This is a genomic window from Kiloniella laminariae DSM 19542 (genome assembly GCF_000374005.1).
GTDB classification, from domain to species: domain Bacteria; phylum Pseudomonadota; class Alphaproteobacteria; order Kiloniellales; family Kiloniellaceae; genus Kiloniella; species Kiloniella laminariae.
This window is the reverse complement of sequence record NZ_KB893146.1, coordinates 1-57,671: the sequence shown is the minus strand read 5'-3', so window position 1 is coordinate 57,671 and position 57,671 is coordinate 1. Positions and strand designations below refer to the sequence as shown.

Here is a 57,671-nt window from a genome sequence, read left to right as displayed (position 1 = left end):
AAAAGATGACCTTATTGCCATTTCTCAGGGCTTCAACCCAGATATCTGCAGCCTGTGCCAGCACATCTTCCAGCGCCCCAAGGGCTTCAAAATTCCGAGCGACAGTCTGGCAATAACTTTCAAAAGACACGCCTTATCCCCAACAGTTGGTTTCAAAAACAGGTACGCAACAGATACGCAACATCGTAAGGTTTATCACCGCCCTGCTGTTCTTTCCAGTAAGGAACAGCCGCCAGGTCACGAAATTGTTGTTTCCCCATGCACAGACTGTTTCCCAGGAGTGTCATTGACGGAACACCCCCTCCATACCTAAGTAAACAGCAGTAAACGCAACAACTCTCGCCAAAATTTCATCTATTTGAAACAGCCACATACAGGGGAGCCCTAAATGCTCAATATTTCTAAAAAACTGACCGCTGCTGCCTTCGGAACCGCTCTTGTGGCCTCAGTTGCATCAGTTCAGGCAGCTGAAACGTTCAGCTTTGACAAAGGTCATACCGAAATCAATTTCGCTTATAATCACGTTGGCATGTCCACTCAGTCAGGCACTTTTGATGACTACGACGGCACAGTATCAATTGATTTTGAAAAGCCGGAAAACAGCAAAATTGACGTTGTCATCAAATCAGCAAGCATTGATACAAACGTTGAGGAACTTGACGCGCATCTCAGCGGTGGCGATTTCTTTGATGCTGCAAAGTTTCCAGAAATTACTTTCACAAGCACCAAGATCGTCCAGACCGGCAAAAACATCTATGCTGTCACAGGCGACCTGACCATCAAAGAGACAACCAAACCCGTTACTCTGCAAGCAACACTGACCCATCATGGTGATCACCCGCTAGCGGCTTTCGTTCCCGCTTATGCTGGCGCGCCCTATGTGGCTTTCTCGGCACAAGGCTCCATCCTGCGTAGTGATTTTGGTGTAGGCGGCTTTGCTCCGCTGACTTCCGATGTTGTGACCCTTAATATTGAAACCGAGATGCGTGGTTCAGAATAACACTCTCTCCCTCACTGCATTGTGACAAACCAAAGGGCGCTGATATCAGCGCCCTTTGGCTGCTCTACAGTATGGAAAGGTCAACGTTTATCAGCGTTGCCGTATCGCTGCCAGACAACAGGCCAACTCCCGGAGACGTTCAAGGTACTTGTTCATTCGCGACCGCGTGGCTTCATCCGAGATTTTTAATTCATCATCAAACTTGCTTTTTGCTAGGGGCAAGACAAAGTCAGGCGCTGCCAGAGGGTAGGCCCCCAAACCACCAAGGCTTTGTTTTAACTGCGCCTGTACCCGGGCAGTTCCAAAAGCTCCCGGGCTGGTGCCCATAATGCCAACAGCCAGATTGGCAAAAACGGACGGTGTCCCGCGCGACGCCCAGTCAATCCCGTTTTTCAGCACGGCAGGAAGACCAGAATTATATTCCGGCGTCACGATCAACAACGCATCCGCCGCCATGATGGCCTGTTTCAGTGCTTGCGCAGTTTCGGGTGTTTGCACGGCTTCGAGATCTTCGTTGAAAAGCGGCAATTCAGCCAGACGGTCAAAAACCACAATTTCGATGCCATCAGGGGCAACCGTGATGGCTTCGCGCAACAAAGCCCTGTTGTAAGATTGTTCCCGAAGACTTCCGACCAAAGCCAGAACCTGCGTTTTTTGTGGTAACACTGACTGTGATGCCATAGAGCAATACTCTCCCCAAATGATTCTATAAAATGCTCCTGCTATTCACACGGCAAGCTCTCGCCCGTCAATACAGTCGTCCCTTTTATATCAGCTCGTCTGAAAAATAAATGCGCACACCACGCAAGCATGTAAAGAGTTCAAGATAAGCGGCGGAAGTTTTGGGGCGTTAGACCTGTGGCCCGGCGGAAACGAGTGGCCATATGACTCTGGCTGCTAAAACCGCAATCCTGTGCAATCTCGGAAAGCGAACCCTTGTTATCGCCCAGCAGATATTTGGCTTTTTCGATACGCCGCTGCAACACATACTGATGCGGACTGATCCCTTCAGAAACACGAAACATCCGCGTAAAGTGAAAAGGACTAAGATCAGAGACCCGTGCCAATTCTGAAACGGTTACTCCCTGATCCAGCGAGGTCTCCACGTATTCTTTGACCCGACGCAAGGCATAGGGAGAAAGTCCGCCGCGGCAAAGCCCAGGTTCCAGTGATCTGTTGGTATAGTGCCTGAGAAGGTGCTGCGCCAGCAGCTGCCCTGCCTGAGACAGGGCCATCTGATCTGCAGCACTTTGCCAATCCAGCGGATAGATGATCTTTCGACAGATCTGCTCAATCACCGGATCACTGCGAAAAGAAACGTCCCGTAGTTCTATCCCCGAAGGATCGACATCACAGCTCTCGGCAAGCGTCCGATCAAACCAGCCACAATCAAAGTATAGATGCATGAAACGGAATGATGCATCAATACTCCATTCCGACCGTACCCCCGCAGGCATAATACAAACTGCCCCGGGATGCCCTGAACCGATACAACGCTCTCCCAAATGGCGGCGCGTATCTTTCCCACCTTCCAGATAAAAGCTCATGCTGTGATGGTCCGCCCGTTCGTAGACGGCAAAGCCCTTCTGGTTGCGCCAGGTAGATAAAGACAGGCCTTCGCCGAGGTCAGCCGAACGGCCGGATTTCGCGCCCACTTCAACAAGGGCTTTATAAACATACAGTTCTTCTGGCCGCATCAACCACTCACCCGGATAATCTTTTGAAGGCCTTTGCACTTCATACTGCAATTTAACCTGCCGTCCTTTAAATGAGAAGCTCGACAAGAGGGCAAATAAAATAATAACCGCAAGATTGTGAAAAAGGCCGCAAGAACCTGATAGCCCCGAAAACTGACAGCCGTTACGATCAGGACACAAACATACAGTATTTTAATGGATCCTGTTTCCATGACTAGTCTCCTCTATCTCGGCACCGTTCTGATCTGGGGCACCACCTGGCTGGCTATTGCCTTTCAGATCGGTGATGTTGCCGTCGAAGTCTCGGCCTTCTATCGCTTCACCCTCGCTGCACTGGCACAGATTGTCCTGATGTCGGCCCTGGGAAAATTGACCTGGGTTCCCTTTCGCCAACACAGATGGTTTATCCTGCAAGGCTTGTTGCTCTTTTGTGTGAATTTTCTCTTTTTCTATAATGCCACTGTTTATACCACCAGCGGGCTTATTGCGGTTGTCTTCTCCATGGCAACCATCTTCAATATGATCAATGGCCTGCTCTTTCATCGACAGATACCTGCTCTGCGCTCACTGATTGGGGCAGCTCTGGGCATCGCGGGTGTCTGTGCCTTGTTCTGGGATGATCTGGGCAGCGGGGACTGGACCGGAGACAATATAACCGGGGACAATATAAAAGGTCTGCTTCTTGCTCTTTGTGGGACCTACTGCTTTTCGCTTGGAAACATGGTTTCCCAGCATCAGCAAAAACAGGGCCGCAATGTGCTGACTGCCAACTCCTATGCGCTGGTTTATGGCAGTGTCACACTGGGTATCTGGTGCCTGCTGCAAGGCTATAGTTTCGAGCTGGAAATAACAGCCCGCTATCTCGGTGCCCTGCTATACCTTGCCGTACCGGGTACAGTCATCGGCTTTGCCCTGTACCTCAATCTGGTTGGCCGGGTCGGGGCAGAAAAAGCGGCCTATTGCACCGTACTTTTCCCCATTGTTGCCCTGTCCCTCTCCACGATTTATGAAGGTTATGTCTGGACGCCTTTTGCTCTGCTTGGGGTCGCGCTTGCTCTGGTTGGCAATGTGATTATCTTCACCAAAAGAAAACCTGTCCCCGTTCTGTCAGCATCCACCAGCTAGGTCAGCCCTAAAACCCCCCAGGCCGCCTGGACCAGCTCTGCGTTAAAATCCTGGTATGACTGTTTCAAGCGACCATACACACTAAAAACGGCAGGCTGGACAACCACACCAAGCACCATCGCGGCAAGCAGATCCGGATCTGCTTGCCGGATCTGCCCTGCTGCCTGTGCGCGGGAAATGGCTTCGCGAAGAACACTCACAGGCGTCACCATTTCATCGGAGACACTTTCAAGCTGACCATGCTGGGTTAACAGCAAAAAGGTGAAAAGCGGCCGGTTCTCGTCGAACAGGTGACAGAACAGGTTAATCATCACAGCAATTTGCTCTTTGATCCCTGTTTCGTTTCTGATCCGCGCAGCCAGCAGGTCTCCTTGTTCGCGATAGAGCGACAGAAACAGCGATTGCACCAGCTCGTCTTTGCTTTTGTAATGCCGATAAATTGTCCCCTCGGCAATACTAGCCCCTCCGGCAATATCCCGGGTTGTTGTTTCGGCAACCCCCTTGCGGGCGAAAAGTTCAAGCGCCGCCTGATTGATTTTCTTACGAGTCACCGAGCCGTCACGCATAGAATTCGCCTAAAGTGATTGATCGCTCACTTATAGCAAACATCCTCGATACTGGCTACCGACAAACCTGATGTGTTGGTTGTTACTTAATCTCTTCCTGCTCCACCAGTGCCAGGCAGTCATCAAACTCCCGTAGGAACCGTTCTGCATCTTCAGCAGAGAAACAAATCGGAGGCTTGATTTTCACAACGTTATCCAGAGGTCCATCTGTCGAAAGCAAAATTCCACGCTCTTTCATCAGGTTGACAACCTTACCAGCTTCAGGCGTTGCAGGCTCCAGCGTGGCGTGATCTCTGACCAGTTCCACCCCGATAAACAGACCCATCCCTCTGACCTCGCCAATAAGCGGATGATCTGCGACCATACTCTTGAGCCCTTGCATCATCCGGGCCCCGACCAGGCGGGCGTTGTTCTGGAGGCGCTCGTCACGGACGACCTGCAGGACCTCAAGACCAATGGCACAGGATACCGGATTACCGCCAAAGGTATTGAAGTACTCCATTCCAGTCATAAAAGCATCGGCAACTGCCCGGGTTGTCACCACAGCCCCCATGGGATGACCATTGGCAATCGGTTTGCCAAGGGTCACAATATCCGGCACCACCCCCTGCTGTTCAAAGCCCCACATATGCTCGCCAATACGGCCAAAGCCGACCTGGACTTCATCAGCAATACAGAGTCCCCCCGAAGCCCGTACCGCGTCATAAACCTTCGGCAGATATCCTTGCGGCAAAACGATCTGCCCGCCACAGCCCAGCAGCGATTCCGCGATAAAGGCACAGGGTTTTCCTCCAGCCTGTTCCAAAGCCCGAAGTTCCTGGATCGCCAGGTCGGCATATTTGCTCCCACACGCCGGGTCATCCGCTTTAACCGGACCACGATAGCCATCCGGCATCGGGCAGACACGCACATGTTCAGGCCGGCCCCTGCCGCCCTTGCGATTAAACTTGTAGGGGCTCAGATCAATAAGGGACGTCAGGTTGCCATGATAGGCATGATCAACCACCAGCATTTCCCGGCAACCGGTATAGTTCTGCGCCAGTCGCAGGGCGAGATCATTGGCCTCGCTGCCTGAATTGACAAAGAAACAGACTTCCAGAGGCTCCGGAAAAGTCGAAAGCAGCTCTCGCGCATAGTTGACAATATTATCATGCAAATAGCGGGTATTGGTATTGAGCACAGGCAGCTGCTCTGTCGCGGCCTTGACCACCCGTGGATGACAATGCCCGACATGACAGACATTGTTGACCATATCGAGATAGCTATCTCCGCTCTCGCTATAAAGATACTGCGCCTCTCCCCTGACAATCTTCAAGGGAGCACTATAGGAAAGACTCAGATTTGGTCCAAGATGGCGCGCCCGTTCAGAGCGAATATCCTTTGCCGAGCGGACTGTGGTCCCCTCGCATTTGATCTGCATCCCCAGGATCAGGTTCGGGCTTGGGCAGACAGATGCCCAGACATTGCGTTCGCTGCGTGCAGCCACCCCGCAGACATCATTTTCCATCCCCATCAGATCAAGCAGCAATTGAAAGTGCACATGCGGTGCCCAGTTCCCATTTTCCGGATAGGGGCCGACATACCCGATCAGTTCGCCCTTTTTGAACGCCTTGCCATCCTCCCAGAGAGCAAGAGATGTACGGCTCAGATGGCCATACTTGGTATAGAAAACCTGCCCTTCGTCCATCTCATGCTCAAGGATTAACACCGGACCATAGTCATAGTCCCGGGTGTTGTCGTTATGCACCCGGACCTTGCCATCAAGCGGAGCATAAAGCGGCGCATAGGCTGGCAAGAACAGATCAATTCCCAAGTGGACCGTCCGGCGTTCTTCCGGATCAACTGTTTCAAAAAAGTCACCCTTGTAGACATTGCGGTCCTCCAGATAGTTGCCAATGCCCACTTCGGCTCCGGCGTCGTCCATTATCGAGAAGATCAGACTGGTGGCCGCCTCCGCATCAAGGGTGATACCTTCTTCATCAACAGACAAGGTCGAGAGATCCAGAACAAGAACGTTGTCCGCAGAAAGCACCGGATCACAAATCGGCCCGATCCGGTCCGCATTGGCCGAAAGCCATTGAACCAGCTTGCGCGATCCCGGACAGGCTTCCAGACCACAGACATCCCTAAAGCGATAATGAACCACATCCCGATTGATTTTTTCCATCCGGAGCAAAAGCTCCCGCACATCTTTCTGGCTGATCAGAAGATAGTCATTTTCCGGATTGGCGGCATATTGCTGGGCCGCCATACAGGTTGATTCAGCAAGCCTGACCTGGGCAAGATCATAAACCAGCGCGATTTCTGCGGCTGTCAGGGGATTGGTCGCATGATAGCCAGCCACGACCTCACAAGCCCGTCCAACCGGATCTCTTTGCCCCAGCATGGCATATGCACAGGCAACAGCGAGGTCACAAACCCGGTAACTTTCGATAAAATCGCCAAAATCGATCAAGCCACTGATCTGCCCCTGGCTGTCCACCAGGATGTTATAATCATTGGCATCATTATGGATGACCTGGGATGGCAGCTTATTAAGAGCCCAGGCATTTTTCTGTTCAAAGCGGTCCACAATGGCCATCACAATCGATCTGATCTTTTCATCCTCTATCAGATGAAGGAAGGCACGATGGGTTGTCGCCTGGGCTATATCCCATAAAAACGTCCGCTTTGCTCCTTCATGACTGAAAGATTTAAGCGCCTTGTCCATCCGTCCCATCAGCCGCCCAATCTGGGAGTAATCCAGATCCTGTTTCTGTGCCACCTTGCTCCAGACATCTCCTTCCATCCAGCTCAGCAAACGGATCGGCCGGGATTTGCCCTGCGGGTCGACAACCTCGTCAGTTATCATGTTCTTTTTATTGGGCACAGCTCGCGGCAGAGGGAGGTCTGCATCTCTTTGTGCCAGTTCCTGAAGCAGGGCATCCTGGGCTTCCAGCCAGACCCTGTCTGTCTCAGGCGCATAGAGCTTCAGAACAAAGGCACCCCCGCCCTCAACAACCAGTCGAAAATTCTGATCCCTCTCGCTCGGCAAGGCCGTCGCCCGACCGACATGTCCATAGAGTTCCTGAAACAGAAATTCGGCTTCCGTTGTACTGTAGAGGTGGAGTGTGTCTTGTGCCATGGGAATACCTAACTGAGAGAACCAAGTTACTGGTTTTACTGTAGTATGTTATCCCGGCGATATCTTTCGCCATTATGCACCTTTGATTGTTTTTTTGGTTGCTGCCTGATACCCTCACCTCATCTTCATATAGGCAGGATTCCATGCGTGAACTGGACGAAACTGACCGGGCTATACTGCAGGTTTTGCGCAAGAATGCCCGGGAAACAATCAAGGGTATTTCTGCCCAAACAAATCTGGCACGCTCTACTGTACGTCACCGTTTGCAAAAGCTGGAAAGTGACAGTGTCATCACGGGTTACAGGGTTGAGCTCAAAAGTGCGGCCACTTCAGGATTTGGCGCTTTCCTTTTTGTCCGCCTCAAACGAACGCCCGCGATCGCGCTGATAGAGGAGATCGCAAGTTTCCCTGAAGTCCTGCGCTGTTATTCTCTCGCTGGTGACCCGGACCTTCTGATTGAAGTCCGGGCCGGAAGTCCAGAAGCCCTGAACGAAGTCCGGAACAGAATATCAAACAACCCGGTAGTGGAGGAACTTCGGACGTCCCTGATTCTAAACCGGGAACTGGAAGGCTGATCAGTCTTCCCTGGTCACCAGGCGACCTTCTTCTGCCTTGAAAAAAAACTGACTGGCAATCAGCCAGCCTTTAAGCGGCCGCAAAGGCAACACACAGGTCAGAACCAGCAACGGAAGCGTAGTCAGGATATGCGCCCAGATTGGCGGTTCGATTTTCATCTCAAACCACAAAACAAAAATCACAACCGGCACACAAAAAAGCATCTGGATGAAAAAAGCGGGACCATCGGCAGGATCGGCAAAGGAATAGCTCAAACCACAGGCCTTGCAGTCCTTGGCTATCGTCAAAAACCCGTCAAAAATCTTGCCTTCTCCACAACGCGGACACTTTCCGCGCAGACCCGTTTTCATTGCTGAGAGTTCGGGATAATGCTGGTCAGTTTCAGTAGTATTCTGCATAGCTGATAGGCTTTCCGATTATCTTGTCTGGTTACTGCTTGATGCAGAACCTTGTTCCCCACTTCTTGAGAAACCATAGATACGCGCGACACATCCGGAAAACGAGTTATTTCACCGCTTCACAAGGTCGCAGCCATCGGCAAGCAATTTAATTTTCAAGTAAAAGCTGCATTACCCAAGCTCAAAGCTTGTCACACCAAAGATCTGCGTCAGGGGTAAATCAACCGTACCATTCCGGTACATCCGGGCCGTTTCAAAACTCTGCTTCAACTGATATCTTTCGGCCAACTCGACCGCTGCGGCGTTCTCTTCCGGTACATCAAGAATGATATTGCTGCCCGGAACCTTGCGGCAAAATGTCATGAACAGCTCTTCTGCAATCTGCCCATTTTCAGCGAAGAGTGGCCCGAGTTTATAACCGTCAGCGTAGGGGCGCATAACCCCGTACCCGACCACCTTTCCCTGATCAAGCACGGCAAGACCTTCGTGTCCCTCTCCTTTTAGCCAGCAGGAAAGGAAAGTCTTTCGCTCTGTAAAAAAATGTAATCCGTCATACTCAACCAGCAGATGTTGAGCTATGGCACTGACATCAGAAACAGGGATACTCCCCTCTGCTCTATCAGCTTGCGCCAGCTCCGGTGCCACACCTTCGAAACGGATATTCCGGTAAGCCAGGACAAAACCTGATTTGGCATAATTATCCTGCTGGTCCACAACACCATCAAGCCCGACAATTCGCCCCTCAAGGGAGGCCATGGCATGGTTCCAGATCCTCAGACCATATCCTTTTCCCCGCTGGTCTTCACGAACGATGTAGAACCCGATAAAACCATGGCTCTTGCCATACTTGACCGCCGAGATACAGGCAATCGGCTCTGTCCCGAGCCAGCCGATGTAAAAGCCCGATTTATCAGCCCCGTAAAAACACTGAATATCCCTCAACCCAGGATTCCAGCCCTCCATGGCTGCCCAATCACAGAAAATCTGGACATCCTCTTCATTCGCCTGACGAATTTCGAAGATCTTTTCTGAACTGTTTGACACGGGAGCAACCTTTACTGGAAGAGAGAACAGGGAAACAGGGCGCGCAGATTACTCATAATCAGATCGGACACCCAGAAAAAATGTAACGTATGATTGTGACAAAAAAAGGACCCGGCTCATGTGAGATAACGTCAGAGTTTTTCATGAAAAAAGATCGAACTGCTTCAGCGTGGAGACTGATTTTCTGTATTGGTGAGGCACAGAAAAAAGAGACGTATCGAGTTGACGGAGTGAACGTCTGTTAAGGCCGTATTTCTGCCGGGCCAGATGAAACCGGTCAGACAGCAATTTTGCATAAACACCTTCGCCCTGCATGCGCTTTCCCCAACGGTGGTCGTAATCCTTTCCTCCCCGCATAGACTGAAGCAATTTCATCACACGTCCCGCCCTGTCCGGATAATTGCTCTCCAACCACTCAAGCCAGAGATCCCGAATTTCACCGGGCAGGCGGAGCAGGACATAGCTGCAGCTCACAGCTCCTGCACGCCCGGCAAGTCCTATTATGCGTTCAATCTCGTGGTCATTCAGAGCAGGAATAATGGGGGCGACCAGCACTGAAACCTTGATCCCCCTGAGCGTCAGCTCACGGATGGCGTCCAGACGTCGCATCGGGGTTGCGGCACGCGGCTCCATTGTACGGGCGAGTTTACGGTCCAGCGTCGTCAGCGAAATCGCAACTGATACAAGGTTTTTCCGCGCCATGCGTTCAAGTATATCAAGATCCCTCAGGACAAGATTTCCCTTGGTAATGATGGCGACAGGCTGATTAAAGGCCTCACAGACTTCCAGCGCCTGCCGGGTTATTCTCTGCTCGCGTTCGATTGGTTGATAGGGGTCTGTATTGGCGCCGAAAGCAATTACCTGACAGCGATAGGATGGCTTGGCGAGCTCTGCCGCCAGCAGTCCTGCAGCATCCTCCTTGGCAAAAATCAGCCGTTCAAAATCAAGTCCGGGCGACAGCCCAAGGAATGCATGTGTCGGACGGGCAAAACAGTAGATGCAGCCGTGTTCACAACCTTTGTAAGGATTGAAAGACTGATCGAAAGGAACATCCGGCGAGTGATTGCGGGAAATTACCGACCGACTTGGGTCCGGTCTTACCTCAGTTTTAAGCTTCCCGCCCTCTTCAAGACTGCCCCAGCCATCATCAATGCGCTCTCTTTCAGATTTTTCAAACCTGCCGACACGATTGGAAAGCGCCCCTCTTCCCCGGCGGGAGTCGGGGTGCAGGTCACCTTTTATGCGGTTCCCTGTTCCATCGGGCTGTTGGTCGAAAGCGGTCTTTTTGTTCATTTTCTCAAGATAGAGAAAAAAGAACAAAAAGGGAACATGATTCTTTTATGGCATGACTATTTGAAAATCAAACAGGCTCAACCTCAATGGCGCGGCGCTTTTTACGCACCGAAAACCAGACGCCGAGACCAATCAGAATCGCCCCTGCACCATGATAGAATTCGGGAGTTTCTCCCAACAGGACAATTGCCATAACAGATGCAAAAACCGGCAACAGATGAATAAACTGCCCGGCAAGACTTGCTCCAACCTGCCGAACGCCAATGTTCCAGCAGGTAAAGGCAAGAATAGACACCGGTACACTGGCATAAAAAACGGCAAGAATATTGTTGAGGGTCAACTCAAGCGGCGCTGCTTCAAACACGCCGGAAAAGTAGATCAGCCCAAGAACAGAATCCCCGATCCCGATGCTCAGCAGCACAAAAGAGAAAAGCGACACTCCTTCCGGTTTCCAGCGCAGCCAGAGAGAATAGAAAGCCCAGGAGACCACGGCCCCCAATACCAGGAAATCCCCGCTATTCAGTGTAAGGCCCAGCAGGTTTTCAAAATCTCCCCGGGTAATCAGCACCAGAACACCACAAAAAGAAACCGTGATTCCGAGAATCTGGATCAGGCGAATCCGTTCCCCATAACAGAGAAATGACAGGGTAATAATAATCACCGGTATCATTGAATTCAGCAGTGCTGCATTGGTTGCACCAGTTGTCTGCAAGCCAAAATACAACAGGGTATTAAAGCTGGTCACACTCAAAAGGGCGAGCAGGATCATTTTCCAGATTACCGGCCGATAGAGCGGCCACTCTCTGATCAGAGCTGGCCCGGCAAAGGGCAACAGACAGACAAAAGCAACCGTCCAGCGCCAGAATGACAGGGTTAGGGGGGCAATATCAGCAGCAAAAGCCCGGCCAACGATAAAGTTTCCCGCCCATAGCAGCTGGGCAATCACCAAAAACATAAATGCCCGACGTGGTGCCGACATAACACTACCTTCCAACGTATAATAAAGCTGACCAGAATCCGGTTCGCTGGCAAAACTACGTTGAAGAAGGAAAGGCATCAAGGCCAGGTTAGATAATAGCCCTGATCATGGTGAAAAACGGTCTATTCGGCTTGCTCTACTCGTAGATTATCTTTTGGTAACTGTGTACGTTCCGCTGGGAACAGGCAGGTAACCATTGTGCCCTTCCCTATTTCACTATCGATTGTCACGCGCCCCCCGTGCATTGCAACAAAGCCCGATGTCAGAGGCAGTCCCAATCCGATGCCCCGTTGCCCCCGCACCAGAGCGACTGAACTCTGTCCATAAGGTTCCAGGGCTTGCTGCGCGACAACCGGGTCCATCCCACGGCCCGTATCTTTTACCGACAGGCAAACATTACCAACGTTATTCAACCCTCCCCACAGGTGGACCTGTCCCCCTCGCTCAGAAAACTTGATTGCATTGGACAAGAGATTCAACAAAGCCTGCTGCATAACGCGGAAATCACAAACGAGTTGTAATCCCTCGGGAAGAATCTCAAACGACAGCGTAACCCCGGCTTCTCTGGCACGGCTGCTTGCCATCCTTTCGCAGCTGTCAAACAGCTCCCTGATATCCTGCGCCTCTTCTTCCAGCTTGATCTTCCCGGCCTCAAGATCCGCCAAATCAAGGATATCATCCACAAGCTGCAACAAATCTGTGCCGCTTTTCTCAATCAGAATTGCATAGTCCTTGTAGCGCGGGTCCTGGATTGGGCCAAACATCTCCTGTGCCATGATTTGCGAAAAACCGATGACATTGTTAAGGGGAGCCCTCAGTTCGTAGCTTATATTGGCAAGAAACTGGTTTTTCGACATCACCGCTGCTTCTGCCTTGTGCCGGGCATCATCAAGGTTCTGGGCAAAGCCCTGCAGGAACTCAACCTGGCTCTCCAACCGCCCTTCAGCATCCCCCAGCTCTTTTATACGATCCTTCAGGGCGCTCTCGTTTTTCTGTAGATGGCGAAGATCATCAAGACGCTTGAGATTATGGCGAAACAGATCAGCCGCGCGGGCGATATCCCCGAATTCATCTTTCCGTTCCAGCCCTTCCAACTGGCTGACGTTTCGCCCCTGCGCCAGAAGACCTAGCGTCTGGGTCACACGCGCCAGGTCGTTAACGATAGAGGAAGAAACCCCCCAGGCGACACCGCCCAGAACAAAAAGTCCGATGATCATAGAGGTCACAAATAACGGGATATAGAAGGAATAACGCTCCAGCAAGGCCCCCATATCACCATCGGTCCGTTCGCTGTAGTAATCGACATATTCTCCAAAGGCTTCCGATATCCTGAGAAACCCGTCGCTTGTATGACGCATGTCAGCCAGCTTGACATGTTGCGTGCCTTCCGGGACCTCCACAGCAGTGGAAATGACCTGCTGATAACTTTCGAGGCGGGCAATAACATTAAGCAGATATCGCTCTTCCGCCTCGACCAGTGCAGGATCTGACCGGATTTCTTCGAGCAGAAACCGGATACTTTTTAACTCTTTTACATAAGGCAAGGCAGATTTGAAGAGCTGATCATCAGCTGTTTCTTCGTCGTTGCCGGACAGCAGGACGGAAAGAGCACTGTTTGCATCAGTAAGTCGCCGGAACAGGATTGTGAGATCGGACAGGCGTCTTGCCTGATAATTTTGGGTCTGTTCAAGGATGGCCCGCTCATCCTCAAGAATGAAAACGGTCAGTGCCCCGCCAAAGGTAAACAAAGCAATGCTGAAAAGAAAAGCAAGGTATATACGCCACCGCAAGTGAAAACGGCTCAAGCCCCGGTAACCGGCACTATCCCTTTCATGCCGGGATAACCTTTTACCAACTTCATCCTGTTCCGCATCTTTTTGATTTACGGCGAGCATCGCATTTCCCGGGAGAAACTCGTCAATCCATTCTGTTCCTGCATAGAGCCTTCTCTACCCCTAGAACATTAATCAGAATCTTACCTGTTATTTTTCAGAAACAATAGCATCTCAGCTGCCAGATTACGCCAATAAAGTGGAAAACATATTAAGATACACCTTTAGGCTGTCGCTTATACTTTTTGTCTCCCGGCGGGACAGCCCCACTTCTTTCACACCTTGTAATTTTTATTGTTCGATCATTCATTGATCTGAAACAAGGATCATCAATCAGATCTTCTTGGTGACAAGCCCCATATTTTCCAGGCCATTTTGGTGCAGTTGAGCTTGAATTACAGTTCGGATTTCTCCAGCAGAATAACCAGCCTTGGCCATCACCCTCAATCCGTTATAGACCGTATTCAGTACCCGGGCCGTTTTTAGCAACCTTGCCTCCCCCTCGCCATTAAGATCAAGGGTTCGCTTGAGGTTTGACGCTACGAGAGCACAGAAAAATCCCTCTTCCATTCGGCTCATCATTCGGCGGACCTGCTCGGCAATCTCTTTATCATGCGGTGCCTGATCTACAGCCGTGTTGCAAAGAAAACAGCCCCGTCGGTCCCCCTGCTTCTCAATGGCCTCGGCGATAGACATTAACAAATTGGCAATTCTATGCTCCCCATCGGGAATTAAAGCATCTCGCAACAGGGAAACTGCGGCTGTAACCCGCGTTATGTCATAATGCGTTAACGCCGCCAGAAAGAGCGACCGCTTGTCGCCAAAGGTTTTGTAAAGACTACTCCGCGCGATTTGCATTGCCTCAAGAAGCTCAATCAGGCCCGCACCTTCATAGCCCCTGGACCAAAAAACCTGAAGTGCCTGTTCTACTGCAACCTCGATATCAAACTCACGTGGCCGAGCCATCTTGATCAACCTTCCGTCTTGTTAACAACTGTATCCAGCGGTCCGGTTTCAAATGCCACAGATAAAGTGTGTTCATCACAGTTTTGTGTTTTGGACCAATCGGTTTCTAATAACATATTAGAGCAGACGCAGCAGCAATCAAGGCTGCAGATAGCCAGTCACGATCAGTGTTATAGAAAACGGAGATATTCAAATGCGTAAGTACATCAATCTTTTTGCAGGAGTGATTTTTGCTCTGTCAGCATTCTCTTTCAGCCTGGCCCAGGCTGAGAACGTTATTTTACAAGGAACTTTTTCCGGACGCAGTGACCACATCACCTCTGGCAAGATCGAGGTGATCAAAAACACTGACGGAAGTCACAGGGTTATTCTTGGCGAAGATTTTTCTTTGGATGGTGCCCCGGATCCCAAGTTGGCATTTGGGCAGGATGGTATTAACAAAAACACTCTTTTCAGCCCACTGAAACACAATAGCGGAAGACAGGAATACCTGCTTCCCGCCTCAATTGATCCGGCAGAATTCAACGAAATCTATATCTGGTGCGAGAAATTTGATGTGCCTTTGGGTGTCGCCAGCCTGAAATAACCCTCAACAATCGCGAACTTCGACACGACAGCGAGCTGGCCTCCTCTTGGCAATGAGGTCAGCTCAACACCTGCCTCAGTCAGCCCCCCACATCACCTCGCCCAGAAGACGAATACTAGCGCACAAGCAGTTCATCTTTTACATAGCGCAGGAAGATATCTTCGTAACGTCCATCCGCCTGCAGTTTGGCAATGCCATCGTTTACAATTTGAAGCAAGGACTCAGCCCGGTCAGACTTGCGAGAAATCCATAGATAGAATGTTTCTGTCGGGAAAATCACATTTTTCAAGACCTCGATCTCATTGGGCAGGATCAGATCCCCTTCTTTTATCAGACCATCAACCTGCTCTTTATAACCGATAACAAAATCACATCTGCCTTCGTCCAGCTTATGAAATGCATGATCATAGGAATAGGTCGTCTGATCGACCTTTTGGGTCACACTGTACAATTTCAACCACTGAAGATTATAACCTGCGATCCCACAAAGACGATAGTGGTTCAAAGCCGTCAGCTCGGGTATTTTCGTCGCGCGGGGGGTATTTTTTTTGGAATAATAAAGTGCCCGGGTTGCCAGATAAACTGGTTGAGTCCGCAAATAGAGCCCCTCTCTTTCGCGGCTGCTGGACCCATCAAGAAAAATTTCAAAATCACCTTCAACCGAAAAGCGCGCCACACTTGCCAGACATCGTTTCCAGGGTGCCAGCTCCACCTTCGCCGGAATACCAGCTTCTGAAAAAACGAGTAAAATCAGCTCGTAACTTGCTCCGGTCAATTCTCTACGAGAATTACCGGGAACTTCTTTTTCAAGATAGGTAAAGGGAGGAAAGCCCAGTTCGTCAGCACAAACACGAACCGGTTTGTTCAGAGGACTTTCCGCAGGCTCAGCAGATGCCTGCCCAAGCGAGACCCTGTCATCAAACAAGAGAATCAAACAGAAAAAGCAGACCCCAGCCCTGCCACTTCGGATAAAGCACAGCAGGCTTCTCAATCGACCAGCTATTGAACCAAGACCAGTTTCCAAATCGTGTATCCCCATCAACCCTAGGGAAGTTCTTGTGTCGGAACAGTCTTGAGCATAGCCCAGTCGAATTACAAAAGGCTTAATTCCGCCGGACGACAGCTTAAGCTTCTGCCCAGGCAGCTAAAAGGTTGCCAGATCGGCATTCCCTCCACAAACAAGGACACCGACCTTTTCATCTTTTTCAGGTTGATAAGCACCGGACAACAGGGCAGCGAAAGCCGTGGCGCCCCCTGGCTCGGCAATAACCCTAAAGTCCGACCATAATTTTTCCTGTGCATGAGCAACCGCCTCGTCACGGACCAGCACAGATTGTTGGACAAATCGCTTTGCGGCCTCAAAACCGATTTCTCCGATCTTTCTGGCCCCCAGCGAATCAGCTGCCCGGCCCGAAACGGTTATCTCTGTCGGTCTGTCCTTCTGCCGTGCTGTGTAAAGGCTGGCCGTACCTTCTGTCTCCACGGCAATAATTTTCAGGCTGCCCTGATACCAGGAAGCAATCCCGCCGATAAGTCCGCCACCGCCAACAGCGACCAGAAGGCTGTCCAGCTCGGGGGCCTGCTCCGACAACTCAAGGCCAACCGTCCCCTGTCCGGAAACAATGTCAGGCTGGTCATAGGCATGCAACAACCGGGCACCTGTTTCCTTTTGACGTAAGGAACAAGCTTCCAGTGCTGCCGCAAAATCGTGCCCGACCACATGTATCGAAGCCCCGTATTGTTCCAGCTTGGCCAGTTTGCTTGCAGAAACAATTTCAGGAACAAAAATCTCCGCCCTTATTCCCAGCTGTTTTGCAGCATAGGCAACAGCAGCCCCATGGTTTCCACCCGATGCCGCAATCACACCAGCCTCGGGGATCTCGCCATCAGATAACAGCGCATTAAATGCGCCCCGGCTTTTAAACGAACCCGCATGTTGCAACTGCTCCAGCTTGAGCGTCACTGGCGTGCTTTCAAGCAACTCTCCCGCAGGCACCCGTAGCACCGGGGTTCTTCTTACAAACGGCTGTATCCGCTCATAGGCACCGAGGATAGAAGCTTGGGAAACACGTGCAGATACATCCATCGTCATTCTCCATTTTTCACAGAGTTTGTGTAAGAGAGTTTATGTAAGGAAGAAAACTGGTTTTAAAAGTCATTTCACACTGCTTTTTCGTCGCAGCTGCGCAATACGAGAAAATACCCCTTTTTTACGACGCAAATGCTGCGTTACCCTTCAGAGAATAGAAAATTAGTCATCGATAATCATTATCCGTGATCACAGTTTTGTCATCTCTGCGCAAATGCAACATCTGCGCCCTATATAGAATAGCTTGACCAAGTCCAAACAGACGACACCAGGGATTTAGCATCATGCCATTAAAAACACCCTCGGATCAGCATGTTAAGTTTTCTGATCAGGAGCTTCTTGTCACCCGCACCATTATTCTCGATCAGGGTGAAGCCGAGGAAAAGCGCCAGGAGATCCTCAGCTATTTTCACAAAACCTTTTCGCTTTATGAGTCAATTTTCGAATGTCTGGTGGACGACGAGGCCTTCTATCGCCGGGCCAATCCCCTGCGACACCCCCTGATTTTCTACTACGGACACACCGCGGTCTTTTTTATTAACAAGCTTAATGTCGCCAAACTGATCGACACGCGTATTGATGAACAGATTGAATCGAGCCTTGCTATCGGGGTCGACGAAATGTCCTGGGATGATCTCAATGACACCAGTTATGTCTGGCCGACACCCGCCAGGGTCAAAGACTATCGCGACAAGACCCGGAAGCTGGTCGACCACTTCATTCGCACTTGCGATCTGAGCTTGCCCCTTACCCAGGACGATCCGCTCTGGATCATTATGATGGGGATTGAACACGAGCGGATTCATCTTGAAACCACCTCGGTTCTCATTCGGGAACTTCCTCTGGAAAAACTGCAGGCCCACCGGATCTGGAGCAATATTTGCCTGCAAAGCGGTATCGCTCCACAGAACGAACTTCTCCCGGTTACAGCGGCTGCGGTTACTCTGGGCAAGGGAGAAGACAATCATCTCTATGGCTGGGACAATGAATACGGGCAGAAACGTATTGATGTCTCCGGTTTCAAAGCCAGTAAATTCCTCGTTTCAAACCGGGAGTTTCTCGATTTTGTCACCGACGGCGGATATCAGAATGAAAGATACTGGATGGCAGAGGGCTGGAGGTGGGCTTCATATCGCAAGGCAAAACATCCGGTCTTTTGGGTAGAGCAGACTGAGGGATATCGCTATCGCTCTATGCTTTCCCTTATTGATATGCCCTGGGACTGGCCAGTAGATGTGAACTACCTTGAAGCCAAGGCTTTCTGCAACTGGAAATCGATCAAAACTGGAAAATCGATCCGGCTGCCAACTGAGGCTGAATGGTACAGGTTGCGCGCTCTTGTCCCCGAAGACCAGCCTGATTGGAAACAGGCTCCGGGCAACATCAACCTTGAACGGGAAATGTCATCCTGCCCCGTCAACCGTCATAGTTTTACCGGGGGATTTTTTGATCTCATCGGCAATGCCTGGCAATGGACAGAAACCCCCATCGACGGTTTCGAGGGCTTCAAGGTGCATCCCGTCTATGATGATTTCTCCACCCCGACCTTTGACGGCAAGCATAACATCTTCAAAGGCGGTTGCTGGATTTCTACCGGGAACTATGCGATCAGGGATTCCCGTTATGCCTTTCGGCGACATTTCTTCCAGCATTCCGGCTTCCGCTACGTTGAAGCAGATGAACTTCCAGCAAATGAGGTCAATATGTACGAAACCGATGACATTGTGGCTCAGTATATCGAGTTTCACTATGGCGAAGAGTTCTTTTCTGTGCCGAACTTCCCGGTTGCCTGCGCCAGAATTTGCCTTGAGCATGCGGGGAAAGGCCGGACAGAACGCGCACTGGACCTGGGCTGTGCGACAGGGCGGGCATCTTTCGAGCTGGCCCGGGTTTTTGATCATGTCGATGCCATAGATTTTTCTGCCCGGCTGATACAGGCTCCGACCAGCCTGCAGCAAAAAGGGACACAGCGCTATACGATCCAGGACGAAGGGGAGCTGGTCAGCTACAAAGAAATAAAACTCTCGGATTTTGATAACTATGAAAATATCAAAGATCGGATCAGCTTCATGCAGGGCGACGCCTGCAATCTCGCTGAAAAATATACAAATTATGATCTTGTTTTTGCCGGGAACCTGATTGATCGACTTTATGATCCGCGCCAATTTCTCAAGACCATCAAACAGCGCATACGTCCCGGCGGGTTGCTGGTTCTGGCCTCCCCCTATACCTGGCTGGAAGAATTCACCCAGCGGGAAAACTGGCTTGGTGGTTTCAAGGCAAATACAGGAGAGAGCTACACAACTCTTGAAGGCCTGCGCGATGCCCTGACCCCCGAATTTGAAATGGTTTGCCCACCAAGTGATGTACCTTTTGTCATCAGAGAAACCCGACGCAAATTCCAGCACAGCCTGTCTGAAGTTTCAGTCTGGCGCAAAGGCCTCTGAAATCAGCTCGACAGAGAACAGAGAGGCCTCAGAACAAGAACTGGAGCCTCAACACATTTACTGATAAAATTAAAATTAACAATAATTTTTGTTGATTTTTTAAAATTATCAGGTAATTTTCCTGATATGAATGGCATTGACAGAAAAATAATATTTTCCCTTCAGGAAGACAACAGAATCTCGATGAGCCTCCTCGCCGAGAAGACTGGCCTGAGCATCTCTGCTGTAAACGAGCGGGTACGCAAACTTCAAAACAATGGAACCATCCAGCGCAATCAGGCGATTATTACTCCCGGGTCAGTTGGCCTGGATCTCCTTGCCTTTCTGTTTATTGACCTGCAGCCAGACTGTGACGAAGACGCATTTGTCCAGGAAGCACGCAGTTTCCCCGAATTGCAGGAGCTGCACCACATTACCGGCCCCCACAGCTATCTTGCCAAGGTACGGGTAGCCGACACAAACGGGTTACAGCAGTTTTTAAAGCAACGGCTCAAAGCACTTCCCGCCGTTACCAGAACAGAAACCATTGTTGTCCTGCAAAGCGAAAAAGAAACGTCCATTCTGCCTGTCTAGCTTTCAGGACAATCACTTTCAGGTCTCACATTAGGGGAAACACACGCCCATGCTCATCCTGATCATAAAAGGATTGCTGATTGGCCTCGCGGTTGCCGCACCGGTTGGGCCCATGGCCCTGCTTTGTCTGAAATTCAGCCTTGAACGCGGACTGCCCGCTGGCATAGCTACCGGGTTTGGCATTGCCCTTGCCGACATGACCTATGGTATTTTTGCTCTGCTCGGCCTTACCGCTATCACCAGCGTCCTCCTGGATTACAATGACGTTATACGTACTGCAGGTGGTACGATCTTGCTCTTTATGGCCGGCTTCAACCTTCTGAAAATATTACGGGATCACAAACGCCCGGAAGCGGCAAAGCTTGAAAACAGAAAATCCGGTGGCCTCTTTCTTATCTTCACCAGCGCTTACGCCCTGACCATAACCAACCCCATGACCATTCTGACATTTTTGGCAATTTTTGCAGGCCTGGGTGCCGAAGTCCCCCAGACGGAGCGCTGGGTCATCGCCGCAGGGATTTTTGTCGGCTCACTGGGCTGGTGGTTCTGTATCGCAGCAACCGGAGCCTTTCTCCGAACCCGCCTGCCCACACGCGTGATCACGGGCATTAACCTACTCTCAGCGGTTATTATCGGCGTGTTTGGGGCCTATATTCTCCTGTCATAAAACAGAATACGCGGCCTGTCAGGCCGCTTCAAAGGCAGCATAGATCTTGACAACTTCGCCGACAGATTCCCAGGTCCCTTTAAAACCAGCTGCAATGGTAAAAGCTTCCCCCGGGCCGAACTCGCAACTCTGGCCAGCTTCGTCCGTAAGAATAGCCTTGCCGCTCAACAACAGACACAGTTCGTTTTCGCTGTAGGAAACGTTCAGCTTACAGCTTCCGCTGGCCCAGTGCCCGACGGAAAACTGTCCAGTCTGGTCTGTAAAAGCATTCCAGAGCTTTGTATCAGCCTTTCCTGCGAGAAGCACATCCTGGCCGATATGGCTTTCGACCACTGGCGTTTCACGATCAATTCGAACAATTCCCTGGGGCAGCATTTTACAAAAGCTCCATTAGCAGGTTTCAGAACGGGACAAGATCATAAGAACATCACCCCTGAGGCCCCACGCAGCACTCGCAAGCACTCGCAAGCACCAGCACGATTTGTCCCAATCTATAATGCAAAAACGCTTGCGACAAATATTTTCCCGGCGCCCAGCGCTGTTCATCTGAACTTTAATTTCAGGTATACTTGCCCCCGCTTCAGGCGGCGCCAACTTAAATCACTGGCTGGGCCTAATTGATCGGTGCCGTATTCGCAGGGCGATATTTTTCCAATAGTGTTTGGAAATCTGCACTTTCAATAACGCTCTTCAACGCCAGATTAAACGCCCCCACCTCCTGAGCAGAGACAGACTCCTTGCTCAACATGAAATGTACGGGGTCACTGTTAAGAACGTGAGGAAGCGGCATAACTTTATCTGCTTCCCCAGCTTTGATGGCATGGTGGTATCCAACAAAAAGATCCGCGATCACCAGATCAACTCTCCCGGCGATCAACTGGCTCATACGGGTTTGGGTACTGTTATTCAGATTGAGAATGCCGTTATCAATCGCCCGCTGGCTTTCTTTTCCGTATTCCTCGCCATACCACCCCCCTATTCCGGCCACCATACGCAGGCGATGATCAATCGCCTCAGCCATGTTATAACCCCGATAGTGATCCCATCTGTTCACCTGAACAAACATCACAACTTTCTCATCGCGGTAGGGAAGTGAAAAATGGGCATAGAGTTGACGCTCATCGGTCACAGACGCAGCAGGCATCAGATCAAGATCACCCGTTTGCAGGAGCTTCTGCGCTCGCTTCGGCGGCACGAGCTTAATCTTAAGCTCACACCCCATCTCGGCCATTACAGCCTTGATGATGTCGATATCCAGCCCGGCAGGGGTCTTGTCCACATTCCGATACTGGTAGGGAATATAGTCTTCAGAATAGGCAACTGAATAGCTTCTTGTGCAATCAGCTTTCGCGATCCCGCTCCAGCCCAAAACAGTAAAAACGACAATAAGAACAGAAACGTTCCTGACAGTATGGTTCATCTTCCCGACCCTACATTCCACCCCTTAATCAAATTTGGCTACCTCACTCTCCATCAGGAAGTTTAACCAAAAAGGAGATATCAAACAGTTAACGCCCTCCAGTCCTTTCGGGGCACGAATAATCATCTCGACAAGCGGCATTTCCTCCACATATGATCCTTCATGTTTAAAGCCTTTCTTCCCTTCGAGGCATACTCGTTTGCTGACGACGCCACCGTCCCCCGGTTTGACGACAGCCGTCCTCTGATTGTTTATGACGGGGTTTGCATCCTCTGTTCCGGCTTTATCAAATTTGTCCTCAAACATGACCACGACCAAAAATTCCGTTTTACTGCAGCACAATCGGACTTGGGGCAGGCGCTGTTTCGCCACTACGGGCTCGACCCGGTAAATTTCGAAACCAATCTACTAATTCATAAGGGTCAGGCTTACGCCCGCCTATCTGCCTTCACAACCATCACATCATTACTTCCGTTCCCCGTGCGCCTCTTCTCTCTCACCCGTTTTATTCCGCCTCCCCTTGACCGATGGTTTTATGAAAGCATTGCCAAAAACCGCTACAGGATTTTTGGTCGATCCAACAACTGCATGATTCCTACGCCCGATATCAGGGAACGCTTCATTGACTAAAACAATCCTGGTGGTTGGTGGATACGGTGTTTTCGGCAGCCGGATTTGTCGTCTGTTAATCCGGGAGGAACAATTCTCCGTTCTCGTCGCCGGGCGCTCTCTCACCAAAGCACGCAGCTTCTGTAAACTCTATGGTGGAACTGCCATTCATTTTAACCGGGAAGCTGATCTGGTTGAGCAACTCGCGCTTCTGTCCCCGGATCTGGTCATTGATGCTGCCGGGCCATTTCAGGATAGTGGACGCAGGCCCTATCGACTGGCGAAAGCTGCCCTGGAACAGGGCGCACACTACCTTGATCTGGCTGACTCAGCCGATTTTGTCCGGGGTATTACCGTTCTCGATGACCTTGCCCGTGCTCAAAACAGGATCGCCCTTTCAGGCGCTAGCACCGCCCCGGCCATTACCTCGGTTTTGGCAGACCATCTCACTGTCGATCTGGACGAAATCTCTTTGATTGAAAGTGCCATCCTGCCCGGCAACAAAGCCCCTCGGGGACGATCACTGGTCGAAACGATCCTCAGACAGGCAGGCAAGCCACTGGAAATCTGGCGAGACAATAAAGTATTCTGGGCGTGGGGCTGGGGAAGTCTCCTCCGCCAGACCCTGCACACAGAAACCGCTCCTCCCCTGAAAAACCGATGGAGCGCCCTGATAGAACTTCCCGACCTCAAGCTTTTTCCCGAACGCTACAGGGCACAGGCTGTGAAAACCCGTGTGGGGCTGGAGAATCCTTTGTTACATCTCGGGCTTTGGCTGTTGTCCCAGTTGCCAAGGTTTGGCCTGCTCAGCAACCTACTGCCCCTGACAGATAGTTTGATGACTGCCAGCAAAATCTTCCAGCCTTTTGGCACAGATCGGGGCGGCATGTTTTTAACTGTTCTTGGGGCCAGAAAGGGACAACTGTGTAAACACAGTTGGGAAATGATTGTTGAAAAGGGTGATGGTCCTTTTATTCCTGCCCTTCCCTGCTGGATACTCGCGCGCAAAATCCTCCTCTCCTCCAGGAAAGAAGGCCTGAGCGGGGATCTGGAACCGGGAGCTCGCCCCTGTCTTGGCACCTTCTCAATGAAAGATCTTGAGCAAGCACTCTCGATCTTGCCTGCAAGTTATCGTATCTCAAGAGAAGCTGATCCCTCACTCTACCAACAGGTTCTTGGAGAGGAATTCAACCGCCTCCCTCTTCCTGTCCAGACACTCCACAAGGTTCAGGATCTTGCAATTTTTCACGGTCAGGCGTCAGTAAAAAGTGGCTCAAATCCAGTTGCCAAACTGATCAAAAGAGTCATGGGATTCCCGGATGACACCCAGGAAATCCCGCTACAGGTGACAATTGAACGAAAGGGCAATCGCGAGATATGGCATCGCAAGTTTGGCAAGGACCGTTTCAGATCTGTCATGTCACGGTCAAAAACTGCAAAACCCGGTCAGCAGATTGAACGCTTCGGACCATTTTCCTTTCTCCTGACCCTGCCCGTTTCAAAGGATGGCACACTCGACATGATGGTTATCCGGGCCTATTTTCTTGGCTGCCCTCTACCGCGCTGGATGACACCGATCAGTGACACACAGGAAAAACTGGATGAACAGGGGCGCTTCCATTTTTCAGTAGATATCTCCCTGCCCCTATGGGGCCGCCTGATCAGCTACCGGGGTTGGCTGATTCCGGGCGCCCACCCCCGGTCCGAGAGACAGCCCTGACCCAATTATAAGTGCGCACCTCGCTGCGCTCCAGACAGTAGTATAACTGGGTGATTTACAACCCCTATGTCCCCAACTTATGATCGCCTGTATTATTATAGCCTGTATTATTATAGATAGTATCTGTTGGTATCTGTGGTCGAGTTATCGAGGGAAATACGTGATAACCATTTATGATCTGAAGCCGCGATTTCAGAATCTGCTCCGGCCGCTTTGTGCCCGTTTTGTCAGGATTGGTCTCACGGCCAATCATATAACTCTTGCTGCCTTGATCCTTTCTGTTGCTGGCGGCATCTGGATTGCCCTTGCACCGGGGTCTGCCCTGCCGTTACTGACCCTGCCGTTGCTCCTGTTCGTCCGAATGGCGCTTAACGCCATCGACGGCATGATGGCACGGGAATTCAACCAGAAAAGCAGGCTTGGCGCACTGCTGAATGAGCTGGGAGATGTCCTGGCTGATGTTTGCCTCTATCTCCCTTTTGCCCTGATACCCGGTGTTTCTGCTGTACTTTGTACGCTGGTGATCCTTCTTGGCGTCATTGTCGAGATGACCGGGGTCATTGCGGTGCAGATCGGGGCCTCCAGAAGATATGACGGCCCCTTTGGGAAAAGCGACCGGGCTTTTGCCTTTGGCCTTTTGGCCCTGCTTCTTGCTTTTGATTTCATCTCCCCTCAGCTGAGCACCATTTATCTGGCAATCCTGATCGTACTTTCTTGTTACACACTTCTTAACCGTGCGCAGAAAGCCCTGCGCGAAGCTGGCGAAAGCACCCGTTCATGATCTCCCTGCAAGATCTGCCCATCCCGGAAAACCTTGTCTATGTCATCGCCAGTGTTTTTGGGCTTCTGACTTTTTCCACGCTCCTGGTCGCCCTGATGCGCCGGGGCAAAGCTGACGAAGTGCACAAGGAGCTCTGGCTCCGGGTAAAATCCTGGTGGTACATGGCCGGGATCTTCACCTTTGCCATTGCCATCAATCGGACGCTCTCTGTTATTTTCCTGGCACTACTTTCCTTTCTCGCGCTTAAAGAATATCTCTCGATGATTCCGACACGCCGGGCAGATCACCGGGTTCTTTTTTGGGCTTATCTTGCCATTCCGATCCAGTTTTATTGGGTCTATGCTGGCTGGTACGGCATGTTCATCATCTTCATCCCTGTCTGGGTCTTTCTCTTTCTTCCCTTCCGGATGGTCTTGCTTGGTGAAACCCAGGGTTTCCTCCGGGCAATTGGCACCCTGAGCTGGGGGTTGATGATGACTGTCTTTGCCCTGTCCCACGCGGCCTATCTTCTGGTCTTGCCCGAAAGCGCCCTTGTTGAACTCGCTCCGGCGACTGCGATCCGGCAGTTTGACAAATCGGGGGCAGGACTGCTGTTCCTGCTGATGGTATTGACCCAGTTCAACGACGTTGCCCAATATGTCTGGGGCAAGATGATCGGCGGTCCCAAGATCATCCCCAAGGTCAGTCCCGGCAAAACCTGGGCCGGTTTTCTGGGGGGAATGTTGTCGACTTCCTTGCTGGCGCTTGTCCTCGGCCCGCTGCTTTCTCCCATGTCGTTGATGATGGCGGGTATCGGGGGGGCTATTATTGCTCTGGCCGGTTTTATTGGTGACGTCACAATCTCTGCGATCAAACGGGACCTCGGGGTCAAGGATACCGGCAGCACCATTCCCGGACACGGCGGCCTTCTGGATCGGCTTGACAGCCTGACCTATACGGCACCGGTCTTCTTCCACTACATCAGATACTTTTATTACTGACATGATCAACCAGCTGCTCCGTGCCTTGTTTATTCTCCTCATCGTCAGGCCTCTGGTCCTGCTGGCCATGGGGCTGAATATCCGGCGTCGGGAACTTCTTCCTGTGCAAGGACCAGCCGTGATTGTTGCCAATCACAACTCTCACCTCGACACTCTGGTGATCCTGTCTCTCTTCCCTCTCAAGCTCCTGCCCAAAGTAAGGCCGGTCGCCGCAGCCGACTATTTTCTCAAAAATCCACTGCTCGCCTGGTTCGCTCTTAACATCATCGGCATTATCCCGGTTCAACGGGCGACACGCGGCGGAAACCCGTTGGCCTCAAGCTTTGACGCTTTGCAACGTGGAGAGATCCTGATCATTTTCCCCGAGGGTTCCCGCGGCAACCCGGAAGAGCTGACCCGGTTTAAAAAGGGGGTCGCCTTGATCAGTAAAAAATTTCCTGCTGTCCCGATCTCTCCCCTGTTCTTGCACGGTCTGGGGAAAGCTCTGCCGCGAGGAGAAGCTGTTTTTGTTCCCTTTTTTTGTGATGCTTTTGTCGGCGCCCCCCGATATTGGTCCGGTGAAACAGAAAGCTTCATCCAGGATCTTGAACAGCAGATGAGCGAACTCGCCACCGAAGGGCGTTTCCCTGTCTGGGAGTGAAGATCGGGAAATCCCGACAGGATACCATGCGCCAACCCCCTTCCCAAAAATCAAAATTTAATCAATCACCCCATAAACTTACTTCATAAAAATCCGTCTGAATCAGATAGATAAGTCCCTGATTGTTTTCCGCAATAAAAAGCGAGTACCCTTCCAAACGCATAGGCGCCATGCAAAAGAATTCCCTCGCTTGGGCTTGACCCACAGGGGGCATTCCTATATTGCTGCGTCACCTTGCGGGAGGGGATGAAGGACACTTCATGAATACCCGCTCTGATAATGGAGTTGCATATCAACTCCGCCTTGATCGATGGCGCTTGTTCTTGTGTGTACACAGATATCTCCGAGAGTGCGGCGAAGAGCTAGATTGATCCAGGTATAGCCTTCACCATGCTTTCAAAGGATTTATCCAGCATGACTCAGTTTTCCGAGCTCAATCTTATTGAGCCGCTTCAGCGCGCGATCGACGCACAGGGTTTCACCACACCAACAGCAATCCAGGAACAGGCCATTCCAGCCCTGCTCAATGGTAAAGATGTTATCGGTCTGTCACAGACTGGTGGGGGTAAAACCGCTGCTTTCGTTCTGCCGCTGCTCCAGCGTCTGACCGAAGAGAACAAACGCTTCGAACCGAACCACCCACAGGCATTGATCCTCGCTCCAACGCGTGAGATCGCCCAGCAAATTGGCCAGGTTCTGCGCCTTTTCACAAAATTCCTGCCGATCCGTTACACCACAGTAACCGGCGGCGCACCAATGTTCCCGCAGTTCCGCGATCTCAATCGTGGCGTTCACATTCTGGTGGCAACACCTGGCCGTCTGGTCGATCACATAAACCGTGGATCTGTCAAACTGGACAATACCACCACGCTGATCCTTGACGAAGCTGACCGTATGCTCGACCTCGGTTTCTCTGATGAAGTTACCGAGATTGCCAACAGCCTGCCAAAACCACACCAGACCGTGCTTTTCTCGGCAACAATGCCAAAAGCTGTTGACCGTCTGGTTGCCTCTTTGCTGAATGATCCCGTTCGCATCGAGACTGCACCACAGTCAACCACGTCTGCCAATATTGCCCAGCGTGCTTTCTATGTGCACGGCGGTCAGAAACAGGCTCTGCTCAACCACATCCTCGACAACAATCCTGGTGAACGCGTTCTGGTCTTCATGCAGACCAAAGCCGAAGCAGACCGCTGGTCTGATGCCCTGCGGGATGATGGCCGCCGGGTTGATGCAATCCATGGTGACAAGCAGCAGCGTATTCGTACCAAGGTGCTGAACAAGTTCCGCCGTGGTGATATTGATGTTCTGGTTGCAACCGATGTTGCCGCACGCGGGATCGACGTTCCTGGCATTAAGATCGTTGTGAACATCGATCTGCCGACAGATCCTGAAAACTATGTGCACCGTATTGGCCGTACCGGCCGTGCAGAAGCAACAGGTGAAGCCTATTCTTTCTGTTCTCCAAAAGAAATCGGTACATTGAAACGGATTGAACGGGTTATTCGTCAGGACATCACCGTCGTAAAAGACCATCCTTTCCACGTGGAAATCAGCGCGCGCGATGCTGCGAGTCAGAAACCTGCCAACCGTCGCGGCGGACGTCCGTTTAAATCCGGTGGTGGCAATGGCCGTGGTGGACGTGATGGCGCAGGCCGTGGCGACGATGCAGGTCGCGGACGCAGCTACAAGCCACGTTCAGCCCAGAACACCAATGGAAATGGTCAGAAGCGTTTTGGCAAGCGTCAGGCTGCCTAAACCTCCTCCTGCCCTGCTGGTCGAAGGTTTTCCAATAAACAAAGAGAAAAGGTCGCCAGGTTGGCGGCCTTTTCTCTTTGCACTCCGGTTCCTCTTTGGTCTTAAATTGAGATCATCAAATACCCCCTCATCAGATAAGCTCTGGTGTTGTTCTTAATAAAATATGAGCAAATGATAACAACGTTGAAAACAGACCTTCCGGTTCTCTACAGTTTCAGAAGGTGCCCCTATGCCATGAGAGCACGACTGGGCATCCAGAGCAGCAGGCAACAGTGCGAGTTGCGGGAAATCATCTTGCGCAGCAAGCCAGAAAGCATGCTGGCCGCTTCTCCCAAAGGCACGGTCCCGGTTCTTGTTCTTCCGGATGGAAAAGTGCTTGAGGAAAGCCTCGACATCATGCTCTGGGCACTCAAACAGCATGACCCGCAGGAATGGTTGTCCCCCGAGACAGGAAGCCTTGAAGAAATGCTCGAGTTGATCAGCAACTGTGAAGCTGACTTCAAGCCACATCTGGACCGTTACAAATATCCAAACCGCTATGACAACACAGATCCCTTGTTCCACCGCGAAAGCGCTGAGCTTTTTCTCACCCGCCTTGAAACCAGACTAAAGCCCTCCGGACATCTTTTCGGCAACAAGGCATCACTGGCCGACATGGCTATTGCCCCTTTTATCCGACAGTTCTCCAAGGTTGACCCGGACTGGTTTTCACAATCGGGTTATCCTGCCTTACAGGACTGGCTCAACAACTTTGTCAATTCAGGGCTCTTTTTGACTATTCTGAAAAAATACCCTCTTTGGCAAAGCGGCGATGATATAACTCTCTTCCCCGAGCAACCATGATCAGGATAACTGAACAAATTCAGCTCCATCCCGACGAGTTAAGCGAAAGCTTTATTCGGGCCTCAGGTTCGGGCGGGCAGAATGTGAACAAGGTTTCAACTGCCGTCCAGCTGCGCTTCAACGCAAAAACCAGCCCTGCCATTTCCAGCTTTGTCTTCAACCGCCTCAGAAACCTTGCCAGCCATCTGATGACTGGGGATGGCGAGATCATTATCACCGCCAACAGCCATCGCAGCCAGGATCGCAACCGTCAGGATGCCCAGGAAAGGCTTGTTGCGCTGATCCAGAAGGCCACAATCCAGCAAAAAAGCCGCCGCCCGACCAAACCGAGCAGATCAGCAAAAACCAAACGGACAGACAAAAAGAAACAGCGCGGTGCAATCAAAAAAAACCGCGGCAATGTTTCTTTTTCCGATTAACTGTTTAGTACGTTTTTCCCTGAAGGTCAGGCATACTCCCGCACGAAATGCCCCTGCCCCAGATTGTTGAAAGACCTGATCTCGGGCTTGTAATCAAGGGACCGGACCGGGCTTGGAACTTCGCCTTGCGGCAAGAAGCGTTCTTTGCGGCGAACTGTAGGATCAGCAATAGGCACCGCATCCAGAAGCTGCTTTGTGTAGGGGTGTTGCGGGTTGGAAAAGACAATGTCTCTTGGCCCACACTCAACAATCTCGCCCAGCAACATCACAGCCACCCGATGGCAGACCTGTTCCACCACAGCCATGTCGTGAGAAATGAACAGATAGGAGAGGCCCAGTTCTTGTTGCAGTTCTTGCAAGAGATCAAGCACCTGCGCCTGTACTGACACGTCCAGAGCCGAAACGGATTCATCCGCGACAATAATCTTGGGGCTAAGGCTCAGTGCCCGGGCAATGCAAATCCTCTGCCGTTGCCCCCCTGAAAACTCATGAGGGTGTCGTGCCATAGCATCCGCGGGAAGACCGACCCGGTTAAAGAGATTCTCCACACGGTCAATCAGTTCACGACCATGAGCAAGCTTGTGAATAACCAGGGGCTCTCCGACCAGATCCCCGACTGTCATTCTGGGATCCAGTGCCGCATAAGGATCCTGAAATACCATCTGGATCTTGCGTCGAACCGGCAAAAGCTCCTGGGCGGAAAGGCCTGTAACCTCCTGTCCGTCGATCTTGATCGTCCCCTTTGCCGAAATAAGACTGACCAGCGACTTGCCAATTGTTGACTTTCCACAGCCACTTTCCCCGACCAGCGCCAGAGTCTCCCCCGGAAAGAGATCAAAGGATAGTTTTTCCACCGCATGGACCCTGCTAACAGGCCGGTTAAGCAGTCCTCCATTGATGTCAAAACGCACGGTCAAATCCCGTACTTCCAACACCGGGGTCTGTGGTTTCCCCTCCGGTGTCAGCTGTTTGGCCTCAGACGGCGTGTCTTTCATACTCCCGAGCCTGGGGATCGCCTTGAGCAGCGCACGGGTATAGGCTTCGGATGGTGCCTGAAACAGCTTTTTAACTTCCTGCGCCTCGATAATCCGCCCGCTGTTCATCACCGCCACCCGATCAGCCATTTCGGCAACAACCCCCATATCGTGGGTGATCAGAATGATCGAGGTCTGGAAGTCCTTCTTCAGCTCATTCATCAGCGTCAGGATTTGCGCCTGTATCGTCACATCCAGTGCCGTTGTGGGTTCATCCGCAATGAGAACCTTCGGATTACAGGATAGAGCCATGGCGATCATCACCCGTTGGCGCATTCCGCCAGACAGTTCGTGGGGATACTGCACCATCCGGCGTTTGCTTTCGGAAATTCGGACAGCATCCAGCGCCCTCAAGGCCTTGGCATCCGCCTCCTTGCCATAGACATCCTGATGAATACTGATCGCTTCTTTCAGTTGTCGTCCGATGGTCATAACCGGGTTCAGCGAAGTCATCGGCTCCTGAAAAATCATGGCAATGTCACCACCACGGATTTTTTGCATCTGTCGATCAGACAAATCCAGCAGATTACGACCTTCCAGTAAAATTTCGCCTTGGGTTGTCCTTGCTGAAGGTGGTAACAGGCCCATGATTGAAAGAGCCGTGACCGATTTTCCGGAACCAGATTCACCCGCCAGGCAAAGTGTCTCTTCCGCCTGAAGCGTAAAAGATACATTATCCAGTACTGTCTTTGCCCCTGCTGGGGTCGCAACCCGGGTAATCAGATTACGAACCTCAAGCACCGGGTGATGATTTTGTTGATAGGTCACGTTATTCCAAAACCAGTCTTGGGAAATAGAAAGAGACAATCCAGTTGGGCTGATCAACGATCTCGCTGATACGCAGATCTCCACAGGCTGAGCAAAGCATATAGGCTTCAACAGGTGTCATGTTATAGCGGGCGCTCAAGAGATCGACCATCCGGCTGACCGCACCTCTGGCCCCCTCCATCAAGTCGTTGCCAATTCCGGTGGTTGCTTCGTAGCCCTTGCCGTCCAGATGCCGGGTTACCGGACCTGGGGTGGTGAAGCGCGGCGTCTCCAGCTTCTCGTTTTTGATCAGATCAAGCGTAACAACCGCATTCATCGGGCTTTCAATTGCCGTCCCACAAACCTCTCCATCACCCTGTGCAGCGTGGGTATCCCCGATAGAGAACAGGCCGCCAGCAACCTCAACAGGCAGATACAATTGCGTTCCAGCAGCAAGATCCCGAATATCCAGATTGCCCCCGACACGTCTTGGAGGAACAACAGAATGGAGACCGGGTTCAGCAAGAGCCAGCCCAATGGTACCGGCAAAAGGTTTCAGCGGCACCCTGCCGCCCGGTCCAAAAGCCGCAGGCGCCAGCGTGTTTTTATCGTAACTCCAGATATGCAGAGCCGGATCAGTGAACTGATCGGCGAGCAACCCGAAACCCGGTATATTTGCGGTCCAGCCAAACCCTGAAGGCTTGAACTCTTCAATCGAAACCTTGATCACATCGCCGGGTTCGGCCCCTTCGACAAAAACAGGGCCATTCACCGGATTGATTTTACCAAAATCCAGACTGACGATGTCTTCGACAGTCGAGCTTGAGGACAATTGCCCTGCAGATGAATCCTGACACACGAACTCGATTGTGCTGCCCGGAGCGACCGTCGCAACGGGCGGGATCGAATGATCCCACCCGAAGTGATGCTGTGCCCCGTGAATGGTATAATCACAGGCCTTACACATATTATTGCCCACCCTTGAGATAAACAGTGTCGTAATGGACCGGGATGTGAACAGGATCGACAAAGATCCCGTCCGGTCCGTCCAGACGGTCCGACCGAATGGTAAAACGCTGCTCATTAAAGATCGGCACCCAGGGAGCTTCATCCTGAATATCAGTAAAGATCTTGCGCCACATGGCTTCCCGTTCGGCGGCATCGGCCGGGTTGGTCATGGCATCTGCCTTGACTGCCCGCGCGTCGATTTCCTCGTTACAGTACCAGGACCAGTTCCAGCCACCCGGAACTGCCCCGCCACAGCCCAGGATAGGCCCATAAAAATTTGAGGGGTCCGGGAAATCGGCAATCCACGCCATCCCGCCTGACCAGATCATGGGAGCCTGATCCTCCTCGCCACCAGCGGCAATCACATTTGCTTGTGCCAGGGACTTGATCTCAGCCTTGATACCGATTGCAGCCAGATCCTGCTGGATTGCCTGCGCAATGCGCGGCTGAGGATCGGTGTTGGCGACATACAATTCCGTCTCGAACCCTTCCCCATAACCAGCTTCTGCCAGCATTTTCTTGGCGGCTTCCGGATCGAATGCAAAACCTTTGTAGTCAGGATCATAGCCCGGCATCAGAGGAGGCAATGGCTGATTTGCAGGCACTGCACGACCATTAATCATCCGCACAATACGGTCTTTGTTGATCGCCATGTTAACGGCTTTGCGTACCGCCAAATTATCAAAGGGTTTCATTTTCACATTCAACGAAATGTACCCGGTGTGCAGTTGACTGCCCTCAACAATTGCATTGGCATATTCTGGGTCATTTTTCACTTCCAGGAATTTTGCCGGAGGAATGCCGTCTCCGGCGACGTCCACTTCACCATTCTGCAACCGCAAAAGCGCGACAACGGGTTCCTGACCGACTTCAAAAACAATCTCGTCCAGATGCGGGAGGCCCGCCTGGTAATAGTCAGGATTTTTGGCAAAGACCAGTCGTTGCCCCAGAGACCATTCAGCGAGAGAAAAGGCACCCGTACCAACCGGATGTTTGCCAAAGTCTTCGCCCCACTGCTCAACAGCTTCCTGTGGCACGACAGAGGAAAAGTTAATCGCCATAACATGCAGGAAGGTCGCATCCGGGCGGGAGAGCTCAATGGCAACCGTCCGGTCATCCACCACAGTTACACCTGAAAGCTCGCCACTGCCGCCGGAAGCTTCATCAAAGCCTTTAACCGAAGCAAAGAAACCTGCACCCGGGCTCTGGGTTTTCGGATTTGTCACCCGATCAAGTGAGTACTTCACATCCGCAGCTGTCATGACCCGGCCGTTGTGGAACTTGACGCCTTCACGCAAGACAAAGGTATAGGTCAGACCGTCTTCAGAGATGCTGTAGCTTTCAGCCAGATCGTTGGTCAAAACAGTTGTGCCGGGTTTATAATCCAGCAAGGAATCAAAAAGGCTTTTGATCATTGACCAGTTTTGCCAGTCGTAACCAATTGCCGGGTCCAGCGTAGACACATCATCTTTATAGGTAACAATCATTGAGCCGCCATTTGTTGGCTCAGCACTTGAAGAGGTTGCGACAGACACAGCCATTGCTGCAGCAGCCAGTCCTCCGAGTATCTTTTTATTATCCATTTCCTGCTCCCTGATTAACGAAATGCTGTTAGGTGAATGAGAAAACCCATGTTCCTCTTCACTTCAGCTTGATTCTGGGATCAACAAACGGCGCAATAATATCTGCCAGAAGATTCCCCAGAACGATTGAACAGGCCGCCACCAGTGTCACTCCCATGATAATGGGAATATCCACCCGTTGAATTGCCTGCCACGCCAACTGACCAATTCCCGGCCAGCCGAATACAGATTCCACGACAACAATGCCGCTCATAAAAATGCCGATATCAATGCCGATCATAGCGATAATCGGCAGCAGGGCATTGGGGACAGCATGGCGTACAATCACGCGCGCTTTCCCCAGCCCCTTGGCCCGGGCGGTCCGGACAAAATCCTGCCCCAGGACATTCAACATGGAAGACCGCATCATCCGCGAGTACCAACCCGCGCCCATAAATCCCAGCGTCAGGGCGGGCAAGACAAGGTGATGAAAGGTTCCATAACCTCCAATTGGAAACCAGTTCAGCTTCACCGCAAAGATGTAGAGAAAAATAATACCGACAACGAATTGCGGTGCCGAGACCCCGACGAACGAGATCACCATCAATGAGTTGTCAACTGCACTGTTGCGCCGGACAGCAGAAATTGTCCCCATCACCAAACCCATCAGCAATTCAAGGGATATGGCCGCAACCATCAGCAAGAGGCTGGCGGGAAGACGGGAGGCAATCAATTCTGATACTTCGGTTTTCTGTAGATAGGAACGTCCGAGGTCCCCTTGAAACAAGGCCGAGACATAGCGCCAGTACTGTTCGTAAAAGGGCAGATCAAGGCCCAGCTGTTGTCGGATATTCTCGACTGTTTCAGGCGTTGCGCTCCGCCCGGCAATTTGCCGAACCGGGTCAGCCGGGATCAGGTACAGCAGGGCATAGGTAATCATCGTGATCCCGATCAGGATGAAAACGGCTTCCATCAGGCGTCGGAGAATATAGGTCGCCATCAGTGTTTCCCCTTCATGGTCGGATCGAGGATTTCCCGCATGGCATCACCAACAAGATTGAAGCCCAGCGCCAGAGAAACGATAGCAAACCCGGGAAGGAAAACCAGCCAGGGAGCACTGGCAAAGTAGGTCTGGTTTTCAAAGATGATATTGCCCCAGCTCGGGGTTGGCGGTTGCACGCCGATACCGAGAAAACTCAAGGTTGCCTCCAGCAACACCGTGGTTGAAATTCCGAGTGTGCCAAAAACAATGGTCGAATAGATCAGATGCGGCGCGATATGCTTGAGCAAGATACGAAGCGGTGATGCCCCCAGTGTGCGTTCCGCGGCGATAAAATCTCGCTCAGCCAGAGAAACCGTCTCGGAATAGATCACCCGTGCGACCTGCACCCAGTTCACCATGGCAATAACCAATGCCACAATCCATAGACTCGGCTTAAAGATCGCGGCCAGAACAATGGCAAGCAAAAGGGCCGGAAAAGCCATCATCAGATCGGTAAAGCGCATCAGGATCGAGCCGACAATCCCCCGGTAAAATCCGGCAACAATCCCGACAAGGCTGCCGATCAGAATAGCAGCTCCATTGGCAACTACCCCGATAATCAACGAGGTCTGAGCCCCGTATATAAGCCTGGAAAAGAGATCCCGCCCCAGAAGATCGGTTCCCAACCAGAACTGGCTGTTCGGGGGCAATGGTGCGCCCTCCAGTGTCAACCCTTCAAAAAGCTGAAGATCCGGCGGATAGGGCGCAATCAAGGGGGCAAGAAAGGCAACGGCGACTGTCATGAAGATCACCAGTAAACCAAATGCACCAAGTTTGCGTCGAAGCAGTGCCTTTAACACTCTCATGATGCTGCCCCCTTGCCCGAGAGATGTTTTTCAATCAGGGACAGGGCAACCTGACGGTTCACCGTCTGACAAAAATCTTCAATAGAAACCCTGCTGTTCATCGCCGCTGTCCGGATTATTCCATAAGCAGCTTCTTCATCCACTTCCCCGTGCTCCATGACCAGCAGAAGCGCTTTAAAAATTACCGGGCGACGGGAAATCCTGCTTTCCAACTCCCCAATTTGTTGCTCCAGCTCTTTGCTGCGTTCAAAATTCGCATAGGCAATGACCAGCGTGCTGAACAGTCCGCTCGACTGTACCGGCTTGACAAGATGTGCTGAAATTGATTGGGAGAGCATCCATTCAAGTCTTCCCGGTGCCTCGCTGGAAATCAGGGCGATCAGAGGGACCGGGGGCAGTCCTTTTGTCCAGGGGAACAGATCGTCATAGGCATTATCGCCATCAAATAACACCAGATCAGCAGTAGTGTTTTTCAGATCATAATCAGGCCAGCTAACGGTACTGCTGATCCCCAGACGATCCAGCTGGCGCTGAAGCCGGCGAATATTCTCATCACCTCTGTGCAAAATCAGGGCCTTCTGTCCCAGAAAATTCGGTGTCCGGAAGGTTTTCATTTGATCACCTTCAGGTGAGATCCCGACAAGGGATCAAGTTGGCCCGATATCTGTTTTGCAAAAGCGGCCGTATCAAATTTCACCAGATAGGGGTCTGCAATCTTTGCTTCTGCAGCAGCAGAGACGATATCAAATTTACCTGTGGAATTTATCTGTCCGATATAGCTGGGCAGGGCAGTGTGATGGGTTTTTTCATTGATTTCTGTCTGCCCGAGCGGGGTATTAAATTTACGCCCCAGAACACTCTGCTTCACAGCATCGATGTCGTCAGATCCACAGGATTTGATTGCCTTGGCCAAATAATAGGTTGTCGCATAGCCGTTGATAAAAAAGGCTGAAACGGAATGACGTTTTGGTTCTTTCCGAGACAACTCATCCAGGAACAGACTATTTTCAGCAGTGGCAATCTTTTCAAAATAGGGAGAAATACTTAAATGGCCCTGGGCCGCGTCATGGCCAATCCGAGACAATTCACACTCGGTCAGATTACAACTGACAATCGGACAGTTTTCAGGGTGAAAGAAGCTGTCCGTTTTCCCTGCAGAATAATAGGCGCGGAAAAGTGCATAACTTGAATCATCTATCAGGTTATTCAGGATAAAGTTTGGTCTGGTTTCCCGAACGGTCTCAATCATCCGTTCGACATCCCTGGAATGAAACGGCAGGTAATTCTCGCCCGTTACCTGGCCACCACACGCCTGGACAAGCTCACGGGCAATCCGGTTTACTTCCCATCCCCAGACATAATTGGTCCCGCAGAGGTAGGCGTTCTTGCCAAATCTCGGGATGATGTGCTCAAACAGGGGAACGATATGCTGATTGGGACAGGCCCCTGTATAGATTACATTTTCGCAACACTCGAACCCCTCATACGGCGCCACATACCAAAGCAGGGCGTCATTTTTTTCAAGTATCGGAATGATTTCTTTCCGACTGATGGATGTAAGCGTTCCGATGATCTGACGACAGCCATCTACCCGTGTCATCTTTTCCGTCAGACGTTGATATTCATTGATATTTGCACCTGGATTTTCAATTTGGGGCACCAGCTGGAAATCGTAATCCGCACTCCTGTTAATTTCATCCAGAGCCAATAAAGCACCATCCAGACATTCCTGACCAAGCAGGCTATAGGCTCCGGTCGTGGAGTAAAGCAACCCAACAGGAATTTTCCGCGACATTACAACACTCCAAAAACGAAAAAAGCCCCGCAATCTGTATCGGAATTTCTCCCTACAGATCGTCGAGGCTTCATTGCCATTACGATTAAAATCGCAAATTCAGTTGTTTAAATTTCTGCCCAGAGCTTACACGATTCGAGAAGGCTGTCAATTATTGCTATTTTTCGAACTAAATACTCAATAAACATTACTTTGAACTTCATCATGGAAATATTATTAGGACCACAGTGTATAATGATCCCGTCTTGAAGCCGTGAACACAGCCCGAAAAGTCTGGTGAACTATTGATACAAAACACAATCCCTGGCTTCGCTGTCTCTGGCCTCTGGTTTTGCCGACTTGCTCGCTATGGCTGAAACTATTATCAAGATATTTTGCATTTTTTCTTGTAGAATACCCTTTAATGACACCCCCGCTCCGCTTATCCCGGACAAAGCCAAGACAGGATATTCTTAAATATTGCGGATGCTGACCACAGAGAAAGCCAGCCCTTCGTCACCTTGGCTTGGGGATTTTTGTAAACTTTTTACAAGTTTGGCAGTTTTTGTCTTTGTAGTTTTTTCGATAACGCGCGTCACAGCCGAGCCTGTAAAAGTCCAGATAGGCATTACCCACTTCCCGCCCTTTTATGTTGTCAACGACGGTATTCCCCATAGTGGTCTCGGTATCGATCTGATTACCGCCATGAACGATATACAATCCGGCTATCACTTCTCGACTGTGGAAACCAGCGCCCGCAGGCGACATCTGATGTTTCAAAAGGGTGATTACGATGTTTCCCTTTTTGACCATCTGGAATGGGGGTGGGACAGCACTCAGGTCGAGGCAACCAGGCAGTATCTCCAGGGTGGAGAACGCTATATAACCCTTGCTGGCTCAGACATTACCCCAGCGTATTTCGAAGATCTCACCGGTAAAAAGATCGGTGCCATTCTCGGCTACCATTACAAGTTTACAAATTACGAAACCGATCCGGCAGCGCTGGATCAAAAATTTAATATCTCCCTGGTTACCCGCCAGATGCAGATCCTGAAGATGGTCCTCTCCAAAAGGGTTGAAATCGGCGTCATGACAGAAAGCTTTCTCGAGTATTACTTTCAATCCCATCAGGACATGCGCTCTGTTTTGCTCATTTCGGAACACTACGATCAGAGATACAGTTTTGTCGGTATTGCCCGCCGAAAAGGCCCTATCTCTGCCGCAAAACTGGAGGAAATTCTCTTCTCCCTTTTCAGGGATGAGCGCTACAGCTGGATTGCCGAAAAATATGGCGTCAAATGGGAAAAGCCATAATATCGTTATTTGCAAGATCAGTTTGAACCACACTCAAGCAGAACATCAGGCTTTGTGATGTTCCCGCAACTTTGCATAGTCTTCTTCCCTCAGATCTTCAAATAATGTTCGGCGTTCCTCTTCCCCGACACCTGCCGCTTTCAAGGCAGCAGCCCCCAGTCGTAAACTGGCTTCTACCGTTTCCGGAATGGCATGCGATGCCCCCAGTGCGGTAAAATGGTCGGCACTGCCCCAGTCACGGGCACGGACATGAACCGGGACCTCTGGATAGAGCCGTTGCATTGTCCGGACAACACCTTCGGCCATATGGTGGTCATCCAGTGTCACGACCATCAGACGCGCCCGAGCTGCTCCGATCGCTCGCAGGATCTCGGGGCGGCTGGCATCGCCAAAGACAATGCTGTGTCCGAGTTCCCGTCCTCTGGCAACCTTTGCAGCATCCATATCAATCGCGACACAGGCGACATCCACAGCACGCAACATTCCGGCAATAACTTCTCCTACCCGGCCAAATCCGGCAATGATTACGGGTCTTTCAGGGATCGGTTCCGAGGTCTCCATCGCAAACGATGCCGCAGACTTCAACCATCGGGCCAGTCTTTCAGCAACCATTACCATGACAGGGGTCAGGATCATACTCAGGACAATAATGGAAATCAGGGTCTCCATCATACCGGTCGGCAAAAGATCGAGATTTTGTGCCAGAGAAAACAGAACAAAACCGAATTCACCCGCCTGGGACAGAAGGAAGCCGCACTTTACTGCAATGGAGAGAGGCACCTTCCAAAACCGGGCAAGACCGATCAGTACCGCAGCCTTGGCACAGACCAGTATCACGGCCCCCAGCACAACAATTTCCAAATTGTTCCAGAACGAAATCGGCACAAAAGTCATGCCGACACTCATGAAAAACAGGCCAAGCAACAGCCCGCGAAACGGCATGACATCGGCTTCGATCTGGTGTTTGTATTCGGATTCAGATAACAAAACCCCTGCAATAAAAGCTCCCATCGCCATCGACAGACCAATAAGTTCCATCGCCCAGGCGAAACCCAGCACCAGCAAAAGAGCCGTTGCAACGAAGGCATCTCCGCTTTTGCTGTAGGCAATGGCATTGAGCAAGGGACTGATCGCATAGCGCCCGACAACCAGAACCGAGATAAAAATTCCCACTGCCTGTAAAACCGCAAATCCCATCGAGACGGAAAACTGCATTTCACCAAGGGCAAGTAGGGGTAAAAGAATCAAAAGCGGGACCACTGCCAGATCCTGAAACAGCAAAACAGAAAAACTGATCCTGCCCCAGTTACTGGTGGTCTGTTGCTTCTCTGTCAGAATTTGCACACCAAAAGCCGTCGAGGAAAGCGCCAGCCCAAAGCCTATTATCAGAGCTGTTTGCGCTTCTAAACCGAGGATGAGATAGATCAGGCCCGCAATAAGCAGCCCCGAGAGAGCAACTTGCAGCCCACCAAGACCAAAGACCAGTCGGCGCATGACCCAAAGTCGCTGCGGTTTGATTTCCAGGCCGATCAAAAATAACAGGAAGACAACACCGAACTCGCCGATATGGCGCATGTTGTCTGCATCCGTCACCAGCGCCAGACCGCTGGGGCCAATCACAGCACCCGCCGCCAAATAGCCGAGAACAGAACCAAGACCCAACCGACTGAACAGCAAGACTGCCAAAACAGACGCTGCCAACAACGATACGATCTCAGCCATCCCGTTCCCCGCTTCTTTTGTGTCCCGACTAACCTGCAGGGAAAATCATTGCCACTTTCCCTCACTCATCAAGGCTAACCGCACAAAGGCAAAAATACGATTAACACTCAGGACATAGCAAAAAAACTTTCTAAACAACGCTATATCCGTCTGTGCTCTCCTTAACCTATGCAATGTTCTCAAAAAAAGAGCCGCATGAACTGCAGCTCTTTTTACAATGAATTCCGCCTGACACCCTAAAACCCGAACAGGATTGTCAATATCCCGCTCCCGGTTTTCTATCGTCTCTTACTGGTACTTACTGGCCAGTTGTCGATGCTGTTTTGGGTTTTCTGTTTCCGGGACGCCCCTTACGCTGCGCGCCACCTGGTGCCCCGTGAGGTTTAGGCTGGTTGATATGTCGGTTTGCCTTTGAAGTACTGGAAGCCCGCCGACCTCCGCCGCCCGGACGGCGCCCCCGGTTCTTCTCTTCCTTCGGCCCCGTATCAAAGCGGGAATCAATCCCCTCAAGGTGATAGGGATGATCTTCCATCAAAGGTACGCTCTGTCGAATGGTTTTTTCGATATCCTTCAGGTACCCGCGCTCTTCGTGATCACAGAAAGAAAGTGAAACACCGGTTGCTCCGGCCCGTGCCGTTCGGCCAATCCGGTGGACATAACTTTCAGGCTCGTTTGGCAGCTCAAAGTTGATCACGTGGGTCACACCATCAACGTCAATGCCCCGCGCAGCGACATCGGTCGCAACCAGCGCCCGAATATCACCTGAACGAAAATCATTCAGGGCTTTCTGACGGGCATTCTGGGATTTGTTCCCGTGAATGGCACCGGAAGTAACGCCCAGTTTCCCGAGGTATTCAGAGACCTTGTTCGCGCCATGTTTGGTCCGGGTGAAAACCAGAACCCTTTTGATGTCCTGATTTTGCAGCACATGCGCCAGAAGATCCCGCTTGCGGGATTTTGGCACCATCAGTACATGCTGTTCGACCTTTTCCGCTGTGGTTGAGGCAGGAGCTACTTCGATCCGGGTCGGGTTGTTCAGAATACTATTCGCGAGTTTTTCGACAGATTTCGGCATGGTCGCTGAAAAGAGGATCGTCTGACGGTCACTCGGCAGATAGGCCACAATTTTCTGGATATCGCGAATAAAGCCCATATCGAGCATCCGGTCCGCTTCATCAAGTACCAGAAACTCGACCTGCCGCAGATTGATATGGCTCTGGTTAACCAGATCCAGAAGCCGACCGGGGGTGGCAATAAGAATATCTGCGCCCTGTTGCATCGACTTGATCTGCGGTTTTTCCGAAGCTCCACCATAGACCAGCGCAATACGCAGGTGAAGGTACTTGGCGTAAGCCTGGATGTTCTCGGCAATCTGTACGGCCAGTTCGCGGGTCGGTGCCAGAATAAGAGACCGCGCAGCCTTGGGGCTGCGCTTGCCTTCTGCCTTGAGCAGCATCTGGATAATCGGCAACGAAAAAGCCGCCGTTTTTCCCGTGCCGGTCTGGGCCACACCGATCAGGTCTTTCCCCAGGAGAACGTCGGGAATAGCCTTGCTCTGGATTGGCGTCATCTCCTGATAACCACCCTCTTCCAGAGCGCGCAAAATTGGTGCGCGCAGGCCGAGTTCCGCAAATTTGCTCATGGGGCATACTTTCAAGTTGAGAGAGACGATTACCTATAGCGCATAGGCGAAAGAGTCAATCATGTAACGCCCAAACAAAAGGCGGGGCAGCCATGTGTATTAAGACAAATATTAGCTCGTTTCTTGTGACTTCAGGCAAAACCGGCAGCTATTATTTCTTCGGATACAGTGATCGTCGAACAGAATATTTAACATGACGCCCCCCAAAAGCTGTCTGACCGACCTTCCCGGGATACAAAATCACCAGTATGGGCGGTAAAATAACAGATAAAATTTTTATAGCCGGAAGGTTATTTTTTATGTCTTGGTTTCGGGATTATCTTCAATAAAAAGTGCATTTTCCCTGGCAGGAATTTTGTCCATATTAAGCTGGGCCCACTCCTCCATCGCGATCAGGATAGGTTGCAAGGACCTTCCCAGCGAAGTCAGGCTATATTCCACCTTCGGAGGAATTTCCCCATAATCAACCCGCTTTAACAGGCCATCCTGCTCCATCTCCTTCAACTGTTTACCAAGCGTTCTGGGAGTAATCCCGGTCAGATCCCGCTGAAGCTGGTTAAAGCGCCTTTTCTCCTTGAGAAGCCAATAGATCACCATGACCTTCCACTTCCCTGCAATCAAAGCCAGGGTGGTTTCCGTGGGGCAGCCGGAATGTTTTGTCATTTCAACAGTATCCTAAATGATAGTACTTGTAAAAAATACGTATGAACAAATATGACAGAAATCAAGCCCGATAGCAGCAAACACCTTTATTGATGGAACAAATGTCATGAAGAAAATTGAACAGATACTGCGCAGTAACGGCTCTCATTGGGTTGGTGACGGCTTTCCCGTCAGATCGCTTTTCAGCTATCAGGGTGATACCAAAGCCACCAGTCCCTTCCTGCTTTTTGACTATGCCGGACCGCATGTATTTGAACCCAACATCCGGAGCCCACGGGGGGTGGAACAGCATCCGCATCGCGGGTTTGAAACGGTAACAATTGTCTATGAGGGGGAAGTCAGCCACAGGGACAGCAGTGGTGGCGGAGGAACCATAAGCCGGGGAGATGTCCAGTGGATGACCGCCGGGAGCGGCATATTGCATGAAGAGTTTCACTCGGAGAACTTTTCCAAATCGGGCGGGCCTTTCCAAATGGTCCAACTCTGGATCAATCTGCCCGCAAAGGACAAAAGTGCTCCCCCTGCGTATCAGGCCATCGTCAGCAGCCAAATTCCTGTTGTCGAGCTCGAACAGGGAAGCGCACGTATAATCGCGGGGACATTCAAGGGGACAGAAGGAGCTGCACAGACCTTCACCCCCATCAACCTCTGGGATATCCGCCTCGAAACACAGGCAAATATTACCCTGGATCTCCCCCAAGATCACAATGTGATGATTGCCGTCCTTTCCGGCACCATCACAGTCGATGGGAAAAGCGTCACTTCAGCTGAAATTGCCCGGTTGTCGACCAACGGTAGCGACGTAACCATCTGTACTGAAAGAGATTCTACGTTGCTTGTCATGACCGGAGAGCCTATAGCAGAGCCCGTCGTTGGTTATGGCCCTTTTGTCATGAACAGCGAAGCTGAAATTCGCGAGGCAATCAACGATTTTAACAGTGGCCGCTTTGGCAATTTTTAACACTCAAAACCTATTTACTCCAACCACAACAGAGAATTGATAAAATGACAAAATCTTACACAAAACTTGATAAAAACAATGCTGCCGTACTTTTGGTTGATCACCAGACCGGTTTGCTTTCTCTTGTCCGTGACTTTGATCCGGACAAGTTCAAGAACAATGTTCTGGCCCTTGCAGATCTCGCAAAATACTTCGAGCTCCCAACCATCCTGACAACAAGCTTTGAAGACGGCCCGAATGGCCCGCTTTTGCCTGAACTGAAAGCGACATTTCCTGATGCCCCCTTTATTGCGCGTCCAGGCCAAATCAACGCATGGGATAACGAAGACTTCATCAAGGCAATTAAAGCCACAGGAAAAAAACAGCTTATTATTGCCGGTGTTGTCACGGAAGTCTGCGTCGCCTTTCCAGCTCTTTCAGCAATCGAAGAAGGCTTCGATGTCTTTGTGGTGACAGATGCTTCGGGAACATTCAACGAAGTAACCCGCGACGCAGCCTGGAATCGTATGACCCAGGCTGGTGCCCAATTGATGAGTTGGTTCGCTGTTGCCTGCGAACTGCACCGCGATTGGCGTAATGACGTTGAAGGGCTCGGCACTCTTTTTGCCAATCACATCCCCGATTACGCAAATCTGATTACCGGTTACAACACCGTCAACAGCAAAACAAAGTAAATCAAGCAGAGCTCTCATCCAACAAGGACATATGAATTCCCTTACAAAGAGAGAGCTCTCGCCGCCTTGCGGTTATTTGCTACCGCTTCTTCTCACATTATCAGACCCAAAGCAGGACACTTAAAATGGCAAAAATTCTTGTATTATACCATTCCACTTATGGCCACATTGAACAGATGGCAGAAGCCGTGGCGGAAGGTGCGAGATCAGCAGGAGCCACAGTGGACATCAAACGAGTTCCGGAAACGGTTCCCCAGGAAATCGCCCAGAAAAGTGGATATAAGCTGGATCAGAAAGCCCCCATTGCCACAGTAGCCGAGCTGGAAAATTACGACGGCATCATCATCGGTGCAGGCACACGCTTTGGCCGTATGCCCTCACAAATGGCAAGCTTTCTGGATCAGGCTGGCGGATTGTGGCTGCGCGGTGCGCTCAATGGCAAGGTTGGTGGTGCTTTCACTTCCACCGCCACGCAGCATGGTGGGCAGGAAACAACCCTGTTTTCCATGATCACCAACCTTCTGCATTTCGGCCTGACAATTGTGGGGCTCGATTACGGCTATGCCGGGCAGATGAACAAAGATGAGATCGTTGGCGGCGCGCCCTACGGTGCAACGACCATTGCCGGAGGCGATGGAAGCCGACAGCCCAGCCAGATTGACCTTGATGGTGCTCGCTACCAGGGGCGCCGGATTGCCGAAGTCACTGTCAAACTGTTCGATTGATATAGCTTAAAATCCCGTTCGGCACTCCAGAACACATTCTGACCAGGCTTGATCCTGTCTCTGTTATTTTAAGGGATAGGATCAAGCCCTTCAGGCAAGCAGCCCAACTGAACAAATGTAAATGTGGTTTGTGAATACCCGCAGACAAAAATTTCTATAGCTGGCTTCCTTACCTTTCCTTTTTTGCTACCAAAGGCACTCTTCCCTGCTCTGTAATCACACTATCCATGGGAATATCGTGCCATTGAGGGAAAATTGTCGGAATGGCTGCAGATTGGTATCCAACCCCGATAACCCGAACTGGCTTGGTTATGCCTGCAAGTGTCCGGTCATAAAACCCGCCTCCATACCCCAAACGATAACCCGAGGGATCAAAACCGATCAGGGGCGCAATAACCACATCAGGAACAACAACCGGTGCGGTTTCTTGCGGGACAGGGATATTCCAGACACCGCGGGTCATCGGTGTTTCCTGCGACCAGGCCCGGAAGAACAAGGGTTTTCCGAGGGACACAACAACAGGCAAGGCACAGACCCCGCCCAGCGCTGCCAGGCTTTTCATAAAGGGATGAAGATTAGGCTCTCCTTTAAAGGGCCAGTAACAGCTGATAACCAGTCCCTTAACATCGCCGATGGCCTCTTCCAGGTGAGCTGTGATCTGCTTGTTTGACTGACGCCGGATATCCGGGGGAATAGCCAACCGCTGCTTAATCAGCTGCTCGCGTTCTGCCTTTCGCCAGCGCTTTACATCCCGTTCCTGCTCTGGATCTTTTTGGTTTTCAGGAAAACCTGAAAAGGTCGGGTCAAGCTCGTGCATCAAGCAAGGCGGAGAAGCAAAGCCCTGTTCACTTTTCATGCTGTCCTGTTTATCCATAGACCTTCGCATTTGAGATCCGGATTTTCTCCCTTGATCATCAGCCATGACTGTCCTCACCTCGCAATCCATAACAGGCATTTAATATCTCTGTTATCAATTGCCGCCGTCAAGGGACCTCCCCAGCGCAAATTCAAATTGTCTGATAGGAACAGCAGGCTTACTTTATCAGCCAGAGGGAAAACAGCACAACTCTCTGGCTTTGTTACCTTGTTACGGGCCAATTTTATATTGGGCTTAGATTATAACCGTCGCTCATAGACTTCCCGAAAGGCAGGCGCCTTATGTCCGTTCCGCCCAAGAACAGTCGAGCTGTGCCACAGGCCGTTAAGAATGGCATTTTCTGCACTTTCTACCGTGGCATAAAATACTGCATTCATATCGTTTTCATTAAAAGCTGGCAGCTGTTTTACCGCAGATTTTTCATCATGATCCAGCGTTGCAGCCGTTGAAAAGGCCAGGGCGATATCACCACTCTGGTTGCCCAGAACACTTCCCAACCGCCCGAGCGCCGCACCGCTCCTTCGACAAAGGCGCCCGAGCTGACGGCTATCAAGAGGGGCATCCGTGGCAAAGACCAGAATGATAGAGCCCTTGTCTTCTCCTCCGCTCTCGGTTCTGTTCAGCTCGAACTGCTCCCCGCAAACCCGCAGATCCTCCCGGACACCAAAGTTGGACAGCACCAGACATCCAAGAGTAAAGGTCGTTCCATCACCACAGATGATCTGTCGCGAAGCCGACCCGATGCCCCCGGCAAAGCCGAAGGTTTTCATCCCTGCTCCGGCCCCGACAGTTCCCTGCTCAAAGTCCCCGGCTGTATTGTGCAGGGCCATCTTCACCATATCCGTCGTCACAGGCATTTGCTGAATGTCATTGAGCCAGCCATCGTTGCACTCCATCACAACGGGATTGACCGTGGCTGTTTCCCGACCAATATCCGGGTTCTCTGAGATAGCCTGACGGATCAGGGCTTCAATCCCGGCACTGACAGCAAAGGTGTTCGTCAGAATAATTGGTGTCTCGATCTGCCCCAGCTCGGCAAGCTGGACCAGTCCGGCAGACTTGCCAAAACCGTTAAGAACAGCCACTCCTGCCCGAACCTTATCCCGATAGATATTTCCTCCATGTGGGCAAATCGCCGTCACGCCGCTGTGGATTTCTCCCTCATGGCAGGTTACCTGCCCGACCGTAACACCGGGAACATCACATAGCGTATTTTTTGCCCCCGAAGGCAGACGCCACCATCCTTCTTTTCCCGGAAACCCTGGCATCTCAATTCCTTTTGCTTATTCACGTTGCGGTTCTCGTTTCGGAAGAGGCAAACGACCTTATACAGAATTGTTCCCCTGCAGTCTCTATACTGCAAACTTGACGTGACCGTCTTCATCAATCGGCCATGCCGGATTCCAGGCAATTTCCCATGAATGGCCATCCGGATCTGAAACGTATCCGCGAAACCCGCCTTGGGGTGGCGTGTCCGCCTCTCGTATGATCTGGCCTCCGGCTTCGGCGAGACGATCCATTACCGCTTGCACATCATTCTTTTCTGGGACGTTATGAGCAACAGCATAGGCGCCACATCCAGAAGTCATCTCTCTCCCGGTATCTGCTGCCAATGAGCCTTTGTCCCACAGACCAAGAACAAAGCCGTTCATCTGAAAGAAAATGATTTCCTCATTTTCAAAGACAGCTTTCCAGCCAAAACCGACTTCATAGAACTTGCGGGAACGGATCAAACTCTCGACACCAAGAGTAATAACAGAGATTTGTTGTTGCATGGGCTCATACCTTTCGCGTGCTGGTACAGAGTGCACCCGCTTCACGTCAGGGGACCGGCAAATCAGGCCGATCGGAACTTCTCAGCAAAGAAGCGATCAGACGAACCAAGTGCTGACCTAACCATTTAAGACACTCCGAACTGTAAGGCAGTTCATTTCTGTGAGCAAGTTGCCTGATCGAGAACAGGGCAACTTCGTTTCAGTCACCGCGCTGCCACGAGTACGTTCTTGCAGAGGAGTTGCTCAATATTGACGATTATTGGGATTTTTTTCTCTTAAGGCGTCACAAATGTATCAGCAGGATCGTCATAAGTGTATAGACACACGATTTCTGTAACTCTGGAGAAAAAAATGAACCCGATGCAAGCAGTCAAGTACGAACAGGAAATTCCCGATGTTCTGGAGTCCCTCTTATCCGTACATACGGTGATGGACAGTCACGGCTTTGACCGCACACTCCACCATCTTGTACAGCTGCGCGCTTCCCAGATAAACCGTTGCAGTTTCTGTATCAAGATGCACACCAAAGAGGCCCGGGATGACGGCGAGACCAACACCCGGCTGGATCGCCTGATTGTCTGGGACAAGGTCAATGATTTCAGCCAGAGGGAACGCGCAGCCCTGCGCTGGACCGAGGTCCTGACCACCATGGATCACAGCGCGGATCTCGGGAAATTACGCGCAGAGTTAAGAGAGCACTTTAGTGAAAAGGAAATCGGAATCCTCACAGGAACGATTGCCATGATCAACCTTTGGAACCGGGTCCAAATATCGAGAGACTGACATGCTGCAACACGACAACACAGATATTTTTGAAACCTGCCGCCCCCGTCTTTTGGGGTTAGCTTATCGAATTCTGGGTTCTCGTGCCGATGCGGAAGACGCGGTACAGGATACCTTTATCAAATGGCAAAATTACCAGCAGAAGGTGGCTCATAAGAAAATAGACAATCCTTCGGCCTGGTTGATGACCGCCTGTACCCGTCGCAGCATCGATCTGCTTCGCTCCGCCCACCGCGCCCGGGTCGACTATGTCGGCTCCTGGCTCCCGGAGCCCCTGCACATGACAACAAACCATGAAACAGCCCACGAAACTGACAGTCAACTGCAGCTTGCCTCAAGCCTGAGCACAGCTTTTATGCTGATGCTTGAACGCCTGACCCCAAAAGAACGCGCCGCTTATCTGCTGCACGATATCTTCGATCTTTCCTATGGCGAGATATCCAGCATGCTGGCGCTTCAGGAAGCCACCTGCCGTAAACTTGTCTCCCGCGCCAAGGGACAGATCGACAAGAATAAAGTCAGAAGCCGCACCCCTGTCGAGCGTCAGGAGAAACTCCTTTCCGCTTTTCAACAGGCAATCACGACTGGGACAGCCACTCAACTGGCAACATTGCTTTCTGACGATATCCGTCTCAGTACTGATGGCGGTGGCAAGGTCCAGGCTCTGCTTGAAACACTTCATGGCAAAGGCAATGTCATTTCCTTTCTGGCGGAGCGTCTCTATGTCTGGTGGGCCAGCTATGATTGGGTCACAGCCGAGATTAACGGCACGCGCGGGTTTTTCCTGCAAAAAGACAGCGAGATTCTGGCAGGAGTTACCTTTGCCTACAGCGAGAGCGGCGACGTAACCGATATCTACATTATGCGTAACCCGGACAAGCTCCGGCACATGCCCCCGGAAAATGTTCACTAGACGATCTTCTCATCGGACAGGGAAAACACAGCCCCCCTTGCTTCACAGAGATGATCCGGTAAAGATTGCCCCTGCACTTTTTACGACACACACAAAAGTACCCAAACAAGGATCCGTACATGGCAAACAAGCCCGAAAGAGATATCGAGAAAACCTATCCCCTGGAAGATTTCATCGCAAAGTTGCGCCGTCTGGCGGATTCACTGGAACAAAACAAGAGCTTTGAAATTCAGATTGCGGGCGAGCGTATCTATGTCCCGGTTCGGGCGATCTATAACATCGAACATGAACGTGGAGACGGCGAAGAGGAAATTGAATTCCAGATCAAATGGAACACCGCGAAGTAAGCGTGGCCTGTTCCTTCTCCCTTTGATAAAAGTCTCCCCCAGGAAGCGACAAGAAGTTTTTTTCAAAACACTTAAAATCTATGGATATGCCTTCTGCATATGCGCAAAGATAAAATCTTCTGCTTCCTGGTAACTGCTGGTCGCGAACAGTTCCCCGGCCAGCTCTGATACTTCAACGTTAACATTGGCCAGTGTGGTTATCTTTTTGTACTCATCATCCAGAGTAACCGTCGCCCCATAAAATAACTCAATCCCGGCCTCAACCAGCATATCGTCGAAATAACGCATATCATCAAGGGTTAGAGTGTTTTCGTACCCTCTTCTGTTATCAAGAATACAAAAATAATTCTTCGACTTATTCAAAGCCAGAGTTTGCTGATAAAGCGGAATGCGCTCTACCCTTCCCATATTCCCCGTCATCTCGATCCGATGCAGGAACTCACCTGCGCATTCAAATGTTTCAAATATACAGCAGGACAGTATTTGTTTTTCCTGAAAATTTAAGTTCATTTTATAAGACCTTGCGAACCATCAATCGTAATCCAAGGATCACAAAACTAAATTCATCTCTTCATAACAGTAAAAGAGAATATATTTAGAGAATTCAAAATGCAGTCTGCAAATTTAGGCAACAATCTACATCAGATGTTTTTACTGGTGGGGACAGCCACATCATCCCTCTATTTGTTCCGGGCTTGTATTTCCCGGGCCTTATGCAGTTTTTTATAGCTCTCAATCAATCTCAGATGTTTATCTAGTCCCTCGAGCTTCATGCTCGTCTTTGTCAGGCCAGGGAACTGGACATCCCCCGTCACCGCCCCCACCACATCGTTCATGACTGCAGGGCCAAACATTCTGGTGAGGTTTGGTACATAGTCATCAATATCCAGTTCATCATCCAGTGTAATATCAAGCACCGCATCCATTGCTCGATAAAACAAAACACGCGCCACTGTATTTTCATTAAAATTCAGGAAGTCGCCTACAGCTTCTTTCGCTTCTTCGTATTGTTTCAGGGCCAAGTAAATCAGTATCTTTAACTCACCAACATCCAGCTTGCCCCAAACGGTATTTTCATCGAATTCGATCCCGATTAAATTTGCTATGACTGTATAGGGATCCAGCTCGAACTCTTCAAAACGCTCAAGCAGGCCTTCAAGCTGCGCATCCGATAAGGAATGGATGTTTAATATGTCTTCCCTGAACATCAGGGCTTTATTGGTATTGTCCCAAATCAGATCCTCTACCGGATAAACCTCAGAATAATCAGGCACCAGTATCCTGCAGGCCGTACCGCCAAAATCGTCATAGGTCGCGATATAAACCTCTTTTCCAAGACCTGCGAGGATCTCCATCAGACACTCGTTTTCTTCCTCCGTCGTGCCGCTGAAATCCCATTCACAAAACTCAAAATCCTGTTTTGCGCTGAAAAACTTCCAGGATATGACCCCAGTTGAATCAATAAAATGCTCAACAAAATTCCCCGGTTCAGTCACCGCAGGACTGTTGAACGTCGGGGGTGGCACATCATTCAGGCCTTCAAAACTGCGTCCCTGTAAGAGCTCGGTGAGGGAGCGTTCCAACGCCACTTCAAAACTGGGATGCGCTCCGAAGGACGCAAAAACGCCGCCAGTTTTCGGGTTCATCAAGGTCACAGACATAACAGGGAACTTGCCGCCCAAAGACGCATCTTTAACGACAATGGGAAAGCCCTTGTTTTCCAGCTCCTCAATACCAGCTAATACACGGGGATATTTTGCCAGGATTTCTTTTGGTACATCTGGAAGAACAATTTCTTGTTCGATAATTTGCCGTTTGATCGCGCGCTCAAATATTTCCGACAGGCACTGTACCTTTGCTTCATACAAAGTATTGCCGGCACTCATGCCGTTGCTGACAAACAGATTTTCGATCAGGTTGGACGGGAAATAGACCGTTTTCTGATCCGAGCTGCGCGTAAAGGGCAAGGCACAGATCCCGCGTTCGATTTGCCCAGAATTTGTATCGATTAAATGAGATGCCCTTAGTTCGCCATCCGGATTATAGAGTTCCAAGCATCTTTCATCCATCAATCCCTCTGGCAAGGCATCATCAGCACCTGCTTTGAACCATTTTTCATTAGGGTAATGGACAAATTCCCTGTTCGCGATTTCTTCACCGAAATAATGATCATTATAAAAGAAATTACAGCTCATCCGCTCAATGTATTCGCCCAGAGCCGAACAGAGCGCACTTTCCCTTGTCGCGCCCTTCCCGTTGGTAAAGCACATCGGGGACGCCGCATCGCGGATATGAAGCGACCATACATTTGGAACAATGTTCCGCCAGGACGCAATCTCGATTTTGATGCCAATATCTGACAGAATAGACGTCATATTGGCAATCGTCTGTTCCAGGGGCAGGTCTTTGCCCAGAACCACCGTATGGCCGCTGCCCTCATACGACTGGAGCAGGGGCACGTCATTCAAGTCATCGACAAGATCAATGATAAATTCAGGTTCTTGCTGGATAACCTTTTTTACCGTGCAGCGATCAGCTGATCTTAAAATACCTTCCCGGTCACGTTCCGATATACCGGCGGGCAGTTCGACCTGAATTTTAAAGGTTTGATTATACCTGTTGTCCGGATCGATAATATTATTTTGCGAAACCCTGATATCATCTGTCGGGATATCCCGCGATACGCAATATAACTTTACAAAATACGCGGCGCAAAGCGCGGAAGAGGCTAAAAAATAATCAAACGGACTCGGCGCGGTGCCATCACCCTTATAGCGAATAGGCTGGTCGGTCGTGATCGTAAAATCGTCGAACTTGGCCTCAAGCCGAAGGTTGTCCAAAAAATTTACAGTAATTTCCATGGGACTATATCTTTCTCGAAAACCTGCTTCAAAGAATCGGCAAGGGGTAAATACCAGTATCAGGCTGCCTGTGTACTAGAAAAATCGATAAATTACGAATGTCTTCTACCCAGCTTCCAGATAATGATCTGCGCTCCGAAAACCCCTCCATTTAAATGGAGCGTGCTGCCAGTTGCTGGAGACAGAGGCTGCGTAAATCCCGCTTTAGCGAAGAACAAATCATAGAGATTTTAAAGGAACAGGAATCTGGTTCAAAAACAGCCGATCTATGCCGCATTCACGGAATTCATTCAGCAACGTTTTACAAATACAAAGCCAAATTTGAACAAGGATCTCTGAAATGAATCACGCGGGAGGTAACAACCCCTCGTTCCGCATCAACTTTTCCAATTTTATACCACTAAAGCCAAAAGATTTTTTGTAATTTTCGTATTCCTTCACCTGTTCACGCGAAGGCTTGCTATTTCTTGTCGCAGCAATAAGGGTGTTCTTTTGTGTGTGCTCAGTTGAGATGAAATCGATAACGTCCACCTGATACCCTTGTGATCTGAGAAGCATCGCGCGGCTATTGTCCGTGATAATGTCAGCTTGTTTTTGCAGGAATAACCCGTGCGAAATAAATTTCCTGCTTTGGGCGTCGCTTTTTTGAAGATCCTTTAAAACCTCATTTTGGCAGCAAGGCGCGCAAACGATCAACTTGGATTTCGATTTAATTCCGTAAAACAGTGCATCATCTGTCGCCGTGTCACAGGCGTGCAACGCAATGATTGCATCATAGTAGCCTTCAAAAAAATCCTCTGCTTTCATGTTGTGAAATGCAAGGTTACTAAAGCCACACACTTCGGCTGCATCGTTGCAAAGATTTACCATCTCTGGCCTTGTATCGACGCCATCGGTTTTTGGATTGAGACCTGCCTCAGCAAGCTGATCATAGATTGCGAAAGTCAGGTAGCCTTTGCCCGATCCGATGTCCAAGACTTTTACCCGCTTTTGCTTTATCGCTTGTGTCCGTTCAATCCTCTCCATGAAGATTTCTGTAAACCTGCAGATCTGCCTGTACTTGTTGTACATGCTCGGTTTGATTTCTCCGGCAGTGTTAGAAACAGCCAGGGCTTTTAAAAACGCACTTTCCTTGCGGATCCTGTAATTTTTATCACGGTTATGGGGTCTTTGCTCTGTCATTTTCTCAGTCCATCATTTCGGCTTGTCATCTTTTAAGCTTTCTGGGTGTTTGATCCCACGGTTTGATGGTGCGATCCTTTCGAAGGAAGGAAGCATTATGAGACAAATTCGTCACGGGTGCATCACCCCGGGTCAAGGTGATGTATTTAGCGTATAAGGAATGATTATTCCCTTATGATCCCTTATTTATCTCATTGCCTTTAAAATAGTTCCGCACGTTTATGAGGCAAGGTCTTTTTGCGTTAGAATCATCAGCTCAATACGCCTATAGCCCCTAAAGGCGTTTCCTCCGAAGGGAGCCATTTGAGGACGACTTCATTCAACGTCTGCATTCGTATGGGCTTGGCGATGAAATCATCCATTCCTGCTTCCATACATGCTTTCCGGTCTTGCTCAAGCACGTGAGCGGTGGAGCCAATGATCGACACCCGAGCAAGAGAAGTTTCTTCCTCGATTCTTCTTATTTCCCGCGTTGCCATAAGACCATCCATTACGGGCATGGAAACATCCATCAGGATGAGCACTGGTGGGTGCCTCAGATAGGCGTCCACGGCCTCACGACCGTTTTCGACCATGACGACCTCATATTCCACATTTGCAAGATAGGCTTCGAGCACACGTTGATTGACGACATTATCTTCGGCAACCAAAATATAGGGACCGTTCTGTCTACCCTCGTCGGGCTCAACGCGTTCGGTGGTGTTGAGCGAATGCTCTACAGTTTTCAATCGCTCAATCGAACTCTCACTCAGTACGCCCAATATTGTGTCCATAAGGTGGGCCGCCCGGATTGGTTTCGTCACCCAAGCCGCATATCGTTCAGCGCATTCCTCATCCGGCTGTTTTTCGACATCGACAGAGGACAACATTACGCAGAGCAGGGTTTTGAAACGTTCATCCTGCTGAATGCGCCTGGTGAGTTCGTCGCCGTTTTCTTCCGGCATATGATAATCTGTCAGCAACAAATCAAACATGGCACCGCGCATATGGGACTGTTCTAGCGCCGTGAATGCCTCACGCGCCGAGGCGACGATCGTCGCCTCAATCCCCTTCCCAGCAAGAATTTCCTGGAGAAGCCTCCGATTCACATAGTTGTCGTCCACGGCGAGAACACGGAGATCACTGAAAACGTCGGGATCAGCGACAGCTAATGCCGTTACCTTATCGTCCACGGGCAAGTGCAGCTTTACCCAGAACGTCGATCCCTTTTCCAGAACGCTACGCACCCCGATCGAGCCTTCCATTAGCTCGACGAGTTCCTTTGATATGGCCAGCCCCAACCCTGTACCCTCGTAACGCCGTGAGCGAGAGGTATCAGCCTGTTCGAATTTTTCAAAGATATGATCGACCTGTTCTTCCGCAATGCCGATACCCGTATCTTCCACCTCAATGAGGAAGGAAACACCCCCGGCGTCTCTCTCCCCCTCCACATTCACAAAAACATGCCCATATTTGGTGAACTTGACCGCATTGCCGATCAGATTTGCCAGTACCTGCCGTATTCGACCTTCGTCGCCGACGACCCCTCCGGGAAGTGTCGGCGAATAACGCACAATGAGCTCCATGTCTTGTGCGGACGCATGCGCCTGCATGGTTGCGACAACTTCTTCGACCATGCGCCGCAAATTGAAGCAAGAGGGGCTAAGCCTCATCTTGCCTGCTTCCAGCTTGGAGAAATCGAGTATGTCGTTTAATACCCTCATGAGGCCGTTTGCGGACGAAAGAACAAGATGGGCGTATTCTCGCTGGTTTTTGTCAAGGTTGGTATTCATCAGTACCTCGGTCATGCCGATAATACCGTTCATCGGTGTCCGAATTTCGTGACTCATGTTGGCAAGAAAGTCCGACTTCGACTTCGCAGATGCCTCGGCCCGGACGAGCGCCGCTTCAAGCTGGGTGTTCAATACTTTCAGCTTGTCTGCGTCTTTGGCCTTTTGATGGACGAGTCGATTGTCGAATGCGAGAACGACCAGACCAATAAGGGCCATCATGATCGAAACAGCGATGACACCGACCGTTACTGTCGTCTTCTCGATAATTAAAACCGATGTATCTATCATCATCGTCGGTACAAGGGTCAAAGCGGTCATACCGGTGAAGTGCATCAAAACGATCGCCAGGAAGAGTAAAACCGGCGCAGCTGCGTTGAGCAGCCCATTGTTCTCGCGGCAAAGCGCCCAGAACATGGCGGTGCTGAACAGGATCGACAGCACAACGGAGGCGCTGATATAAGCCACATCCCAACTCAACGTCGCACCGACGCTATAGGCCGCCATGCCGACATAATGAAGGGCAGAAATAGCGGTCCCCAAGAGAACGCCGCCGGCAACAATCCGAATATGCCGTTTCGAGAACACCATAACCGAATAGGCGGCGGCGGAAAAAGCCACACCGATAAGCCCCGAACCAAGCGTTAAAAAACCGTCAATGCCTCGCTCAATCTGGTATTCATAAGCCAGCATGGCGATAAAATGAGTGGCCCAGACACCAGCACCGGTCACAAGAGACGTGCCGCCCAGCCAACTCCATTTTCTTAAACCCTCGCTTGTCTCTGCGCGACGGAACATCGCCGTTGCGACAAAACTGATCAACGAACACACAAGCGCCGCAACGAGGACGAGCCGCCAGTCATGCTGGACGGTGATGCAACCTATTACCTTTAACATACACAACCTTCGTGGATGATAGTGCCCTGATTAACACCCTGCTTATCTTTCAATACTTAATTTTGCTTTAATTCTCAATTGCCAAAGTTTTCTGGCAAACGCCGTTTATCGGCAGCGAGTCTTTATCCAGCTGTTCTCTTCACCTTCCTCCCCCCTTTTCCCTTTCTCAGACACACGCCCAAGCACAAAAAAACGCCTTAGCTATTTCTAGCTAAGGCGTTGATATTATTGGTTGCGGGGGTAGGATTTGAACCTACGACCTTCAGGTTATGAGCCTGACGAGCTACCGGGCTGCTCCACCCCGCGTCAAGGTGGTGTTTTTTTTATAAGGGTTTTGTCCCTTATGGTCCCGTTTTCTGTCTGAGTTTATTGCATAGATATAGGCTTTGCCTGTTATTTATGCAACGTGTCATCAGGAGAATTATTCGACCCAAATGCTAAGGCATTTATGGAGAATATTT

General features: G+C 50.7%; 55 protein-coding genes, 1 tRNA gene and 1 pseudogene (1 of these 57 running past the window's edge). 23 read left to right on the top strand and 34 right to left on the bottom strand.

Translation table 11 applies throughout. From position 1 onward, the window contains the following. A protein-coding gene (locus B152_RS0111020) for a D-sedoheptulose-7-phosphate isomerase (protein ID WP_020592477.1) crosses the window boundary here: on the bottom strand, window positions 1-130 show its 5' portion. 437 nt of this gene lie to the left of the window's left edge; 130 of the gene's 567 nt are visible here — the first part of the coding sequence; its start codon is at window positions 128-130; the stop codon falls past the left edge of the window. A gap of 22 nt (window positions 131-152) precedes the next feature. Continuing rightward, window positions 153-287 (bottom strand): hypothetical protein, encoded by a 135-nt coding sequence (locus tag B152_RS26540; protein WP_020592476.1) that lies wholly within the window; start codon window positions 285-287, stop codon window positions 153-155. Between the two features lie 101 nt (window positions 288-388). Between B152_RS26540 and B152_RS0111010 the strand changes: the two genes are divergently transcribed. Further along, window positions 389-1,000, top strand: a complete 612-nt coding sequence (locus B152_RS0111010; RefSeq protein WP_020592475.1) for a YceI family protein — start codon at window positions 389-391, stop codon at window positions 998-1,000. Window positions 1,001-1,090: 90 nt separating this feature from the next. Here B152_RS0111010 and B152_RS23375 read toward each other — a convergent pair whose 3' ends face one another. Beyond that, entirely contained in the window at window positions 1,091-1,681 is a 591-nt protein-coding gene (locus B152_RS23375) for an NADPH-dependent FMN reductase (RefSeq protein ID WP_020592474.1), read from the bottom strand. Between the two features lie 140 nt (window positions 1,682-1,821). Beyond that, a complete protein-coding gene (locus tag B152_RS0111000; RefSeq protein WP_033406110.1) occupies window positions 1,822-2,697 on the bottom strand; it encodes a helix-turn-helix domain-containing protein in 876 nt (291 codons plus the stop codon). Window positions 2,698-2,907: 210 nt separating this feature from the next. Between B152_RS0111000 and B152_RS0110995 the strand changes: the two genes are divergently transcribed. Further along, window positions 2,908-3,822: a DMT family transporter gene (locus tag B152_RS0110995; protein WP_026261470.1), complete on the top strand. Its 915-nt coding sequence runs from the start codon at window positions 2,908-2,910 to the stop codon at window positions 3,820-3,822. On the opposite strand, the gene B152_RS0110990 is transcribed toward B152_RS0110995, so the two are convergent. Continuing rightward, window positions 3,819-4,388: a TetR/AcrR family transcriptional regulator gene (locus tag B152_RS0110990; RefSeq protein ID WP_020592471.1), complete on the bottom strand. Its 570-nt coding sequence runs from the start codon at window positions 4,386-4,388 to the stop codon at window positions 3,819-3,821. The two genes, B152_RS0110995 and B152_RS0110990, sit on opposite strands and share 4 nt — an antisense overlap. An 82-nt stretch (window positions 4,389-4,470) precedes the next feature. Next, window positions 4,471-7,512, bottom strand: coding sequence for an aminotransferase class III-fold pyridoxal phosphate-dependent enzyme (locus tag B152_RS0110985; protein ID WP_020592470.1), 3,042 nt, complete (start codon window positions 7,510-7,512; stop codon window positions 4,471-4,473). A gap of 143 nt (window positions 7,513-7,655) precedes the next feature. On the opposite strand from B152_RS0110985, the gene B152_RS0110980 reads away from it, so the two are divergent. Beyond that, the gene (locus B152_RS0110980) at window positions 7,656-8,087 is read left to right on the top strand and encodes an Lrp/AsnC family transcriptional regulator (protein WP_020592469.1); all 432 of its coding nucleotides are present in this window, start codon (window positions 7,656-7,658) and stop codon (window positions 8,085-8,087) included. Here B152_RS0110980 and B152_RS0110975 read toward each other — a convergent pair whose 3' ends face one another. From B152_RS0110975 to B152_RS23365, 6 genes are all read right to left on the bottom strand, one after another. Next, the gene (locus tag B152_RS0110975) at window positions 8,088-8,486 is read right to left on the bottom strand and encodes a DUF983 domain-containing protein (RefSeq protein ID WP_020592468.1); all 399 of its coding nucleotides are present in this window, start codon (window positions 8,484-8,486) and stop codon (window positions 8,088-8,090) included. It lies immediately after the preceding gene. Window positions 8,487-8,657: 171 nt separating this feature from the next. After that, window positions 8,658-9,530, bottom strand: coding sequence for a GNAT family N-acetyltransferase (locus B152_RS0110970; RefSeq protein WP_020592467.1), 873 nt, complete (start codon window positions 9,528-9,530; stop codon window positions 8,658-8,660). Between the two features lie 141 nt (window positions 9,531-9,671). Next, complete coding sequence (locus tag B152_RS0110965) at window positions 9,672-10,823, bottom strand: PA0069 family radical SAM protein (protein WP_033406154.1); 1,152 nt, start codon at window positions 10,821-10,823, stop codon at window positions 9,672-9,674. A gap of 67 nt (window positions 10,824-10,890) precedes the next feature. Further along, window positions 10,891-11,802, bottom strand: a complete 912-nt coding sequence (locus B152_RS0110960) for a DMT family transporter (protein WP_026261467.1) — start codon at window positions 11,800-11,802, stop codon at window positions 10,891-10,893. Between the two features lie 122 nt (window positions 11,803-11,924). Then, window positions 11,925-13,697, bottom strand: a complete 1,773-nt coding sequence (locus tag B152_RS25325; RefSeq protein ID WP_020592464.1) for a sensor histidine kinase — start codon at window positions 13,695-13,697, stop codon at window positions 11,925-11,927. Between the two features lie 270 nt (window positions 13,698-13,967). Next, the gene (locus B152_RS23365; RefSeq protein ID WP_020592463.1) at window positions 13,968-14,600 is read right to left on the bottom strand and encodes a TetR/AcrR family transcriptional regulator; all 633 of its coding nucleotides are present in this window, start codon (window positions 14,598-14,600) and stop codon (window positions 13,968-13,970) included. Window positions 14,601-14,793: 193 nt separating this feature from the next. Between B152_RS23365 and B152_RS23360 the strand changes: the two genes are divergently transcribed. Continuing rightward, window positions 14,794-15,186, top strand: coding sequence for a DM13 domain-containing protein (locus B152_RS23360; protein WP_020592462.1), 393 nt, complete (start codon window positions 14,794-14,796; stop codon window positions 15,184-15,186). Between the two features lie 115 nt (window positions 15,187-15,301). On the opposite strand, the gene B152_RS0110940 is transcribed toward B152_RS23360, so the two are convergent. Together B152_RS0110940 and B152_RS0110935 are read right to left on the bottom strand one after the other, a co-directional pair. After that, window positions 15,302-16,120, bottom strand: a complete 819-nt coding sequence (locus B152_RS0110940) for a substrate-binding periplasmic protein (protein WP_157231041.1) — start codon at window positions 16,118-16,120, stop codon at window positions 15,302-15,304. A 210-nt stretch (window positions 16,121-16,330) separates the two neighbouring features. Next, entirely contained in the window at window positions 16,331-17,272 is a 942-nt protein-coding gene (locus B152_RS0110935) for a threonine/serine dehydratase (protein WP_020592460.1), read from the bottom strand. A gap of 287 nt (window positions 17,273-17,559) precedes the next feature. On the opposite strand from B152_RS0110935, the gene ovoA reads away from it, so the two are divergent. From ovoA to B152_RS0110920, 3 genes are all read left to right on the top strand, one after another. Next, window positions 17,560-19,722 carry a 5-histidylcysteine sulfoxide synthase gene (gene ovoA / locus B152_RS0110930; RefSeq protein ID WP_020592459.1) on the top strand — a complete coding sequence of 721 codons (2,163 nt, stop codon included), beginning with the start codon at window positions 17,560-17,562 and terminating at the stop codon, window positions 19,720-19,722. A gap of 126 nt (window positions 19,723-19,848) precedes the next feature. Then, a complete protein-coding gene (locus B152_RS0110925) occupies window positions 19,849-20,295 on the top strand; it encodes an Lrp/AsnC family transcriptional regulator (protein ID WP_020592458.1) in 447 nt (148 codons plus the stop codon). 49 nt (window positions 20,296-20,344) lie between these two features. Further along, window positions 20,345-20,962, top strand: a complete 618-nt coding sequence (locus B152_RS0110920; protein WP_020592457.1) for a LysE family translocator — start codon at window positions 20,345-20,347, stop codon at window positions 20,960-20,962. An 18-nt stretch (window positions 20,963-20,980) separates the two neighbouring features. Here the strand turns inward: B152_RS0110920 and B152_RS23355 are convergent, their stop codons facing one another. Together B152_RS23355 and B152_RS0110910 are read right to left on the bottom strand one after the other, a co-directional pair. After that, on the bottom strand, window positions 20,981-21,337 hold the full coding sequence (locus tag B152_RS23355; RefSeq protein WP_020592456.1) for a cupin domain-containing protein: 357 nt from the start codon (window positions 21,335-21,337) through the stop codon (window positions 20,981-20,983). A 238-nt stretch (window positions 21,338-21,575) separates the two neighbouring features. Then, on the bottom strand, window positions 21,576-22,382 hold the full coding sequence (locus B152_RS0110910) for a substrate-binding periplasmic protein (protein WP_020592455.1): 807 nt from the start codon (window positions 22,380-22,382) through the stop codon (window positions 21,576-21,578). Window positions 22,383-22,544: 162 nt separating this feature from the next. On the opposite strand from B152_RS0110910, the gene B152_RS25810 reads away from it, so the two are divergent. From B152_RS25810 to arfB, 8 genes are all read left to right on the top strand, one after another. Next, entirely contained in the window at window positions 22,545-23,012 is a 468-nt protein-coding gene (locus B152_RS25810; RefSeq protein ID WP_083921867.1) for a thiol-disulfide oxidoreductase DCC family protein, read from the top strand. Next, a complete protein-coding gene (locus B152_RS0110900) occupies window positions 23,005-24,711 on the top strand; it encodes a saccharopine dehydrogenase family protein (protein WP_020592453.1) in 1,707 nt (568 codons plus the stop codon). The genes B152_RS25810 and B152_RS0110900 overlap by 8 nt, the downstream gene beginning before the upstream one ends. 160 nt (window positions 24,712-24,871) lie before the next feature. Next, window positions 24,872-25,492, top strand: coding sequence for a CDP-alcohol phosphatidyltransferase family protein (locus B152_RS0110895; protein ID WP_020592452.1), 621 nt, complete (start codon window positions 24,872-24,874; stop codon window positions 25,490-25,492). After that, window positions 25,489-26,472 (top strand): phosphatidate cytidylyltransferase, encoded by a 984-nt coding sequence (locus B152_RS0110890; protein ID WP_020592451.1) that lies wholly within the window; start codon window positions 25,489-25,491, stop codon window positions 26,470-26,472. Before B152_RS0110895 ends, B152_RS0110890 begins: the two co-directional genes overlap by 4 nt. A 1-nt stretch (window position 26,473) precedes the next feature. Continuing rightward, complete coding sequence (locus B152_RS0110885) at window positions 26,474-27,112, top strand: lysophospholipid acyltransferase family protein (RefSeq protein ID WP_020592450.1); 639 nt, start codon at window positions 26,474-26,476, stop codon at window positions 27,110-27,112. Window positions 27,113-27,526: 414 nt separating this feature from the next. Continuing rightward, on the top strand, window positions 27,527-28,870 hold the full coding sequence (locus B152_RS0110875) for a DEAD/DEAH box helicase (protein WP_033406144.1): 1,344 nt from the start codon (window positions 27,527-27,529) through the stop codon (window positions 28,868-28,870). Between the two features lie 171 nt (window positions 28,871-29,041). Continuing rightward, on the top strand, window positions 29,042-29,713 hold the full coding sequence (locus B152_RS0110870; protein ID WP_083921866.1) for a glutathione S-transferase: 672 nt from the start codon (window positions 29,042-29,044) through the stop codon (window positions 29,711-29,713). Then, on the top strand, window positions 29,710-30,132 hold the full coding sequence (gene arfB, locus B152_RS0110865; RefSeq protein WP_020592446.1) for an alternative ribosome rescue aminoacyl-tRNA hydrolase ArfB: 423 nt from the start codon (window positions 29,710-29,712) through the stop codon (window positions 30,130-30,132). The genes B152_RS0110870 and arfB overlap by 4 nt, the downstream gene beginning before the upstream one ends. Window positions 30,133-30,158: 26 nt before the next feature. Here arfB and B152_RS0110860 read toward each other — a convergent pair whose 3' ends face one another. Genes B152_RS0110860 through B152_RS23345 form a run of 7 tightly spaced genes read right to left on the bottom strand, consistent with a single transcriptional unit; the run spans window position 30,159 to window position 38,126 of the window. Then, window positions 30,159-31,934, bottom strand: coding sequence for an ABC transporter ATP-binding protein (locus B152_RS0110860; protein ID WP_020592445.1), 1,776 nt, complete (start codon window positions 31,932-31,934; stop codon window positions 30,159-30,161). A gap of 1 nt (window position 31,935) precedes the next feature. Then, window positions 31,936-32,880, bottom strand: a complete 945-nt coding sequence (locus tag B152_RS0110855) for an acetamidase/formamidase family protein (RefSeq protein ID WP_020592444.1) — start codon at window positions 32,878-32,880, stop codon at window positions 31,936-31,938. Between the two features lies 1 nt (window position 32,881). Next, a complete protein-coding gene (locus B152_RS0110850; RefSeq protein ID WP_020592443.1) occupies window positions 32,882-34,504 on the bottom strand; it encodes an ABC transporter substrate-binding protein in 1,623 nt (540 codons plus the stop codon). Between the two features lie 58 nt (window positions 34,505-34,562). Next, a complete protein-coding gene (locus B152_RS0110845; protein ID WP_020592442.1) occupies window positions 34,563-35,483 on the bottom strand; it encodes an ABC transporter permease in 921 nt (306 codons plus the stop codon). After that, window positions 35,483-36,331, bottom strand: coding sequence for an ABC transporter permease (locus B152_RS0110840; protein ID WP_020592441.1), 849 nt, complete (start codon window positions 36,329-36,331; stop codon window positions 35,483-35,485). Before B152_RS0110840 ends, B152_RS0110845 begins: the two co-directional genes overlap by 1 nt. Then, complete coding sequence (locus B152_RS23350) at window positions 36,328-36,945, bottom strand: ANTAR domain-containing response regulator (protein ID WP_020592440.1); 618 nt, start codon at window positions 36,943-36,945, stop codon at window positions 36,328-36,330. The genes B152_RS0110840 and B152_RS23350 overlap by 4 nt, the downstream gene beginning before the upstream one ends. Continuing rightward, on the bottom strand, window positions 36,942-38,126 hold the full coding sequence (locus B152_RS23345; RefSeq protein ID WP_020592439.1) for a transporter substrate-binding domain-containing protein: 1,185 nt from the start codon (window positions 38,124-38,126) through the stop codon (window positions 36,942-36,944). Before B152_RS23345 ends, B152_RS23350 begins: the two co-directional genes overlap by 4 nt. 459 nt (window positions 38,127-38,585) lie before the next feature. On the opposite strand from B152_RS23345, the gene B152_RS0110825 reads away from it, so the two are divergent. Beyond that, window positions 38,586-39,419: a substrate-binding periplasmic protein gene (locus B152_RS0110825; protein WP_157231040.1), complete on the top strand. Its 834-nt coding sequence runs from the start codon at window positions 38,586-38,588 to the stop codon at window positions 39,417-39,419. Between the two features lie 45 nt (window positions 39,420-39,464). On the opposite strand, the gene B152_RS0110820 is transcribed toward B152_RS0110825, so the two are convergent. From B152_RS0110820 to B152_RS0110810, 3 genes are all read right to left on the bottom strand, one after another. Then, the gene (locus tag B152_RS0110820) at window positions 39,465-41,141 is read right to left on the bottom strand and encodes a monovalent cation:proton antiporter-2 (CPA2) family protein (RefSeq protein WP_020592437.1); all 1,677 of its coding nucleotides are present in this window, start codon (window positions 41,139-41,141) and stop codon (window positions 39,465-39,467) included. Between the two features lie 298 nt (window positions 41,142-41,439). Next, entirely contained in the window at window positions 41,440-42,783 is a 1,344-nt protein-coding gene (locus B152_RS0110815) for a DEAD/DEAH box helicase (protein WP_020592436.1), read from the bottom strand. A 297-nt stretch (window positions 42,784-43,080) separates the two neighbouring features. Further along, a complete protein-coding gene (locus tag B152_RS0110810; RefSeq protein ID WP_020592435.1) occupies window positions 43,081-43,446 on the bottom strand; it encodes a winged helix-turn-helix transcriptional regulator in 366 nt (121 codons plus the stop codon). Window positions 43,447-43,552: 106 nt separating this feature from the next. On the opposite strand from B152_RS0110810, the gene B152_RS0110805 reads away from it, so the two are divergent. The 3 genes from B152_RS0110805 to wrbA all read left to right on the top strand — a co-directional run bounded on the left by B152_RS0110805 (window position 43,553) and on the right by wrbA (window position 45,806). Then, window positions 43,553-44,407: a pirin family protein gene (locus B152_RS0110805; RefSeq protein WP_020592434.1), complete on the top strand. Its 855-nt coding sequence runs from the start codon at window positions 43,553-43,555 to the stop codon at window positions 44,405-44,407. 44 nt (window positions 44,408-44,451) lie between these two features. Next, a complete protein-coding gene (gene ycaC, locus B152_RS0110800) occupies window positions 44,452-45,081 on the top strand; it encodes an isochorismate family cysteine hydrolase YcaC (protein ID WP_020592433.1) in 630 nt (209 codons plus the stop codon). Window positions 45,082-45,206: 125 nt separating this feature from the next. Next, window positions 45,207-45,806, top strand: coding sequence for an NAD(P)H:quinone oxidoreductase (wrbA, locus tag B152_RS0110795; RefSeq protein ID WP_020592432.1), 600 nt, complete (start codon window positions 45,207-45,209; stop codon window positions 45,804-45,806). A gap of 169 nt (window positions 45,807-45,975) precedes the next feature. Here the strand turns inward: wrbA and B152_RS23340 are convergent, their stop codons facing one another. The 3 genes from B152_RS23340 to B152_RS0110780 form a co-directional block, all read right to left on the bottom strand. Further along, entirely contained in the window at window positions 45,976-46,662 is a 687-nt protein-coding gene (locus B152_RS23340) for a 5-formyltetrahydrofolate cyclo-ligase (RefSeq protein ID WP_157231039.1), read from the bottom strand. 260 nt (window positions 46,663-46,922) lie between these two features. Then, entirely contained in the window at window positions 46,923-47,951 is a 1,029-nt protein-coding gene (locus B152_RS0110785; protein WP_020592430.1) for a DmpA family aminopeptidase, read from the bottom strand. 84 nt (window positions 47,952-48,035) lie between these two features. Beyond that, complete coding sequence (locus tag B152_RS0110780; protein ID WP_020592429.1) at window positions 48,036-48,458, bottom strand: VOC family protein; 423 nt, start codon at window positions 48,456-48,458, stop codon at window positions 48,036-48,038. 351 nt (window positions 48,459-48,809) lie between these two features. On the opposite strand from B152_RS0110780, the gene B152_RS0110775 reads away from it, so the two are divergent. The 3 genes from B152_RS0110775 to B152_RS0110765 all read left to right on the top strand — a co-directional run bounded on the left by B152_RS0110775 (window position 48,810) and on the right by B152_RS0110765 (window position 50,501). Continuing rightward, window positions 48,810-49,241 (top strand): carboxymuconolactone decarboxylase family protein, encoded by a 432-nt coding sequence (locus tag B152_RS0110775; RefSeq protein WP_020592428.1) that lies wholly within the window; start codon window positions 48,810-48,812, stop codon window positions 49,239-49,241. Window position 49,242: 1 nt separating this feature from the next. After that, window positions 49,243-50,154, top strand: coding sequence for an RNA polymerase sigma factor SigJ (gene sigJ, locus B152_RS0110770; protein ID WP_020592427.1), 912 nt, complete (start codon window positions 49,243-49,245; stop codon window positions 50,152-50,154). Window positions 50,155-50,273: 119 nt separating this feature from the next. Next, window positions 50,274-50,501 (top strand): amphi-Trp domain-containing protein, encoded by a 228-nt coding sequence (locus tag B152_RS0110765; protein WP_020592426.1) that lies wholly within the window; start codon window positions 50,274-50,276, stop codon window positions 50,499-50,501. A gap of 78 nt (window positions 50,502-50,579) precedes the next feature. Here B152_RS0110765 and B152_RS0110760 read toward each other — a convergent pair whose 3' ends face one another. Together B152_RS0110760 and B152_RS0110755 are read right to left on the bottom strand one after the other, a co-directional pair. Then, window positions 50,580-51,011 carry a hypothetical protein gene (locus B152_RS0110760; RefSeq protein ID WP_020592425.1) on the bottom strand — a complete coding sequence of 144 codons (432 nt, stop codon included), beginning with the start codon at window positions 51,009-51,011 and terminating at the stop codon, window positions 50,580-50,582. 170 nt (window positions 51,012-51,181) lie between these two features. Next, a complete protein-coding gene (locus B152_RS0110755) occupies window positions 51,182-53,362 on the bottom strand; it encodes an OsmC domain/YcaO domain-containing protein (RefSeq protein ID WP_020592424.1) in 2,181 nt (726 codons plus the stop codon). A 188-nt stretch (window positions 53,363-53,550) separates the two neighbouring features. Here B152_RS0110755 and B152_RS23335 point away from each other — a divergent pair. Continuing rightward, window positions 53,551-53,685, top strand: a pseudogene (locus B152_RS23335) (transposase); the annotation flags it as partial. A 22-nt stretch (window positions 53,686-53,707) separates the two neighbouring features. On the opposite strand, the gene B152_RS24770 reads toward B152_RS23335, so the two are convergent. The 3 genes from B152_RS24770 to B152_RS0110735 form a co-directional block, all read right to left on the bottom strand. Continuing rightward, window positions 53,708-54,544, bottom strand: a complete 837-nt coding sequence (locus B152_RS24770) for a class I SAM-dependent methyltransferase (RefSeq protein ID WP_020592422.1) — start codon at window positions 54,542-54,544, stop codon at window positions 53,708-53,710. Window positions 54,545-54,795: 251 nt separating this feature from the next. After that, window positions 54,796-57,210: a response regulator gene (locus tag B152_RS23325; RefSeq protein ID WP_020592421.1), complete on the bottom strand. Its 2,415-nt coding sequence runs from the start codon at window positions 57,208-57,210 to the stop codon at window positions 54,796-54,798. A 229-nt stretch (window positions 57,211-57,439) separates the two neighbouring features. Next, window positions 57,440-57,516, bottom strand: a tRNA-Met gene (locus tag B152_RS0110735). Window positions 57,517-57,671 lie beyond the last annotated feature (155 nt).

Bases quoted from the DNA above. Each gene is read 5' to 3' on its own strand.
- B152_RS0110990 (WP_020592471.1), bottom strand. From the start codon at position 4,388: ATGCGTGACGGCTCGGTGACTCGTAAGAAAATCAATCAGGCGGCGCTT.
- B152_RS0110785 (WP_020592430.1), bottom strand. From the start codon at position 47,951: ATGCCAGGGTTTCCGGGAAAAGAAGGATGGTGGCGTCTGCCTTCGGGG.
- B152_RS0110920 (WP_020592457.1), top strand. From the start codon at position 20,345: ATGCTCATCCTGATCATAAAAGGATTGCTGATTGGCCTCGCGGTTGCC.
- B152_RS0110875 (WP_033406144.1), top strand. From the start codon at position 27,527: ATGACTCAGTTTTCCGAGCTCAATCTTATTGAGCCGCTTCAGCGCGCG.
- B152_RS0110815 (WP_020592436.1), bottom strand. From the start codon at position 42,783: ATGAGCAAATTTGCGGAACTCGGCCTGCGCGCACCAATTTTGCGCGCT.
- B152_RS23360 (WP_020592462.1), top strand. From the start codon at position 14,794: ATGCGTAAGTACATCAATCTTTTTGCAGGAGTGATTTTTGCTCTGTCA.
- B152_RS0110755 (WP_020592424.1), bottom strand. From the start codon at position 53,362: ATGGAAATTACTGTAAATTTTTTGGACAACCTTCGGCTTGAGGCCAAG.
- ycaC (WP_020592433.1), top strand. From the start codon at position 44,452: ATGACAAAATCTTACACAAAACTTGATAAAAACAATGCTGCCGTACTT.
- B152_RS0110820 (WP_020592437.1), bottom strand. From the start codon at position 41,141: ATGGCTGAGATCGTATCGTTGTTGGCAGCGTCTGTTTTGGCAGTCTTG.
- sigJ (WP_020592427.1), top strand. From the start codon at position 49,243: ATGCTGCAACACGACAACACAGATATTTTTGAAACCTGCCGCCCCCGT.
- B152_RS0110935 (WP_020592460.1), bottom strand. From the start codon at position 17,272: ATGGATGTATCTGCACGTGTTTCCCAAGCTTCTATCCTCGGTGCCTAT.
- B152_RS0110995 (WP_026261470.1), top strand. From the start codon at position 2,908: ATGACTAGTCTCCTCTATCTCGGCACCGTTCTGATCTGGGGCACCACC.
- B152_RS23375 (WP_020592474.1), bottom strand. From the start codon at position 1,681: ATGGCATCACAGTCAGTGTTACCACAAAAAACGCAGGTTCTGGCTTTG.
- B152_RS23350 (WP_020592440.1), bottom strand. From the start codon at position 36,945: ATGAAAACCTTCCGGACACCGAATTTTCTGGGACAGAAGGCCCTGATT.
- B152_RS0110850 (WP_020592443.1), bottom strand. From the start codon at position 34,504: ATGGATAATAAAAAGATACTCGGAGGACTGGCTGCTGCAGCAATGGCT.
- ovoA (WP_020592459.1), top strand. From the start codon at position 17,560: ATGCCATTAAAAACACCCTCGGATCAGCATGTTAAGTTTTCTGATCAG.
- B152_RS0111010 (WP_020592475.1), top strand. From the start codon at position 389: ATGCTCAATATTTCTAAAAAACTGACCGCTGCTGCCTTCGGAACCGCT.
- B152_RS24770 (WP_020592422.1), bottom strand. From the start codon at position 54,544: ATGACAGAGCAAAGACCCCATAACCGTGATAAAAATTACAGGATCCGC.
- B152_RS0110980 (WP_020592469.1), top strand. From the start codon at position 7,656: ATGCGTGAACTGGACGAAACTGACCGGGCTATACTGCAGGTTTTGCGC.
- B152_RS0110780 (WP_020592429.1), bottom strand. From the start codon at position 48,458: ATGCAACAACAAATCTCTGTTATTACTCTTGGTGTCGAGAGTTTGATC.
- B152_RS23345 (WP_020592439.1), bottom strand. From the start codon at position 38,126: ATGTCGCGGAAAATTCCTGTTGGGTTGCTTTACTCCACGACCGGAGCC.
- B152_RS23325 (WP_020592421.1), bottom strand. From the start codon at position 57,210: ATGTTAAAGGTAATAGGTTGCATCACCGTCCAGCATGACTGGCGGCTC.
- B152_RS23340 (WP_157231039.1), bottom strand. From the start codon at position 46,662: ATGAAAAGTGAACAGGGCTTTGCTTCTCCGCCTTGCTTGATGCACGAG.
- B152_RS0110960 (WP_026261467.1), bottom strand. From the start codon at position 11,802: ATGTCGGCACCACGTCGGGCATTTATGTTTTTGGTGATTGCCCAGCTG.
- B152_RS0110855 (WP_020592444.1), bottom strand. From the start codon at position 32,880: ATGTGTAAGGCCTGTGATTATACCATTCACGGGGCACAGCATCACTTC.
- B152_RS25325 (WP_020592464.1), bottom strand. From the start codon at position 13,697: ATGCTCGCCGTAAATCAAAAAGATGCGGAACAGGATGAAGTTGGTAAA.
- B152_RS25810 (WP_083921867.1), top strand. From the start codon at position 22,545: ATGTTTAAAGCCTTTCTTCCCTTCGAGGCATACTCGTTTGCTGACGAC.
- B152_RS0110760 (WP_020592425.1), bottom strand. From the start codon at position 51,011: ATGAACTTAAATTTTCAGGAAAAACAAATACTGTCCTGCTGTATATTT.
- B152_RS0110870 (WP_083921866.1), top strand. From the start codon at position 29,042: ATGATAACAACGTTGAAAACAGACCTTCCGGTTCTCTACAGTTTCAGA.
- B152_RS0110965 (WP_033406154.1), bottom strand. From the start codon at position 10,823: ATGAACAAAAAGACCGCTTTCGACCAACAGCCCGATGGAACAGGGAAC.
- B152_RS0110985 (WP_020592470.1), bottom strand. From the start codon at position 7,512: ATGGCACAAGACACACTCCACCTCTACAGTACAACGGAAGCCGAATTT.
- B152_RS0110805 (WP_020592434.1), top strand. From the start codon at position 43,553: ATGAAGAAAATTGAACAGATACTGCGCAGTAACGGCTCTCATTGGGTT.
- B152_RS23355 (WP_020592456.1), bottom strand. From the start codon at position 21,337: ATGCTGCCCCAGGGAATTGTTCGAATTGATCGTGAAACGCCAGTGGTC.
- B152_RS0110810 (WP_020592435.1), bottom strand. From the start codon at position 43,446: ATGACAAAACATTCCGGCTGCCCCACGGAAACCACCCTGGCTTTGATT.
- B152_RS26540 (WP_020592476.1), bottom strand. From the start codon at position 287: ATGACACTCCTGGGAAACAGTCTGTGCATGGGGAAACAACAATTTCGT.
- wrbA (WP_020592432.1), top strand. From the start codon at position 45,207: ATGGCAAAAATTCTTGTATTATACCATTCCACTTATGGCCACATTGAA.
- B152_RS0110765 (WP_020592426.1), top strand. From the start codon at position 50,274: ATGGCAAACAAGCCCGAAAGAGATATCGAGAAAACCTATCCCCTGGAA.
- B152_RS0110890 (WP_020592451.1), top strand. From the start codon at position 25,489: ATGATCTCCCTGCAAGATCTGCCCATCCCGGAAAACCTTGTCTATGTC.
- B152_RS0110845 (WP_020592442.1), bottom strand. From the start codon at position 35,483: ATGGCGACCTATATTCTCCGACGCCTGATGGAAGCCGTTTTCATCCTG.
- B152_RS0111000 (WP_033406110.1), bottom strand. From the start codon at position 2,697: ATGCGGCCAGAAGAACTGTATGTTTATAAAGCCCTTGTTGAAGTGGGC.
- B152_RS0110775 (WP_020592428.1), top strand. From the start codon at position 48,810: ATGAACCCGATGCAAGCAGTCAAGTACGAACAGGAAATTCCCGATGTT.
- B152_RS0110910 (WP_020592455.1), bottom strand. From the start codon at position 22,382: ATGAACCATACTGTCAGGAACGTTTCTGTTCTTATTGTCGTTTTTACT.
- B152_RS0110925 (WP_020592458.1), top strand. From the start codon at position 19,849: ATGAATGGCATTGACAGAAAAATAATATTTTCCCTTCAGGAAGACAAC.
- B152_RS0110840 (WP_020592441.1), bottom strand. From the start codon at position 36,331: ATGAGAGTGTTAAAGGCACTGCTTCGACGCAAACTTGGTGCATTTGGT.
- B152_RS0110975 (WP_020592468.1), bottom strand. From the start codon at position 8,486: ATGCAGAATACTACTGAAACTGACCAGCATTATCCCGAACTCTCAGCA.
- B152_RS23365 (WP_020592463.1), bottom strand. From the start codon at position 14,600: ATGGCTCGGCCACGTGAGTTTGATATCGAGGTTGCAGTAGAACAGGCA.
- arfB (WP_020592446.1), top strand. From the start codon at position 29,710: ATGATCAGGATAACTGAACAAATTCAGCTCCATCCCGACGAGTTAAGC.
- B152_RS0110885 (WP_020592450.1), top strand. From the start codon at position 26,474: ATGATCAACCAGCTGCTCCGTGCCTTGTTTATTCTCCTCATCGTCAGG.